This is a genomic window from Miniimonas arenae, assembly GCF_006351005.1.
Classification (GTDB): Bacteria; Actinomycetota; Actinomycetes; order Actinomycetales; family Beutenbergiaceae; genus Miniimonas; species Miniimonas arenae.
Map to the genome: position 1 here is coordinate 1 of NZ_VENP01000027.1, position 43737 is coordinate 43737.

The 43737-nt window shown below is 74.4% G+C and carries 37 protein-coding genes, 1 tRNA gene, 1 pseudogene and 1 riboswitch; of the genes and pseudogenes, 27 read left to right on the forward strand and 12 right to left on the reverse strand.

Features of this window, described 5'->3' with window-relative positions:
* Window positions 1–1938 precede the first annotated feature (1938 nt).
* Entirely contained in the window at window positions 1939–3189 is a 1251-nt protein-coding gene (locus FH969_RS08360; protein ID WP_139986911.1) for a trans-sulfuration enzyme family protein, read from the reverse strand.
* Window positions 3190–3251: 62 nt separating this feature from the next.
* On the opposite strand from FH969_RS08360, the gene FH969_RS08365 reads away from it, so the two are divergent.
* Entirely contained in the window at window positions 3252–4364 is a 1113-nt protein-coding gene (locus FH969_RS08365; protein WP_246071792.1) for a D-alanine--D-alanine ligase family protein, read from the forward strand.
* Between the two features lie 82 nt (window positions 4365–4446).
* On the opposite strand, the gene FH969_RS15240 is transcribed toward FH969_RS08365, so the two are convergent.
* A complete protein-coding gene (locus tag FH969_RS15240) occupies window positions 4447–4605 on the reverse strand; it encodes a hypothetical protein (RefSeq protein WP_180359725.1) in 159 nt (52 codons plus the stop codon).
* A 265-nt stretch (window positions 4606–4870) separates the two neighbouring features.
* Window positions 4871–5455 (reverse strand): DUF3515 family protein, encoded by a 585-nt coding sequence (locus tag FH969_RS08370; RefSeq protein WP_108717796.1) that lies wholly within the window; start codon window positions 5453–5455, stop codon window positions 4871–4873.
* Window positions 5456–5514: 59 nt separating this feature from the next.
* Here FH969_RS08370 and FH969_RS08375 point away from each other — a divergent pair, with 59 nt between their 5' ends.
* Both FH969_RS08375 and FH969_RS08380 read left to right on the forward strand, forming a co-directional pair.
* Window positions 5515–6474, forward strand: coding sequence for a thiamine-phosphate kinase (locus FH969_RS08375; RefSeq protein WP_139986913.1), 960 nt, complete (start codon window positions 5515–5517; stop codon window positions 6472–6474).
* Window positions 6475–6533: 59 nt separating this feature from the next.
* A complete protein-coding gene (locus FH969_RS08380) occupies window positions 6534–7124 on the forward strand; it encodes a hypothetical protein (protein ID WP_139986915.1) in 591 nt (196 codons plus the stop codon).
* Between the two features lie 80 nt (window positions 7125–7204).
* On the opposite strand, the gene rpmB is transcribed toward FH969_RS08380, so the two are convergent.
* Complete coding sequence (rpmB, locus tag FH969_RS08385) at window positions 7205–7396, reverse strand: 50S ribosomal protein L28 (RefSeq protein ID WP_108717793.1); 192 nt, start codon at window positions 7394–7396, stop codon at window positions 7205–7207.
* Between the two features lie 305 nt (window positions 7397–7701).
* Here rpmB and FH969_RS08390 point away from each other — a divergent pair, with 305 nt between their 5' ends.
* From FH969_RS08390 to FH969_RS08445, 12 genes are all read left to right on the forward strand, one after another.
* Window positions 7702–10053, forward strand: coding sequence for an ATP-dependent DNA helicase RecG (locus FH969_RS08390; RefSeq protein ID WP_246071793.1), 2352 nt, complete (start codon window positions 7702–7704; stop codon window positions 10051–10053).
* A gap of 221 nt (window positions 10054–10274) precedes the next feature.
* On the forward strand, window positions 10275–10967 hold the full coding sequence (locus FH969_RS08395; RefSeq protein WP_108717791.1) for an ABC transporter ATP-binding protein: 693 nt from the start codon (window positions 10275–10277) through the stop codon (window positions 10965–10967).
* Window positions 10964–12631, forward strand: coding sequence for a DUF6297 family protein (locus FH969_RS08400; RefSeq protein WP_139986917.1), 1668 nt, complete (start codon window positions 10964–10966; stop codon window positions 12629–12631). The genes FH969_RS08395 and FH969_RS08400 overlap by 4 nt, the downstream gene beginning before the upstream one ends.
* A gap of 57 nt (window positions 12632–12688) precedes the next feature.
* Window positions 12689–13390: an RsmD family RNA methyltransferase gene (locus FH969_RS08405; protein ID WP_139986919.1), complete on the forward strand. Its 702-nt coding sequence runs from the start codon at window positions 12689–12691 to the stop codon at window positions 13388–13390.
* A 29-nt stretch (window positions 13391–13419) separates the two neighbouring features.
* Complete coding sequence (locus FH969_RS08410; protein WP_139986921.1) at window positions 13420–13836, forward strand: hypothetical protein; 417 nt, start codon at window positions 13420–13422, stop codon at window positions 13834–13836.
* Between the two features lie 60 nt (window positions 13837–13896).
* Window positions 13897–14394: a pantetheine-phosphate adenylyltransferase gene (gene coaD, locus FH969_RS08415; RefSeq protein ID WP_108717787.1), complete on the forward strand. Its 498-nt coding sequence runs from the start codon at window positions 13897–13899 to the stop codon at window positions 14392–14394.
* A complete protein-coding gene (locus FH969_RS08420; RefSeq protein ID WP_234417715.1) occupies window positions 14391–14909 on the forward strand; it encodes a hypothetical protein in 519 nt (172 codons plus the stop codon). Before coaD ends, FH969_RS08420 begins: the two co-directional genes overlap by 4 nt.
* Window positions 14910–15062: 153 nt before the next feature.
* Window positions 15063–15680, forward strand: a complete 618-nt coding sequence (locus FH969_RS08425) for a YceD family protein (RefSeq protein WP_246071795.1) — start codon at window positions 15063–15065, stop codon at window positions 15678–15680.
* Between the two features lie 39 nt (window positions 15681–15719).
* A complete protein-coding gene (gene rpmF / locus FH969_RS08430; protein WP_108717786.1) occupies window positions 15720–15908 on the forward strand; it encodes a 50S ribosomal protein L32 in 189 nt (62 codons plus the stop codon).
* A 5-nt stretch (window positions 15909–15913) separates the two neighbouring features.
* Window positions 15914–16741, forward strand: coding sequence for a ribonuclease III (rnc, locus tag FH969_RS08435; RefSeq protein WP_108717785.1), 828 nt, complete (start codon window positions 15914–15916; stop codon window positions 16739–16741).
* A gap of 38 nt (window positions 16742–16779) precedes the next feature.
* Entirely contained in the window at window positions 16780–17781 is a 1002-nt protein-coding gene (gene mutM, locus FH969_RS08440) for a bifunctional DNA-formamidopyrimidine glycosylase/DNA-(apurinic or apyrimidinic site) lyase (RefSeq protein WP_139986923.1), read from the forward strand.
* 225 nt (window positions 17782–18006) lie between these two features.
* Window positions 18007–18618 carry a response regulator gene (locus tag FH969_RS08445; protein WP_108719940.1) on the forward strand — a complete coding sequence of 204 codons (612 nt, stop codon included), beginning with the start codon at window positions 18007–18009 and terminating at the stop codon, window positions 18616–18618.
* A 70-nt stretch (window positions 18619–18688) separates the two neighbouring features.
* Here the strand turns inward: FH969_RS08445 and FH969_RS08450 are convergent, their stop codons facing one another.
* From FH969_RS08450 to FH969_RS08470, 5 genes are read right to left on the reverse strand one after another with little or no spacing between them, the layout of a single operon-like run.
* On the reverse strand, window positions 18689–20362 hold the full coding sequence (locus FH969_RS08450) for a sensor histidine kinase (protein ID WP_139986925.1): 1674 nt from the start codon (window positions 20360–20362) through the stop codon (window positions 18689–18691).
* 7 nt (window positions 20363–20369) lie between these two features.
* The gene (gene cydC, locus FH969_RS08455) at window positions 20370–22232 is read right to left on the reverse strand and encodes a thiol reductant ABC exporter subunit CydC (protein ID WP_246071798.1); all 1863 of its coding nucleotides are present in this window, start codon (window positions 22230–22232) and stop codon (window positions 20370–20372) included.
* Window positions 22229–23911 (reverse strand): thiol reductant ABC exporter subunit CydD, encoded by a 1683-nt coding sequence (gene cydD, locus FH969_RS08460; protein WP_139986927.1) that lies wholly within the window; start codon window positions 23909–23911, stop codon window positions 22229–22231. The genes cydC and cydD overlap by 4 nt, the downstream gene beginning before the upstream one ends.
* A gap of 4 nt (window positions 23912–23915) precedes the next feature.
* Window positions 23916–24935 carry a cytochrome d ubiquinol oxidase subunit II gene (gene cydB, locus FH969_RS08465; RefSeq protein WP_108717781.1) on the reverse strand — a complete coding sequence of 340 codons (1020 nt, stop codon included), beginning with the start codon at window positions 24933–24935 and terminating at the stop codon, window positions 23916–23918.
* Between the two features lie 60 nt (window positions 24936–24995).
* A complete protein-coding gene (locus FH969_RS08470; RefSeq protein ID WP_108717780.1) occupies window positions 24996–26531 on the reverse strand; it encodes a cytochrome ubiquinol oxidase subunit I in 1536 nt (511 codons plus the stop codon).
* A gap of 586 nt (window positions 26532–27117) precedes the next feature.
* Here FH969_RS08470 and FH969_RS08475 point away from each other — a divergent pair.
* Window positions 27118–30579: an Rne/Rng family ribonuclease gene (locus tag FH969_RS08475; protein ID WP_218975293.1), complete on the forward strand. Its 3462-nt coding sequence runs from the start codon at window positions 27118–27120 to the stop codon at window positions 30577–30579.
* A 120-nt stretch (window positions 30580–30699) separates the two neighbouring features.
* On the opposite strand, the gene FH969_RS08480 is transcribed toward FH969_RS08475, so the two are convergent.
* On the reverse strand, window positions 30700–32826 hold the full coding sequence (locus FH969_RS08480) for a hypothetical protein (protein WP_139986929.1): 2127 nt from the start codon (window positions 32824–32826) through the stop codon (window positions 30700–30702).
* A gap of 210 nt (window positions 32827–33036) precedes the next feature.
* Here FH969_RS08480 and rplU point away from each other — a divergent pair, with 210 nt between their 5' ends.
* From rplU to proB, 4 genes are all read left to right on the forward strand, one after another.
* Window positions 33037–33378 (forward strand): 50S ribosomal protein L21, encoded by a 342-nt coding sequence (gene rplU, locus FH969_RS08485; protein ID WP_108717777.1) that lies wholly within the window; start codon window positions 33037–33039, stop codon window positions 33376–33378.
* Window positions 33379–33412: 34 nt separating this feature from the next.
* Window positions 33413–33661: a 50S ribosomal protein L27 gene (rpmA, locus tag FH969_RS08490; protein WP_108717776.1), complete on the forward strand. Its 249-nt coding sequence runs from the start codon at window positions 33413–33415 to the stop codon at window positions 33659–33661.
* Between the two features lie 140 nt (window positions 33662–33801).
* Complete coding sequence (gene obgE / locus FH969_RS08495) at window positions 33802–35319, forward strand: GTPase ObgE (RefSeq protein WP_139986931.1); 1518 nt, start codon at window positions 33802–33804, stop codon at window positions 35317–35319.
* Window positions 35316–36518, forward strand: a complete 1203-nt coding sequence (gene proB / locus FH969_RS08500) for a glutamate 5-kinase (RefSeq protein WP_108719938.1) — start codon at window positions 35316–35318, stop codon at window positions 36516–36518. Before obgE ends, proB begins: the two co-directional genes overlap by 4 nt.
* A gap of 18 nt (window positions 36519–36536) precedes the next feature.
* On the opposite strand, the gene FH969_RS08505 is transcribed toward proB, so the two are convergent.
* Window positions 36537–37079, reverse strand: coding sequence for a flavin reductase family protein (locus FH969_RS08505; protein WP_139986933.1), 543 nt, complete (start codon window positions 37077–37079; stop codon window positions 36537–36539).
* Between the two features lie 183 nt (window positions 37080–37262).
* Window positions 37263–37376: riboswitch (SAM riboswitch) on the forward strand.
* Window positions 37377–37659: 283 nt separating this feature from the next.
* Between FH969_RS08505 and FH969_RS08510 the strand changes: the two genes are divergently transcribed.
* From FH969_RS08510 to FH969_RS08535, 7 genes are all read left to right on the forward strand, one after another.
* The gene (locus FH969_RS08510; RefSeq protein ID WP_139986935.1) at window positions 37660–38667 is read left to right on the forward strand and encodes an LLM class oxidoreductase; all 1008 of its coding nucleotides are present in this window, start codon (window positions 37660–37662) and stop codon (window positions 38665–38667) included.
* Window positions 38668–39021: 354 nt separating this feature from the next.
* Window positions 39022–39171 (forward strand): hypothetical protein, encoded by a 150-nt coding sequence (locus FH969_RS15245; protein WP_180359726.1) that lies wholly within the window; start codon window positions 39022–39024, stop codon window positions 39169–39171.
* Window positions 39152–39811, forward strand: a complete 660-nt coding sequence (gene nadD, locus FH969_RS08515) for a nicotinate-nucleotide adenylyltransferase (protein ID WP_108717773.1) — start codon at window positions 39152–39154, stop codon at window positions 39809–39811. The genes FH969_RS15245 and nadD overlap by 20 nt, the downstream gene beginning before the upstream one ends.
* Window positions 39812–39813: 2 nt before the next feature.
* A complete protein-coding gene (locus tag FH969_RS08520) occupies window positions 39814–41085 on the forward strand; it encodes a hypothetical protein (RefSeq protein ID WP_139986936.1) in 1272 nt (423 codons plus the stop codon).
* 84 nt (window positions 41086–41169) lie between these two features.
* A complete protein-coding gene (gene rsfS / locus FH969_RS08525; RefSeq protein WP_108717771.1) occupies window positions 41170–41562 on the forward strand; it encodes a ribosome silencing factor in 393 nt (130 codons plus the stop codon).
* Window positions 41559–42170 (forward strand): histidine phosphatase family protein, encoded by a 612-nt coding sequence (locus tag FH969_RS08530; RefSeq protein WP_139986938.1) that lies wholly within the window; start codon window positions 41559–41561, stop codon window positions 42168–42170. The genes rsfS and FH969_RS08530 overlap by 4 nt, the downstream gene beginning before the upstream one ends.
* A 155-nt stretch (window positions 42171–42325) precedes the next feature.
* Window positions 42326–42398: transfer RNA gene (locus FH969_RS08535), tRNA-Ala, on the forward strand.
* A 751-nt stretch (window positions 42399–43149) separates the two neighbouring features.
* On the opposite strand, the pseudogene FH969_RS16145 reads toward FH969_RS08535, so the two are convergent.
* Window positions 43150–43626 (reverse strand): annotated as a pseudogene (locus tag FH969_RS16145) (recombinase family protein); the annotation flags it as partial.
* Between the last annotated feature and the right edge of the window lie 111 nt (window positions 43627–43737).

The window sequence follows — 43737 nt, forward strand, 5'->3', positions numbered from 1 at the left end:
TCCACCTACGAGGCCCGCCGGGCCGCTACGCTGCCGACCGCCGCGTAATCACACCCCGTGTCCAACATCCGGGGGTAGGGCCCGACCTCCAGGGCCGTGAACCGGATCAGGGTCCCGTCGAGCAGCTGCGCCAACGGCGGCTCGGCCGCGAGTCCGGAGCGGCGGAACGCCGCCCCCCACCGACCCCCACCCTGCGCCACACCGGCGGCCGACACTCCGGCGGCCGCGCCAGTGGCCGAGGCTCCGGCGGCCGCGCCAGTTGCCGAGGCTCCGGTGGTCGCGCCAGTGGCCGAGCCTCCGGTGGGCGCGCATGTCGTCACCCCACGGCTGTCGCCACAGCCCGTGCCGCGCTCTGCGTCCCCACCGCCGCCGTCGGCGTACTCGCCGCCGCGCTCTGCGTTCGCGCCGCCGCCGTTCGCACAGGCGTCGCTGCCGTTCCTCGCGCACCTGAGGCAGATCCGTCAGCACGCTCGTGAGGTGCTCCTCAGCCCGGGTAGTGCCCCGTGACTGGCCCGAGGTCGTAGTGCGCCACCGGGTGAAGTCCTCCCGACCCGCACCCGGCTGCGCGAACCGCCCCGACTCCCGCACCACCCCCAGCACACCCGCCCGCGCAACCCCGAGCACCGAGCACGCGGTGTCCAGGTCCTTCACCGCGCCCGTCAGAACACTCCCACCGCCCACGCCGGTCGGCGGGTCTGCCTGCACACCGCGCACCACGGCGGCCAGCGTCGCGACCGCCTCACGCACCACATCCACCGCGCCTGCCAGCTCACCCAGCGCGCCCCCAGCGCCGGCAGCGCCGGCAGCGCCGGCAGCGGTGAGGAGAGCGTCTCCAGACCCCGCGGCGACGACCGAACCCGCGCCCGCGGAGCCCGCCCGGGCCGGGGCACGCACGAGAGGCGTCGGCTCCGGCAACGCTGCATCCAGAACCCGCGGCGAGCCGACCGGCGCGCGGCCACGCCGGCGCTGGGCGGGCGCAAGGGTGGCTGGTGCCTTCGCGCCCGCGCGATGCGCCATGCCCCGTTCCGCGACCGGTTCCGCAGCCACCTCGCCACCCCCTCTCACCTGGCCCGACGTCCACGTCGAACTCGCGTACCACACGCTAAGACCCGACCACCGACAACGCATCCAGGGGGCCAAACCGGTGCGGCCGAACGACCCGGTCCGGGTGAGCGACCCACGCGGAGCGCCCGGTGCCGAGGCGACGCGTCCCATCGCCGCGAGACCGCCGGGTCGCGTCGTCCCGCTGCCCCAGGTCCGCGCGTGTGCGGGATCGAACCAACGGTTCGTGAATCCGGTCCCACCCGCCTCATCGAACGCATGTCGCAGGGCTAGGTCCAGCCACCGACACGCATGAAGGAGAACCGTGAGGTCGAAAGACGCGCCCACATGAAGGGTGGCGGACTCGGGGAGGCGGGCACCGCCGTCGTGCGCCCGGCGTCGGTGTGCGCGACGGAGACTCGAGCGTCGCGGGCGTGCGTGCCCGATCAGGCGGGCATCGGAGAGGCGAAGTTTGCCGACGTGCAGGCCACGCCGGCGCGCGATGAAGACTCGAGCGTCGTCGTCTCCCCGCCGAACGAGGCGAGCATCTTCGGGAGGCGAGCACCGCAGTCGTGCATGCCGAGCTGGGAGAGGCGGGCACCGCCGTCGTGCACAGTGAAAGAGGGGTCGTGAATCAGAGGGAGGCGTGCATCGCCGTCATGCGTGCCGACCGAGGCGCGCCTCAGGGTGAGGCGAGCACCGCCGTCGTGCACGCTGACGATGCACGGCTACACGGAGTCGGGACCCGCCCGGGACGAACGCCCCGCCCTGGACGAACGCCCGGGCCGGGACGAACGCCCCGCCCGGGACGAACGCCCGGGCCGGGACGAACGCCCCGCCCGGGACGAACGCCCCGCCCGGGACGAACGCCCCGCCCGGGACGAACGCCCCGCCCGCCTACCTCTCCTGGCTCACGCGCAGCGCCTGGTCGAGGTCCGCCCACAGATCCTCGAGGTGCTCGATCCCGACGCTCACCCGCAGCAGCTCCTCCGGAACGCTCCGCGCCTCGTCGGGCCAGCGCCGCCGCCGCTCGATCATCGACTCCACGCCGCCGAGCGACGTCGCGGGCAGCCACAGCCGCACCGCGCCGGTCAGTCGCGCCGCCGCGGCCGCGCCACCCCGCGGGCACAGCGTGAGGATCGCGCCGTACCCGTCCATCTGCTCACCTGCGAGCGCGTGCTGCGGGTGGTCGGGCAGTCCGGGGTGCGCGACGGCGAGCACCGCCGGGTGGTCGACGAGCCGCCGGGCGAGCTCGAGTGCGTTCTCCTGCGCGCGCTCGACCCGCAGCGCCAGCGTCCGCAGCCCACGCAGCGCGAGCCATGCGTCCATCGGCCCGGCGATCGCGCCGCCGAAGGTGCGCCGACGCCGCAGGGAGGCGTACAGATCGGGATCGGAGGTGACCGCGGCGCCGAGCGTGACGTCGGAGTGCCCCGCGAGGTACTTCGTGACCGAGTGCACCACCACGTCGGCGCCGAGCTCGAGCGGGCGCTGCAGCAGCGGAGTCGCGAAGGTGTTGTCCACCACGACGATGCCGCCCACCGAGTGCGCCACCCGGGAGACGGCCGCGATGTCGGCGATCTCGAGCATCGGGTTGGTCGGAGTCTCGAGCCACACGACGGCGGCCGGACCGCCACCGTCGGCGTCCCAGCCCTCGCCGCGCGTCGCGGCGGCCACGGCGTCGGTGTCCGCGATGTCGACGCTGCGCAGGCGCACGCCGCACCGCTCCACCAGCACTCGGGCCGCGACCAGCGCCGCGTGGTAGGCGTGCCGCGGCACGACGAGGGCCGCACCCGGCCCCACGAGGTCGAGCGCCGCGGTGATCGCGGCCATCCCGGACCCGAAGAGCAGTCCCGGCTGGTCGGCCCGCTCGAGCGCGGCGAGCGCCTCCTCGAACGGCACCCACGCGTCGGTGCCGATCCGGCTGTAGACGAGCTGGCCGGGCGCGGGCGTCTCGTCGCCGACGTACGTGCTCGAGTAGACGATCGACGGGTTCACCGCCGCGCCGGGCTCGCGTGCGGGGCGGCCCGCGGCGACCACCGTGGTGGCGGGCCGAAAGGACGAGTCGACGTGGGAGGCGGGGGACGCGGGGGACGCGGGGGCCGCGTGGGGCGCGGGGGAGGCGGGGGAGGCGGGGGAGTGCTGGCTCACGTGGGCCGACCCTACGCGTGCCGGTCCGACGGCGTCGCGTCGGCGGCCCGTAGTCTCGCGAGGTGACCAGGATCAGGGTGGCGATCATCTTCGGCGGACGCTCCAGCGAGCACGCCATCTCGTGCTCGACGGCGGCCGGCGTGCTCTCCGCGATCGACCGCTCCCGCTTCGACGTCGTGCCGATCGGCATCGCCCGCGACGGGTCCTGGCTCCTGCTTCCCGACGACCCCGAGCCCCTCCGCCTCGACGGCGCGCGGCTGCCCGAGGTCCGCGCCGGCCACCCCGAGGTCGTCCTTCCGTTCGGCCCGAGGACCGGCCGCGTCCTCGTCAGCCCCGCCTCGGAGGGCGCGCGCGTGCTGAACGGCGTCGACGTCGTGCTTCCGCTCCTGCACGGCCCCTTCGGCGAGGACGGCACCCTGCAGGGCCTGCTCGAGCTGCTCGGCCTGCCCTACGTCGGCTCGGGCGTCCTCGCCTCGGCCGCCGGCATGGACAAGCACGCGATGAAGGTGCTGCTCGCCGGCGCCGGCCTGCCGGTCGGCCCCTACACCGTCATCACGCGCGCGGGCTGGGAGCGCGATCGCGCGCTCTGCCTCGACCCGATCCCCTCGCTCGGCGACGTGGTCTTCGTCAAGCCCTCGCGCGCCGGTTCGAGCATGGGCGTGAGTCGCGTCGTGCTCGCCGACGGCGAGGACGCCCTCGTCGCCGCGATCGAGGACGCGCGCCGGCACGACCCCAAGGTCCTCGTCGAGGCCGCGATCGACGGCCGCGAGATCGAGGTCGCCGTCCTGCAGGGCCGCGGCACGGACCGACCGCGCACGACGGCGCCCGGCGAGATCGTCGTCGGCGGCGACCGGGCGTTCTACGACTTCGAGGCGAAGTACATCGACACGTCCTCCACCTCGCTGCGCATCCCGGCCGTCGTCTCGGACGAGGACGAGGCGGCCGCCCGCGCGCTCGCCGCGGACGCCTTCGACGCCCTCGGCTGCGAGGGCCTCGCACGCGTGGACCTGTTCCTCGCCGGCTCCGGTCCGATCGTCAACGAGGTGAACACGATGCCCGGCTTCACGCCGTTCTCGATGTTCCCGCAGCTGTGGCAGCACGAGGGGCTCACCTACCCCGAGCTCATCACCGAGCTCCTGGAGCTCGCGCTCGAGCGTCCCGTCGGGCTGCGCTGAGCGCGCACGACGGCGCAGCGTCCGTCCGGCGTTCGGCGCGCCTCGCAGGTGCGCACCGCGCGAGGCGCGCGGCTCACCCGGCTCAGGCGGTGCGGGCGACGACCGCGCGCGCCTCGTGCAGCAGCATCTCCCACGTCGCGTTGTCGAGCTCGCTGCGCCGCACGCGCGCGTACGGGAGGTACTCCTCCAGCGCCTCGTGCAGCAGGGCGACTGCCTCGTGGTGGACGTCGTTCGTGGTCATCGTGGGACTCCTGAGATGTGCGCCTGGCCGGCCCTCGTGAGGCCGTTGCCTGCGATGTTACGAGCGTGTTTCGTCGTCGCGGTTAGGACCAAGGTCACGCATTCGCGCTGGTCAGCGTGGGGTATACCGCCTCGCGACGGGGTCGTGACGCCCCCTTGGGGCGCCCTCGACGAGGCGGTGACGTTGGCCGAGCTCGCCCGGCACGCAGCGCCCGACGGCGAGCCAGCGGCCAGGCAGTCGACTCGCCACCCGGAGCGGCGCGCCGTCAGTAGCAGGACCGCTGGGCGTCCGTCCGGGAGACGGCCGAGCCGAGGTCGATGAGGATCGCCGTCGCGTCCGTGCCGGCGTACTCGACCGGAACGACGACCTCGATGGCGGGCACGCGCCCGTACGTGGTGAACACGAACCGACCGTTGCCGATCTCGGCCTGCTGCTGGGCGGCGTCCGGGTCGGTGGGGTCCACGACGTCGTCGTACTCCTTGACCACCCAGTCCACCGACGTGTCGCCAGGACCGGTGACCGCCCAGCACCGGTCCGTCGTCGGCCCGAGCGGCGTGACCCCGCAGCGCAGCGTGATCGGCGGGTCGCCCCACGCGGCCGAGGCCTGCGACGTCGTCTCGCGCTGCGTCGCCCCGCCGAGCTCGCCCGGCAGCGCCTGCAGCACCTGGGCGCAGACGGGGTCCGACGCCGAGGGTGCGGGCTCGAGGACCGCCGCCGACGAGCACGAGGCGAGCGTCGCCGTCGTGAGCCCGAGCGCGAGGACCGCCGCCGAGGGGCGAAGCGTGCCGAGCCGCGCGCGACCCCGTGGACGGACGCCGACGGAACGAGGCGAGAGCGGACGCGCGAGCACCCGTCCACGGTAGCCGCGCCCGGGCGCGCCCCCGCACGCGGAGGCGGCAGGATGGCCCCGTGCTCGTGCGCGACCTCTCCGAGACCGACCTGCTCGCCTCCTTCGTCCCGCTCCTGCCCGCCGGCCGGGCCACGCGCCTCGGCCCGGGCGACGACGCGGCGGTGCTCGGCGTCGCCGGCGACCTCGTCGTGACAACCGACGTGCTCGTCGAGGACCGGCACTTCCGCACCGCCTGGAGCACGGGGGAGGACGTGGGCTGGCGCGCGGCGATGCAGAACCTCGCCGACGTCGCGGCCATGGGCGCGGAGCCCACCGGCCTCGTCGTCGCGCTCGCGATGCCGGGCGACACCCCCGCCGCCTGGGTCACGGACCTCGCGCGGGGCCTCGCGGCGGCGTGCGCGCCGCACGGGGTCGGCGTGATCGGCGGCGACCTCTCCGGCGGCCCGGCGATCTGCGTGGCCGTCACGGCGTTCGGCGAGCTCGACGGCCGCCCTCCGGTCCTGCGCTCCGGCGCGCGGGTGGGCGACGTGGTCGCCGTCGCAGGCACGCTCGGCCGCTCGGCCGCCGGCCTCGCGCTCCTCACCGCGCACGAGCACGACGGCGTGGTCCCCCCTCCCGGCACGGACCTCCTCACCAGGACCTACCGCCGCCCGGACCCGCCGCTCACGGCCGGCGTCGAGGCCGCCCACGCGGGCGCGACGGCCATGCTCGACGTGAGCGACGGGCTGCTGCGCGACGCGGGCCGCATCGCCACGGCGAGCGGTGTGGCGCTCGACCTCGACGTGGGAGCGCTCGCCCCCGACGTCGAGCTGCTCGCGGAGGCCGCCGAGTCGCTCGGCGTCGACCCGCTTGCGTGGGTGCTCACCGGCGGGGAGGACCACGCACTCCTGGCGACCTTCCCGCCCGGCGCGCTGCCCGCGTCGTTCCGTCCGGTCGGCCGGGTCGGGTCGGGCAAGGGCGTGACGCTCGACGGCGAGCCCTGGGTCGGGTCGTTCGGCTGGGACCACTTCGGGTACTGAGGGCGGGGCTCGGCAGCCCGGCTCGCGCCCCACTAAGGCCCCGCACGTACCCTGGTCGGGTGGTGGCACCGCAGCCAGTCCCCGACGACGTCCGCGCCGAGATCGCCGGTCCGGGCGTGCTCGACGCCGTGGTCGCGCAGGCGCGCGCCGACTCCTACGTGCCGTCCGCGCTCGGCGAGCCGCGCACCGTGCACACGTGGTCGGACGCGTTCCTCGCCGGCGACGTCTCGGGCGACGTGCTCGAGGCGCTCCCGGAGTGGGAGGCACCGGTCCTCGTCGGGACCTACCCCGCGGCGGTCGCGACGTTCGTGCGAGAGGACGACGCCGTCGTGCTCGCGGGGCTCCAGCACGATCCGAGCCTCGCGGCCGAGGTCGTGGGGCTGGGCGACGACGTCGCGCTCGTCAGCTACACCGGCTGGGACTTCCTCGTCGACGACGCCGGCGTCAGCGCGTTCTCACCCGGGGCCCGGTTCGTGCTCGACGGCCCCGGCCCGGTGACGCTCGCCGAGGCCTCGACGGCGATGGCCCGCGACCCGGGGGAGTCCTCGGCGCTGCCGGTGATCGGCGGCCTGCTCGTGGTGGTGGCGTTGCTCGTCGCGCCGGTCGTGGCGCTCGTCGCGTGGCGCTCGCGGCGCGCCCGGCAGGGCTGAGAACACCCGCGGGTCCGAGCGCGACGAAGGCCGCCGACCCGGGCGGGTCAGCGGCCTTCGCGAGTCCGGCTGGAGGCGGCTCAGAGAGCGCGCGTCACCTTGCCCGCCTTGAGGCAGGAGGTGCAGACGTTGAGGCGCGTCGGGGTGCCGTTGACCACGGTGCGCACCTTCTGGATGTTCGGGTTCCAACGGCGCGAGGTCCGCACGTGCGAGTGCGAGACGCTCTTGCCGAAGCTCGGGTGCTTCGCGCACACGTCGCAGGTCGAAGCCACGGTCGTTCTCCTCATCGTGAGCCACCCGATCGGGTGGCGAATCCTGACAGCGTCCCTGGTTTCGGCCAGCACCACGAGGGCACAGCGCAACGATCCGGGTCAACGCAACCGCAGCAGCATACACCGGGAGGCCACGCGGATCGAATCGGCGGGACGCCGCGCGCGAACCGCCGCCGGACCCGTCCGACCCGTCCGACCCGTCCGCGCCGACGGCCCGCACGTTCGTCGGACCCGTCGTGCACAGCCGTCCACACCCAGCCACCGCACCGCAGCGCCCTGTCGCACCGGCGTCCTACGCTCGTGGGGTGGCTGCGGACGAGACCGGCGAGCGAACCGGCGGAGTCGTCCGTCGCGCGCCCCTGGACCGTAGCCTGCGGCTCGCCCTCGGTGACAGCCAGGCCAAGAAGTTCGCCCGCCTCGGCCTCGTCACGGTGCGCGACCTGCTCGAGCACTACCCGCGCCGCGCCGTCGACCCCGGCGAGCTCACCGACCTGTCGAAGGTCGAGGTGGGCCGGCACGTCATGGTCATCGTCGAGATCGCCTCGCTCACCTCGAGGCAGCGGCGGGCCGGTCGCGGCGCCGTCGTGACCATCGAGGTGACCGACGGCACGCGTCGCCTCCCGCTCGTCTACTTCGCCCCGCACCAGGGCCGCGTCGCCTACCTCGAGCAGCGGCTCCCGGTCGGCCGGCGGGTCACGGTGGACGGCAAGGTCGGCATGAACAACGGGCGTCTGCAGATCGTGCACCCGCGCATCGACGTCGTGGACTCCGGGCTGTCCGACGCCGAGATCGAGGCGCAGGCCCAGCGCCCGCGGCTGCTCTACGGCCAGACCCGTGGGCTCACGTCGGAGCGCATCGGCGCCACGCTGCGCGGCCAGCTCGACCGGCTGCGGGACGAGGACCTGCCCGACCCGGTGCCGTTCGAGGTGCGGATGTCCGAGGGCCTGCTCGGCCACGCCACGGCGCTGCGCGCGCTGCACGAGCCCGAGACGTTCCGCGACTTCCTCGCCGCGCAGGACGCGCTGCGGTTCGAGGAGGCGTTCGTGCTGCAGGCCGCGATGGCGCGGCGCCGGGCCGAGGCGGCGGCGGACCCCGCGACCGCCCGGCCCACCCGGATGCAGGGCCTCCTCGACGCGTTCGACGCGAGCCTGCCGTTCGTGCTCACGGCCGGGCAGCTCGACGTCGGCGGCGTGATCTCGGCCGAGCTGGCCGGCACGGTGCCCATGCACCGCCTGCTCCAGGGCGAGGTCGGCTCCGGCAAGACGCTGGTCGCGCTGCGGGCGATGCTCCAGGTCGTCGACGCCGGCGGCCAGGCGGCGCTGCTCGCCCCCACCGAGGTGCTCGCCGCGCAGCACGAGCGGTCGATCCGCGCGATGCTCGGGCCGCTCGCCGAGGGCGGGATGCTCGGCGGCGCGGACGACGCCACCCGCGTCGTCCTCCTCACCGGCTCGATGTCCGCGGGTCAGCGGCGCAAGGCCCTCGCGGAGGCGGCGGGTGGCAGCGCCGGGATCGTGATCGGCACACATGCGCTGCTCCAGGAGCACGTCCAGTTCGCCGACCTCGGGCTCGTCGTCGTCGACGAGCAGCACCGATTCGGCGTCGAGCAGCGCGACGCGCTGCGCGCCAAGGGCCGCACCGCGCCGCACCTCCTCGTCATGACGGCGACGCCGATCCCGCGCACCGTGGCGATGACGATCTTCGGCGACCTCGAGGTCTCCACGCTGCGCGACGTTCCCGCCGGCCGCGCCGCGGTCGAGACCTTCGTCGTGCCCGAGCACAACGAGCGCTGGACCGACCGGATGTGGCAGCGCGTCGCGGAGGAGGTCGCGCAGGGCCGACGCGCCTACGTCGTCTGCCCGCGGATCAGCGCGTCGGCCGGCGAGGCCGGGGAGGACTTCACCGCCGTCGACCCCGACCCGGACGACGCCGCCGCCCTCGCCGCTCCTGTCGGCGCCGCGGGTTCGCCGTCGGCCATCCCCGCCGTCTCCGGACACGCGGACGACGGCGAGCACGGCCCGGTCCGCGAACTCGCCTCGGTCGAGGCGGTGGTCGAGCGGCTGCGGACCCTCCCGGCGCTCGCCGGCGTGCCGATCGGGGCGCTGCACGGACGCCTGGCCGCGGAGGAGAAGGAGTCCGCGATGGCCGCGTTCGCGTCGGGCGAGACCCCGGTCCTGGTCTCCACCACCGTGGTCGAGGTCGGCGTCGACGTGGCCGAGGCGAGCGTCATGGTCGTGCTCGACGCCGACCGGTTCGGCCTGTCCCAGCTGCACCAGCTGCGCGGTCGGATCGGTCGCGGCGCGCTCCCGGGCGTGTGCTTCGCGGTCTGTCCGCTGCCGTTCCCGGGCCGGAACGAGGCGCCGAGCCCGTCGCTCGAGCGGCTGCTCACCTTCGCGGGGACGCGGGACGGGTTCGCGCTGGCCGAGGCCGACCTCGTGCAGCGACGCGAGGGCGACGTCCTCGGCGCCGCGCAGCACGGGCGCGGCAGCACGCTGCGGCTGCTGCGCGTGGTCACCGACGAGAAGGTCATCGTGGCGGCCCGGGACGCGGCGCGCGCGCTCGTCGCGCAGGACCCGACCTTTGCGGAGCACCCCGACCTGGCCGCCGCGATCGAGCGCACGCTCGAGGGTGATCGCGAGGAGTTCCTCGAGCGCGGTTGACCCTCCGCCAGCGTCTCGCGACCGACCCGGCGAGAGGTGAGTCGCGACTCACCACCCGGGCCTGCGACCCGCGGGGCAGCCCGGACCACCGGCTCGCGACCGACCCGGCGAGAGGTGAGTCGCGACTCACCACCCTGCGACCCGCGGGGCAGCCCGGACCACCGGCTTGCCAGGACCAACGGGCGCAAGACCGCCGCCGCGCGGGTCCTACGCTCGTCGTCGTGGCTTCGACCCCCGCACTGCGCTCCCAGGGCCTGCTCGTCGGCTACGGCGAGAGCGCCGCGACCGCCGTCTGTCCCCCGATCGACGTCTCCGTCCCGCCGGGGGCGGGGCTCGCCGTCGTCGGTGCGAACGGAAGCGGGAAGTCGACGTTCCTGCGTGCTGTCGTGGGCCTGCTGGCGCCGCTGGGCGGCAAGGTCGAGGTGTTCGGGCGCGAGGTCGACGAGCGCGAGGCGGAGTTCCGCTCCGCCGTCGCCACCGTCATGGACGAGGACGCCGCGTTCCCTGCGCTCACGGTCCGCGAGCACCTCCTGCTGCTCGCGCGCGGCCACGGCGTCGCGAAGGCGAGCGACCTCGTCACCGAGCTCGTCGACGAGTTCGGCCTGGGCGAGCGGCAGCGCGCGATGCCGGCGGCGCTGTCCTCCGGTCAGCGGCGACGCATGCTGCTCGCGGCGGCGTTCGTGCGCCCACGCAAGCTGCTCGTGCTCGACGAGCCGGAGCAGCGCCTCGACGCGGGCATGCGAGACCGGCTCGTGACCCGGCTGCGCGCCGAGCGTGCGGCGGGCGTGACGGTCGTGATGGCCACGCACGACCCGGCGCTCGTCGGCGCGGCGTCGCACGCGCTGCTTCTCACCGAGTCCTCGGTGCGCTCGACCAAGCCCGCGCAGGCGCTCGCGTTCATCGAGGCGCTGTGAGCCCCGACGCCCCCGACAGCCCCGACGCGCCCGACGACCTCGCGGGCGTCGCACCCTCGACCCACCCCGTGGGGTCCGACGTCCCCAGCGGCGCCGGCCTGCGCGCCCTCACCCGTCGCGCCCGCAAGGGCCACGGCGGCGCGCCCTGGTACAAGATCTTCGGCGACCTCTACACCTACGTGTTCACGGCCGCGATCGCGATCGTGGTCGCGGTGCAGGGGGCCCGCCTGCTCGGCGGCGGCATCAACACGGACGCGACCAGTCAGCACGCGGCACTCGTCGACCCGGTGTGGCTCGTGCTCGTGGCGGCGCTCGCCGTCGTGGGACCCACCCTGGCCCTGCTCGTGCGACTCGGACCGGTGGCGGTCGGATCCGCCGGCGCGCTGTGGTGGCTGCCCACGCCGGCCGACCGCGCCTCGCTGCTGCGACCCACCGCCCTCGGCTGGCTCGGCCTCGGCGCCGGGGTCGGTGGCCTCGTCGGCGTGCTGATCGGCCTCGTCGGCGAACCGGCGGAGCTGCCGTGGCTCGCGCTCGCCGGGGTCGGCATCGGCGTCGCGCTCGTCGGCGCCACGATCCTCGCGCAGACGAGCAACGCCTCCCCGGTGCGCCAGGCGCGACACTCGCGCCTCGTCGCGCGGTTCGGTGACGCGCTGCCCGCGGTCGCCGTCCTCGCCTGGCTCGGCCTGGCCCTCACGGACCCTGCGGCGCCTGCGCTGCACCCCGCGATCGTGGCGATCCCGGCCGGTGTGCTCGCCGTCGTCGCGCTCGTCGGCGTGCTGCTGCGCGTCGGGGCGATCCCTGGCGCGGTCCTGCGCACGCGCGGTGCGCGGATCGGCGAGGCCACGACGGCGGTCCTCACGATGGACCTGCGTGCCCTCGGGCGTGCGCTCACCGACGCCGGGGCCGACGTTCGCCGCCGCAGCTCGTCTCTGGTCACGGCGCGCGGCCGGATGACCGCGATGATGACGGCCGACGCGCTCCTGCTCGCCCGCAGCCCGGGTCGGATCACGAACATCCTCGCGGCCACGGTGCTGCCCGTCGCGGTGGCCGCGGCGGGCGCCTCGCCGATCGTCACGGCGCTGACGCTCGTCGTCGGCGGCTCGCTCACCGCGACCGCCCTCGGCGCGGGCGCCCGGGCGGGGGAGCACGCGCCGGCCCTGGACCGCGTGCTCGGCATGTCCGCCCGCGCGACGCGCGGCGCGCGCGTGCTGCTCGCGGCGATCGTCGCGGCCGTGTGGGCCGCGGTCGTGCTCGGGGTGCTTGCCGTCCTGCTCGCGGGCGGCTTCGGGATCAGCTGGCTGGCGCTCGCGCTCGCCGTCGCGCCCGGCCTCGCGGGCACCGGGATCATCACCGCCTACCGGCGCACGCCCGACTGGTCCAAGCCGCTCGTCATCACGCCGCAGGGCGCCTACCCGCCCGACCTGTTCTCCGCCGTCGCGCTCGGCCCCGCGCTCGCGCTCGTCACGGTGCTGCCGGCGGCGGTCGCCCTCGTCGTCGGGCCGGCCGTGGTGCTCGTCCAGATCCAGGTCGTGCTCTCGGCGATCCTCGTGCTCGTCGCGCTGCACGTGCGCGGCGTCCAGAAGCCGGGGCAGCCCACCGGCCTGATGGCGCGCGCCCAGGCGCAGGCGGAGCAGCAGCAGGCGAAGCAGCCGCCTCGGCGCTGAGATCGCTGCTGCGGCGTCCGATCGGCTGATGCGCGACCGCGTCACTAGGCTGCCGGGGTGGCACGGATCATCGCGGGGAGCGTCGGCGGACGGACCATCGCGGTCCCGCCGCGGGGGACGCGCCCGACCACGGACCGGGTGCGCGAGGCGCTCTTCACGGCGCTCGATCACGACGGCCTGCTCGACGGCGCACGCGTCCTGGACCTGTACGCCGGCTCCGGAGCGCTCGGCCTCGAGGCGGCAAGCCGCGGCGCGGCTCACGTCGACCTCGTGGAGGCGGACCGTCGCGCCGCCGACGTCTGCCGGGCCAACGCGAGGTCGCTCGGGCTCACAGGCCTCGTCCGGACGCACCAGGCGAAGGTGGAGACGTTCCTCGCCGGGGGGACCGGAGCGACCGCTGGAGCGACCGGAGCGCACGCCGGGGCGACCGGCGGGGCGTCACGTGCGGTCGGAGCCGTGCCGGACGGCGGCTGGACCCTCGCGTTCCTCGACCCGCCCTACGACGTCGACTCCTCGCGCGTGGCCACGGTCCTCGCGGCGCTCGTGCCTCACCTCGCGGCCGACGCCGTCGTGGTGCTCGAACGCTCCGTGCGCAGCGAACCGGTCGCGCTGCCCGAGGGCCTGGAGGCCTGGCGGGATCGCCGCTACGGCGAGACCGTGCTGCACCTGCTGGACCACGTGGCGCCGGGCGGCCCCGCGGAAATCGACGCTGACACCATCGACGAGCGAACCGACAACGTCCCCGAGGTGCTTCCGTGAGCGCTTCCGCAGGAATACCGTCCTGATCCATGAGCACCCCGGACGCTTCGCGACCCGACCCCCTTATCCCCAGCGCCGCGAACCCCTCGGGTTCCGACCCCGAGCACGGCGCGAACCGCAACGAGAGCATCGGCTACCCGCTCGACCCGCCGCTGTCGGCCAGTGACGCGCCCGGTGGCACGTCGTCGTACGGCACGCCCGCGTACGGCGCCCCGACGCCCGCCGCCGGGGTGCCCGCAGCCTCCGTCCCGCCGGCCCGTTCAGGGGGAGGGCTGAGCAAGGGGCAGATCCTCGCGATCACCCCGATCGTCGCGACGATCCTGTTCTTCCTGTGCGGATTCCTGTTCGGTGGCTGGGTCTGGTCCTGGTTGTTCTTCCTCGCGGTGCCGATCGTCGGCATCGTCGTGAACGGCGACAAGGGCAAGGACGAGCGCTCGCGACGCTAGCCGGAGCCCGACGGCGAGCCTCCCGCGCGGTCGCTGCGCATCGGCGCCTAGTCTGGACGGGTGCGCACCGCCGTCGTCCCCGGCACGTTCGACCCCGTCACCCTGGGGCACGTCGACGTCGTCACGCGCGCCGCGGCGCTGTTCGACGAGGTGGTCGTCGCCGTCGGACGCAACGCTGCGAAGGCGCCCCTGCTGACCGCCGAGGAGCGTGTGACCGCCTTCGCGGGCGCCGTCGCCCACCTGCCCACGGTGCGGGTGGCCGAGATGCCCGGTCTGCTCGTCGACTTCTGCCGCGAGGTCGGTGCGGTCGCCGTGGTCAAGGGCCTGCGCGGCGGCGCCGACTTCGACGGCGAGGCGCCGATGGCCGCGATGAACCGGCACCTGTCGGGCATCGAGACCGTGTTCCTCGTCGGCTCCGGCCACCTCTCCCACATCGCGAGCTCGATGGTCCGCGACGTCGCCCGCTACGGCGGCCCCGTCGACGACCTCGTTCCCCCGGGAGTCGGCGATCTCGTCCGCGCCCGACTCCGCTCCCTCACCCGCCAGGAGAACCCGTGACCCACGACCCCGATCCCGCTGCCACCCGCGCGTCTGCGCAGTCCGCGTCGGACGACCGGTCCGCCCCGCTGCTCGGGCTGCTCGACGACGTGGCCACGCTGCTCGAGCACGCGCGTGCCATGCCGATGAGCGCGTCCGTGCTGGTGAACAAGGCCGAGGTGCTGGACCTGCTCGCCGCGGCGCGCGAGGCCGTCCCCGACCAGGTCGCCGCCGCCGACCAGGTGGTGGCCGAGGCGGAGAAGGTGCTCACCCGGGCGCGCGCCGAGGCCGAGGCGATCGTCGCCGACGCGCGGCTGCGTGCCGAGAAGCTCGTCGACGAGCACGAGCTCACGGAGGGAGCGCGCACGCGAGCCGCCGAGATCGTCGCGCGGGCCGAGCAGCGCGCCGCCGAGCTCGAGGCCGGCGCTGACGACTACGCGGACTCTCGGCTCGCCCAGTTGGAGACCGACCTCGACGCGGTGAAGCAGCAGGTCCTGGCCGGCCGAGCGCGCCTCGCGGGGCGCAAGTCCTCCTGACCCGACGAGCACCCGAGGGGCCACCGAGGGGCCACCGGCGAGCACCCGGGCAGACACCCCTGGACCCGCGCCGGCCGACGGCCGCGCGTACGGTAAGGTAGAACGCTGGCCGTCCGTCGGCCGCCCCCACCTCGCACGAACTGGAGCATCCGCGTGGACACGCGCTCACCGTTCGTCATCGGGATCCACGACCTCAGCCGTCGCCCCGGGACGATGCGCACGTACACCCTCGAGGTCCCGGCACCCGCCGACCTGGCCATCGAGGTGATCGGCGTACCCGAGGGCGCTCCCGTGACGCTGGACGTCCGGCTCGAGTCGATCGTCGAGGGCGTGCTCGCCTCGGCCGAGATCAGCGCCCCGCTCGTGGGGGAGTGCGTGCGGTGCCTGGGCGAGGTCACCGACCGGATCGACGTCGACTTCACCGAGCTCTACGCCTACCCGGGTGCGATCGAGCACGACCCGGACGACGACGAGGCGGACGAGGTGCACGAGCTCACCGGAGACTTCGTCGACCTCGAGCAGGCGGTGCGCGACGCCGTCGTGCTCGCCCTCCCGTTCCAGCCGTACTGCCGCCCGGACTGCAAGGGTCTGTGCCCCGAGTGCGGCGCCGACCTCAACGAGGCGGGCACCGAGCACGGGCACGAGAAGATCGACGCCCGGTGGGCGGCACTGGTCGACGCGCTGACCCGCGACGACGAGCACGACGAGACCTCCGAGACGCCCCAGGCGCCCCGGACATCCGACACACCCGACCAGCAGGACGTGCCGTAGACTTCTCTGCGGTTTCACGACGAAGGAAGAGGAAGACCCGTGGCTGTTCCCAAGCGCAAGATGTCGCGCGCCAACACCCGTGCGCGCCGTTCGCAGTGGAAGGCGACGCCCGCCACCCTGAGCACCTGCCCCAAGTGCAAGGCCCCGCGCCTGTCGCACCAGGCGTGCCCGTCGTGCGGCGCCTACAACGAGCGCACCTACGCCGAGGCCATCCGCACGGACGCCTGAGCGTCATGAGCGTGAGCACCCCCCGCCCCGTCGGTAGCGTTGACGCGCTGCTGGCGGGGCTAGGTGAGCAGATCGACCCCGAGCTGCTCGTGCTCGCGCTCACGCACCGCTCGTTCGCCCACGAGGCGGGCGGCACCCCCACGAACGAGCGCCTGGAGTTCCTCGGCGACTCGGTCCTCGGCGTCATCGTCACCGAGTACCTCTTCGCCACGCACCCCGACGTCCCCGAGGGCGACCTCGCCAAGATGCGGGCGGCGTGCGTGTCGCAGCGCGCCCTCGCCGGGGTCGCCCGCGCGCTCGACATCGGGCAGTACCTCCTGCTGGGCCGCGGTGAGACGACCTCGGGCGGCGCGGACAAGGACTCGATCCTGTCCGACGCCCTCGAGGCGCTCATCGGCGCCGCCTTCCTCTCCGCGGGCCTCGAGCGCACGAAGGCGATGGTGCTGCGACTGCTCGAGCCGACGCTCGCCGTCGCGGCCTCCGCCGGCGCCGGCCTGGACTGGAAGACAAGCCTCCAGGAGCGCTCGGCGGAGCTCGGCCTCGGCGTCCCCGTCTACCAGGTCGAGCACACCGGGCCCGACCACGCGCGCGTCTTCACCGCGCAGGTCCTCCTTGGCGGGATCGTCCACGGCCAGGGCACCGGCACGGCGAAGAAGCACGCCGAGCAGGTCGCCGCGCAGCAGGCCTTCGCCTCGCTCGCCGGGGCCGACGCCGCCGACGGCGCACCGACCGCTCGTGCCTCCTCGAACGGCGGTGGGTCGACGGCTTCCGCGGAGGCGCCCGTCAACGGCGCCTCGAACCAGGCCCGCCGTCGGGTGCGCAGCGGCGCCTGACCGCGCGCCCCCCTCGTCCTGCACTCCGCCAGCTGACCGTGCCCGAGCTTCCCGAGGTCGAGACCGTCCGCGCGGGACTCGCCGCGCACGTGCTCGGTCGCCGCATCGCCGCCGTCGACGTTCTCTCCGCCCGCGCCGTGCGCCGCACCGCCGGCGTGGCCGACGCCCTGACCGAGGGCCTCGTCGGTCGCACCGCCAGCGCGGCCGTGCGCCGCGGCAAGTTCGCCTGGCTGCTGCTCGACGGCGAGCCCGCCTCAGGCGGCCAGCGCACCTCGAGCACCCAGCCCGCGCCCGACGGCGAGCCCGCCTCGGGCGGCCAGCCCACCCCGGCCTTCGACGTAGCATCCGCGCTCCTCGTGCACCTCGGCATGAGCGGCCAGCTCCTCGTCCGCGACGCCGCCGCGGCACACGCCACCGCGGGCGTCGCCCACCCTCACCTGCGGGTGCGCCTCACGTTCGCGGACGACGGCGCACTCGACTTCGTGGACCAGCGCACCTTCGGCTACGTCGCTATCGAGCCCCTGATCCCGACCGCGGACGGCGGCCCGGGCGGCCTGGGAGCGCCCGACCCCGCACTGCCTGCGCCCGTCGCCCACATCGCCCGCGACCTCCTGGACCCCGCGCTCGACCTCCGGGTGCTCGCCCGATCGCTGCGCCGTCGCCGATCGGGCATCAAGCGCGTCCTGCTGGACCAGACCGCCGTCTCCGGGGTCGGCAACATCTACGCCGACGAGGCGCTGTGGCGTGCCCGCGTGCACCCCGAGCGCCTGGTCGCCTCGATGCCGACGGCCCGCGTCGTGGAGGTGCTGGAGGCCGGACGCGAGGTGATGTCGCAGGCGCTGGCGCAGGGCGGAACCTCGTTCGACGCGCTCTACGTCAACGTCAACGGGGCGTCGGGCTACTTCGACCGCTCGCTCGCGGTCTATGGGCAACACGGCAGGCCGTGCCCGCGTTGCGGCACGCCGATCGTGCGGCTGTCGTTCATGAACCGTTCCTCGCACCTGTGCCCGCGCTGCCAGCGCGCGCCCCGCGCCGCCTGAGCCTCTGGCGTAGGTCTGCACGCCTCGAATGCTGCGTTCCGGCGACCGGCGGGCGTCGAGCGCTGAGTTTCGGTCACCAGCGGGGATTGTCGTGACCACGACCCAGCGTTCGGCGCCCTCGCATGACCGCAAGCCGGCGTTCGACGCGCTCGCGCGCCCGCTCGCCTCGCGCCTCCGGCGGGGTGGTGCCGATACCCTGCAGGGGTGAGCGCACCCACCACCGTCATGATCGTGGACGACCACGAGGTCGTCCGTCGTGGCATCGCCGACGTCGTCGCCGCCGCCGAGGGCCTGGACGTCGTCGCCGAGGCCGGCACAGTCGCCGACGCCCAGCGCCGTGGCGCACTGCTCAAGCCGCAGGTGGCGCTCGTCGACCTCCAGCTGCCGGACGGCACCGGCATCGACGTCATCACCGCCCTCGCGCAGAGCTCGCCGGACACCCGGGCGATCGTGCTGACCTCCTTCGACGACGACGACGCCCTCGCCGCCGCGGTCCAGGCCGGCGCCCGCGCCTACGTGCTCAAGACCGTGCGTGGCTCGGAGATCGTCGACACCGTGCGCGCCGTCGCGGCCGGCCGCGTGCTGCTCGACGAGCGCACCCTCACCCGCCGCCGCCAGGCCCACCCGGACCCGACGGCGAACCTCACCGCGAGCGAGTCGAAGGTCCTCGATCTCGTGGCCAAGGGGATGACGAACCGCGACATCGCCGACGAGCTCGGCCTCGCGGAGAAGACCGTGAAGAACCACGTGACGTCGATGCTCGCCAAGCTCGGGCTGTCCCGTCGCACGCAGGTCATCGCCTGGGTCGCGAGCCAGCACTCCACGTCCTGGCGCTGAGTCTCGAACCGCTGAGTCTCGAACCGCGGGCACTACGGCGCAGGGCAGCGTTCCCCGCGCGACGCCCGGGTCAGCCGATCCACGCCTCCCACGTGAGCTGAGACCCGCAGCCGTCCGGCCCGGGCTCGAGGCGAGACACGCCGTCGTGCTCCGCCGCCCGCGACGCGAGGTTCCCCAGCCCGCTGCGCCGGTCCGAGGCGGGGTCGGCGCCGCGGCCGTCGTCGGTCACCGTGACGGAGACCGTGCGGGCGTCGACCCGGATCTCCACGCGCGCGCTCGTCGCCGCGGCGTGCCGGGCCACGTTCGACAGCCCTTCGCGCACGACCGCGACGAGGTCGTCGCCGAGGCGGTCGCCGAGGCGCGCGTCGATCTCGCTCGCGACGTCGCCTGACGTGTCGAGCGAGGCGAGCTGCTCGCCGTCGAGCGTGAGCAGCATGGACGGCGCGAAGCCGAGGCTCGCGCGCGCCAGGGACGCCTCGCGGACGAGGCGCTCGACGACGGGCAGGTGCTCGTCGCGGTCGCGCAGCGAGCGCACGATGCCGCGGATCTGCCGCACGCCCTCCTCGACGCCGTCGATCGCCTGGTCGATCTCGGTGCGCACCCCGACCTCCGCGGGGTTGTCGCCGGCGAGCAGCGACTTGGCGTGCTCGAGCCGCATCCCGGTGGCGAAGAGCTGCTGGATCGCGAGGTCGTGCAGGTCGCGCGCGATCCGGTTGCGCTCGTTGAGCAGCGACGCCACGTCCTCCGCGTGCCGGGCCGCGGCCAGGCGCAGCGCGAGCGCCGCCTGCGCCCCGAAATCGTTCGCGACGGCGAGGTCGCCCTCGGTGAACGCGGGCCGCCCCGGGAGGCGGAACAGGATGAGGACGCCGAGGGCGTCGTGGCCGTCACCGTCGGCGCCGCTGGACAGCAGCGGCGCGTAGAGGGCGCGCTCGAACGCCCGCGCGGGCGCGATGAACCGGTCGGGCTCGCGGCTGATCGACTCCACGATCGAACCTCGCGCCGTGCGAACGCTGCGGATCGCGTGGCCGTCCTCGTGCAGCGTGTTGCCGATCATCTCGGCCATGTGGGCGCCGTCGACGATCTCGGTGACCCACTCGTCGTCGACCGAGGGCAGCACGATCGCCGCGGTGTCAGCGTCGGCGACCTCGCGGATGCGCCGTGCCACGAGCTGCAGCACGTCCTCCTCGTCCGAGCCCTCCAGCAGCGCCGTCGTGATCTCCTGCGAGACGGCGAGCCAGCGCTCGCGGTCCTGCGCCTGCTCGTACAGGCGCGCGTTGTCGATCGCGACGGCGGCCGCCGCGGCGAGCAGCTGGACCGTCTCGACGTCATGCGCGGTGAACCCGCCGGCCTTCTCGGCGAGGTAGAGGCGCCCGAGCGAGATCTCCCCGGCGGCGACCGTCACGCCGAGGAACGTGTGCATCGGGGGGTGGCCGGGCGGGAACCCGCCGAACGCGGGGTGGCGGGTGAGGTCCTCGAGCAGGAGCACGCCCTCCTGCGGGAGCGCGCCGAGCACGCCGTGGCCGCGCGGCGGGTGGCCCAGCACATGCTCCTCCTCCGGCGTGACGCCCTGCTGGACGAACGTGGTGGTCTCGCCGTACGCGTCGAGCTCGGCGATCGCGGCGTACCGCGCCCCGGTGAGGTCGGCGGCGGAGACGACGAGCTCGGCGAGCACGCGCTCGGCGTCGAGCTGTCCCGCCAGCTCGAGGACCTTGGTGAGCAGAGCCGGGGTGATCGGGGACGTCATGCCCCGATCATGCCTCGCTCGCGGCGGGCGCCGGCGCCGCCGACGCGGCACCGGGCGCGGCACCGGTCGCGGCCGCGCCCGCCGGCACGGCGTGCCCGAGCGTCACCACGGCGTCCGCCGCCTCGACGGCCGCGACGTGGTGCGTCACGACGACGACGCTGCGCTCGTGCCGGCCGAGCGCCAGCAGGTCACGCACGAGCGCCTGCGCGACGTCGTCCGGGAGGTGCTCGGCTGGCTCGTCGAGCAGGAGCAGGGGAGCGGGGCTCGCGAGCGCGCGCGCGACGAGGAGCCGGCGTCGCTCGCCGCCGGAGATCGTCTCGGGCCCGACGACTGTGTCCAGCCCGTCCGGCAGCGCCTCCACCCACGCGCGCAGGCCGACGGCGTCGAGCAGCTCGAGCGCCTCCTCGCGCGCCACGTCGCCACGCGCCACCCGGATGTTCTCCAGCACGCTCGTGCCGAACACGTGGGCGTCCTCGGCGGTGAGCGCGACGTGCGCGGCGCGCTCTGGCCCACGCATCCCGTGCGGGTCCACGCCGTCCACCCGCACCGCGCCGCCGACCGGCGCGAGCATGCCGGCCAGCGTGAGCAGCAGCGTCGTCTTCCCGGTTCCGGACGGGCCCACGACGGCGAGCGATCCGCCCGTGAGGTCGAGGTCCAGCGGGGCGGTGCACGCCTCGCCGCCGGGCCAGCCGCACACGAGGCCGCGCGCGTGCAGGCCGGGCGGCTGCAGGGTCGTCGCGAGCGGGTCGAGCGCCTCGGGCGCCGCGTCCGGCGCGACGCCGTCCGGCGCGACGCTGTCGCGCACGACGCCGGGGCGCGCCGCGCTGTCCGTGGCCGCGAGCAGCGCCGAGATGCGCCGCGCGGCCTGCGCCGACCGGCGCAGCTGGGCGGCCGCAGCCGGCAGCGGCGCGGTCGCCTCGAACGCAGCCAGCGGCACGAGGACGACGACGGCGAGCTCGGTCGCGGTCAGCGCCCCGGAACCGACGGCCGGCACCGCGACGAGCAGCGCGCCGAGCACCGACGCGCCGACCGCGAGCACGGCCGTCGCCGCGGACCAGGCGAGCGGGCGCGCGGCGAGGCGCTCGCCGTCGCGCGCCTGGGTGTGCGCCGCCTCGAGCGCGGCGAGCGCGTCGGGCCGACCACCCCCGACGGCGAGCTCGGCTGCGCGGGAGACGAGCGCCTCGGTCGCGGTGGCGACCTCGGCGCGGGACGCGACTCGGACCGTCTCGGCGCGGCTGTCGGCCCGGCCGGCGAGCGCGGGCACCACGACGGCCGTCACGGCGAGGCACGCGAGCAGGACGAGCGCCGACGGCACCGAGAAGCACGCGATGAGCACCACCGAGCCGAGGCCGACCACGACGCTCACGCCGGCCGGCACGAGGGCGCGGATCACCACGTCGCCTACGTCGTCGACGTCGGCGCCGGTGCGGGCCAGCAGGTCGCCGCGCCGCAGCCGCGCGAGCTCCTCGGTCCGCCCCGCGGACAGCCGCTCGTACAGCTGGGTGCGCAGCTCGGCGACCCCGGCGAGCGCGGCGTCGTGCGTCGCGAGGCGCTCGAGGTAGCGCGAGACGCCGCGCAGGATGCCGAACGTGCGCACGCCCACGGCGGCCACGTTGAGGTACATCACGGGCGGCATCTGGGCCGCGCGCACGATGAGCCACGCGGCCGTGCCCGAGAGCGCGACGGACGCGGCGAGCGTGAGGGAGCCGAGCGCGACGGCGCGCGCCAGCACGGCGCGGCGCAGACCGAGCATCGCGAGGACCGGGCGCAGGGCCCGCAGGTCCGCGCGCACGCCGGTCGTGACGGCCGCAGCGGGGGGCAAACCGGCGGGCTCGGGCAGCAGCTGCGCGCCCGGCTCGACGACGCTCACGCGGCCACCTCCGCCGGCGCGGACGAGCGGACCTGGACCACGACGTCGGCCGCCGCGAGCGTGCCCGGTCGGTGCGCGACGACGACGACCGCGGCGCCCGCGTCCGCGACGGCGCGCAGCGCGGCGACCACCTCCTGCTCGTCCCCGGGCGCGAGGTGCGCGGTCGGCTCGTCGGCCACGACGAGCCGCGCCCCGCGTACGAGCGCCCGGGTGAGCTCGAGCCGGTGCGTCTGGCCGACGGACAGCCCCGAGGACAGCCCGCCGGCCTCGGCCGCGAGCGGCGTCGCCCAGCCCAGCGGCAGATCCGCGACCACGTGCGCGAGGCCGGTCGCCTCGGCCGCCTGAACCAGGCGGGCCTCGGCGTCGGGACCCGACGCGCCGCCGAGCGCGTGGCTGCGCACGGTGCCGCCGCTCGTCACGACGCGCTGCGGCACCCAGGCCGCCTGGGCCCACCACGCGGCCGAGGCGACGTCGGCGAGGTCGGTGCGTTCGCCGTCGTGCTCCAGGACGAGCGTGCCGGCATCCGGCGGCTGCAGGCGCAGCAGGGCCATCGCGGTGGTCGTCTTGCCCGCACCGCTCGCCCCCGCCAGCGCCGTGACCCGGCCCGGCTCGATGACCGCGTCCAGGTCCGCGGGGGCGAGGTAGCCGCGGTCGTCGGCCGCCACGGCGAGCCCCGAGACGACGAGGCGGTCCCACGCGGGGACGGCACGCTCGCCGTCGGCCGGCAGGGGCTCGTCGAGCACCGCGAAGACGCGCTGCACGGCGGTGAGCCCGTTGGTGGAGGCGTGGAACTGGGCCCCGACCTGGCGCAGCGGCTGGTAGATCTCGGGCGCCAGGATGAGCACCGTGAGGCCGGTGGCCAGGTCGATCCGGTCGTAGACGAGCCGCATCCCGATCTCGACCGCGACGAGCGCGACGGACAGCGACGCCAGCAGCTCCAGCACCGCGCTGGACAGGAACGCGACCCGCAGGGTCTGCATCGTCGTGGTGCGGTACGCCTCGCCGAGGCGACGCACGCGCACGCCGGGCCCGACCTCGCGGCCGAGTGCGCGCAGCGTGGTGAGGCCGGCGAGCAGGTCGAGCAGCTGGGAGCCCTGCGCGGCCAGCGCCTCGAGGCGCTGCTCGGACCAGCGCTGCGTCGTGACACCGACCAGCCACATGAACACCGGGATGAGCGGCAGCGTCGCGGCCACCACGAGTCCCGAGACGAGGTCCAGGCGCAGCACGACGAGCAGCGTGAGCGGCGTGAGGATCGCGGTGAGGAGGAGCTGCGGCAGGTACCCGGTCACGTAGGGGACGAGGTCGTCGAGTCCGCGCGTGGCGAGCGTGGTGACCTCGGCGCCGTGCCGGGTGCGCCAGCGGTGGGGGAGCCGCGAGGTGTGCTCGAGCAGGCGGGTCCGCAGCTGCGCGACCACGTCGACCGCGGCCTGCGCGCCGAGGCGCTCACGGAACCAGGTCAGCGCGGCGCGCAGGACGACGGCGCCGACGAGCGCGGCGAGGGGCGTCGCGACCGCGGCGAGGTCGACGCCGTCGAGCGCGACCGGTGCGACGGCGTGCCCGATCGCGAACGCCTGGACCACGACGCATACGGTCGCGAGGACCGAGAGCGCCGCTGCGGCGACGACGAAGGTGCGGGCCGCGGCCGCGGTGCGCAGGAGGCGAGGATCGAGGGGCCGCACGCCGTCAGTGGTTCACGAGCTCGGACGGCTGCGGCGGGATCTGGTCGCGGTGCAGGCGGCGGGAGAACACCTTGAACGACCAGCCCTGGTAGAGCAGCACGACGGGCACGAGCACGACGGCGACCCACGTCATGATCGTCAGCGTGTAGTCCGAGGAGCTCGCGTTGTCGATCGTGAGCGAGTTCGCCGGGTCCGTGGCGGGCATGACGTTGGGAAAGATCGCGCCGAAGATGAACACGACCGCCATCGCGATGGCGACCGCGTTGAGCGTGAACGCCCAGCCCTCGCGCCGTGCCCGGGTCGCGAGCACGACACCGACGAGCGCGAGCGCGGCGACGACGAGCGGCGCCCAGGTCCAGGCGTTGCGGGAGTAGGCGAGCTGCGCCCAGATGACCCACACGGCGGCGACGGCGGCCGAGGGCAGCGCGAGCCGCTGGGCCAGGGCCATCGCGCGCTCCTGGTACTCGCCCGAGGTCTTCAGCGCGAGGAACACCGCGCCGTGGGTGAGGAACAGACCGAGCGTCACCACTCCGCCGAGCAGCGCGAACGGGTTGAGCAGCGCCCAGAATCCGCCGACGTACTGCATGTCGGCGTCGATCTGGACGCCCCGCACGATGTTGGCGAACGCGACGCCCCAGAGGATCGCGGGAACCCAGGAGCCGATCGCGATGCACCAGTCCCAGCCGTTGCGCCACCGGTCGCTGTCGACCTTGTGCCGGTACTCGAACGAGACGCCGCGCAGGATGAGCGCGAGCAGGATGAGCAGGAGCGGGAGGTAGAAGCCCGAGAACAGCGTCGCGTACCAGTGCGGGAACGCGGCGAACGTCGCACCGCCGGCCGTGAGCAGCCAGACCTCGTTGCCGTCCCAGACCGGCCCGATCGTGTTGATCGCCAGGCGCCGGTCGGTGTTGTCCTTCGCCAGGGGTCGCATGAGCATGCCCACGCCGAAGTCGAAGCCCTCGAGGACGAGGTAGCCGATCCACAGAACGGCGATGAGGATGAACCAGAGTGTTGGCAGGTCCACGGTCAGGTTCCTTGTCGGTCGCGGCGTGCGGGTGGGATGAGATCTGCGCGGGCGCGCCGGTCAGTAGGCGAAGTCGAGCTGAGGGGTCCTCGAGGACTCGTGCTCGCCGTCGGGCGTGTGCTGGTCGTCGTCCCGGTCGCGCGAGGTGTCGGGGGAGTCCGGCGAGCTCACCACGGGCGCGCCGGCGCGGACGTCCTTGCGCAGGAGCTTGAACCACACGACGGCGAGCGCGCCGTAGACCAGCGTGAACGCGAGCAGCGAGAACAGGACGGTGCCGCCGCCCACGACGGTCGAGACGCCGTCGGCCGTGGCCATCTTGATCTCGATCACGCCGTCGGCGCCGATGTTGGGCACCACCACCCACGGCTGACGGCCCATCTCGGTGAAGATCCAGCCGAAGGAGTTCGCGAGGAACGGCATCGGCAGCGCGACGAGGCAGAGCCGGGAGAACCACACGTTGTCGGTGAGCCGGCCGCCCCGCAGGGTCCACAGGCCCCACAGCGCGAGCGCGGCGGAGAAGATCGCCGGGCCGATCATGAGGCGGAACGCCCAGTACGTGATCATGAGGTTCGGGATGTACACCATGTCGTCGCCGTAGGTGTCGCCGAACCGCTCGGCGAAGTCCGCCTGGACGTTCTCCGTGCCCGGGACGCTGCTCTCCGGACCGCTCCAGTTCCCCGTGGCGAGGAACGACGTCAGGCCCGGGATCGAAAGGATCGCGGTGGTGTCACCGCAACTGTTCGGGTCGTTGAGGTTGCCGATCGTGAGGATCGAGAACGGCACGCTCTCCGCGGTCTCGCAGTGCGCCTCGGCCGCGGACATCTTCCCCGGCTGCTGCTCGTACATGATCTTGGCCTGGTGGTCACCGGTGACGAGCAGCCCGACGCCGGCGACGAGGATCGCCACGAGGCCGACGTAGGCGGCGGGGCGGTAGACGGAGCGCGCGGTGGCCTCGTCGCCCTTCTTGACCGAGCGGACGATCCACCAGCCCGCGATCCCTGCGACGAACGTGCCGGCGACGAGCCAGGCGGCCACGATCACGTGCGGGAAGGTCGCGATCGTGGTCGGGTTGGTCAGCACGGCACCGATGTCGGTGAGCTGCGCGCGGCCGAGTTCCTCGTTCCACACGGCGCCCACGGGGTGCTGCATGAACGAGTTGGCGGCGAGGATGAAGTAGGCCGAGAGCGTGGTGGAGAAGGCCACGGCCCAGATGCAGAGCAGGTGGACGCGCTTGGACAGCCGCTCCCAGCCGAAGATCCACAGGCCGAGGAAGGTGGACTCCACGAAGAAGGCGGCGAGCGCCTCCATAGCGAGCGGGGCGCCGAAGACGTCGCCGACGAACCGGGAGTACTCGCTCCAGTTCATCCCGAACTGGAACTCCTGCACGATGCCGGTCACGACGCCGATCGCGAAGTTGACGAGCAGGAGCTTGCCGAAGAACTTCGTGATCCGCAGCCAGTTCTCGGTGCGCTTGACGTACCAGATCGTCTGCATGATCGCCACGAGGGTCGACAGCCCGATCGTGAGGGGCACGAAGATGAAGTGGTAGACGGTGGTGATCCCGAACTGCCACCGGGCCAGGTCGAGCGCTTCCATGGGGTTCTCCCGGTCCTGTCATGCCGTCGAACGAGGTGACGGTAGCCGACCCCGCCGACAGCCGAAGGGGTGCCCCGTCGTCGTCAACCTAGTGTCGTGACGCCGCGTCAAGAAGGACCAAGGTCCTAGGGCCCGATGGCGTGTTCCGTGCGTGCCGTCGACCCTCGCCCGGGCTGTGGTGCGGGTCTCGTCCCAGGCCGGTTCAGGGGCCGGTTCAGGGCCCGGTACGGCGCCGGGCGTCGCGACTCTCGGCCGGCGTGTCGCACGGCCCCGCGTGACTCGCCGGGGGACCACCGATGGACCACCGATGGATGACCGATGGACACCTCAGGTGCTTTTCGCGGGCCCTGTGCGATACTGCTGGAGGTCGGCGGGGCCACACCCCCCGCCGGTCCGACGACAGCTCCGGCCCCTCGTCCACCTCGCACCGCCACGTCGGCGTCGTGCGGCGGACCCGGCCGTGAAGCGGGCGTCGGCCCCCCTGTCGGGGTATCCCTGACTTCCGGTGTCGGCCTGGCCGCCACCGACGAGAGAGCCCGCGGGCGCCCGCGGTGGTGTGACGGGCGCACCCGGGCACGGAGCCACCATGGCAGACGAGTCCTACGAGCAGACCCAGCAGAACGACGGCGCAGCGGCGCCCGCGCCCACCCGGCGCCGCGCCCCCCGCCGCGCCACCCGCGGTGTCACGACGCCCACGGCCGTGCCGGCCGACACCCCCGCCGAGGCCGCAGCGCCCGCCGACACCGAGCAGCAGGCGCCCAGCCCCGCCGCGCCGGAGGCTGCCGCTCCTGTCGAGCCGGTCGCGCCCGCCACCGACGAGCCGGTCGAGACGCCCTCGGCGGACGCCGAGCCCGAGAGCGACGCCGAGCCCGAGAGCGACGCCGAGCCCGAGGAGGACGAGCTCGACGGCGAGCACCCCGCGGGCCACGCCCTCACCTTCTCCGCCGCGCCGGTCCACCCGGTCCGCGCCCCCGAACAGCAGATCGACGTGTTCGCCGCGTTCGGCCTCGGCACCGCCCGTCCCGCCGAGTCCGGCGCCGACGCAGCACCCGCGGACGAGCCGGCCGCCGAGAAGACCGCCGAGAAGACGAACCGAGCGCGCAAGACCAAGCGCGACACCGCGACCGCCGCGCCGAGCGCGCCCGAGTCGAACGCACCCGCGTCGGACGAGGCCACGGGGAGCACCCCCGACGACGAGTCCCAGCCCCGCCTGGCCGCCTCGGCCCTGCTGTTCCAGCCGCCCGCGTCGACCCCGCGTCGTCGCCGCCGCAAGGCGGGCGCCGAGGGGGAGACGACCGAGCCGTCGGGCGCCGGTTCCGCCGAGGGGCCCGAGTCCGCCGCGAGCGACGACACGGCGGACGACGCCGAGCCCAAGCCCGCACGCAGCCGCGGCTCGCGCCGTGGTCGCGGCCGGGGCGCCGCCACCCGGGACGAGACCGAGGAGCCGGTGGTCGAGGTCGTCGAGGCGACCGAGCCGACGGACGCCACGACCGAGCCGACGGACGCTCCCGACGCGACGGACGACGTCGAGCCCGGTGAGCAGGACGAGGCGGGTGAGGGCACGGACGACTCCGGCGAGGCCGGCACGCCCCGCCGTCGCCGTCGTCGCGGAGGCCGCGGCCGCCGTCGTACGGGGGAGTCCGGCGGCGACGCCGACGGCGAGGACGACGCGGACTCCACCGACGCCGACGGCGACACCGACCGCGCCGAGGACGATCCCGAGGACGCCGCGTCCAGCGCGAGCGACGGCGGGGCCGACGGCGAGGACGACTCCGCCGGGGGCAGCTCCCGGCGTCGTCGCCGCCGTCGCGGCAGCAGCAGCCGGCGCACCGAGCCCGACACGAGCGACAGCGGACGTGCCCGCGCCGCGCGCGACGAGGTGACGGCCCTCAAGGGGTCGACCCGGCTGGAGGCCAAGCGCCTGCGCCGTCGCGAGGGTCGGGACTTCGGGCGTCGCCGCCAGGTGATCACCGAGGCCGAGTTCCTCGCGCGCCGCGAGTCGGTCGAGCGCGCCATGGTGGTGCGCGAGCGTGCCGGCATGACGCAGATCGCGGTGCTCGAGGACGGTGTGCTCGTCGAGCACTACGTCGCCCGTGCCCAGCAGACCACGATGGTCGGCAACGTCTATCTCGGCCGCGTGCAGAACGTGCTGCCGTCGATGGAGGCCGCGTTCGTCGACCTCGGCCGCGGTCGCAACGCCGTGCTCTACGCCGGCGAGGTGAACTGGGAGGCCTCGGGCCTCGAGGGGCAGCCGCGCCGCATCGAGCAGGCGCTGAAGTCCGGCGACCAGATCGTCGTGCAGGTCACGAAGGACCCGATCGGGCACAAGGGTGCGCGGCTGACGTCGCAGATCACGCTCGCCGGTCGCTACCTCGTGCTCGTGCCGAGCGGTGCGATGACCGGCATCTCCCGCAAGCTCCCCGACACCGAGCGTGCCCGCCTCAAGAAGCTGCTCGGCGAGATCGTCCCCGAGGGCCAGGGCGTCATCGTGCGCACCGCGGCCGAGGGTGCGAGCGAGGAGGAGCTGCGCCGCGACGTCGAGCGACTGAGCGCGCAGTGGAAGGAGATCGAGGCCAAGTCCACCGGCAAGAAGACCTCGGCGCCGGCGCTGCTCAAGGGCGAGCCCGAGCTCTCCCTGCGCGTCGTGCGCGACGTCTTCAACGAGGACTTCTCCTCCCTCACCGTGTCCGGCGACGGCGCGTGGAGCACGATCTCGGAGTACGTCGGCTCGGTCGCGCCGGACCTCGTGGAGCGCCTGCACCACTGGACCGGTCCCGAGGACGTGTTCGCGAGCAAGCGGATCGACGAGCAGCTCGCGAAGGGCATGGACCGCAAGGTCTGGCTGCCCTCGGGCGGCTCGCTCGTGATCGACCGCACCGAGGCGATGACCGTCGTCGACGTCAACACCGGCAAGTTCACCGGCTCGGGCGGCACGCTCGAGGAGACGGTGACGCGCAACAACCTCGAGGCCGCCGAGGAGATCGTCCGGCAGCTCCGCCTGCGCGACATCGGCGGCATCGTCGTCATCGACTTCATCGACATGGTGCTCGAGTCCAACCGCGACCTCGTGCTGCGCCGCCTCATCGAGTGCCTCGGCCGGGACCGCACGCGGCACCAGGTCGCCGAGGTGACCTCGCTCGGGCTGGTCCAGATGACGCGCAAGCGGGTCGGCCAGGGACTCGTCGAGGCGTTCTCGACGACGTGCGAGCACTGCCGGGGGCGCGGGTTCATCGTGTCCTCCGAGCCGCACGCGCACGACATCGCGCCCGAGCCGGAGGAGGAGACCCCGCGCGTGGGTCGCCGTCGCAGCGGCAGCGGCGGCCCGAACGGCGGCAACAGCGCGAACGCGAGCGGCTCCGGCCGGTCGGGGCGCGGCGCGTCCACCGGGACGCCCGCCGCCGCCGCGCCGGTGGACTCGGCCGCGCGCGAGGCGGTCAAGGCCACGCTCGCGCAGATCGCGGCCGCCGCGCAGCACGCGCACCAGGCCGCCGAGGAGCCGCACGCCGAGGCCGGTGCGTCGACGATCGCGGTCGTGTCCGACACCGCGCCCGACGGCGAGCCGCAGTCCGCGTCCGACGTCGAGACCACCGGGGCGAGCGCCGGCGACGGCGAGCGCGCGTTCGTCGACGGCGAGGTCATCGCCGAGGTCGTCATCGAGCTGCCGCTCGAGCAGGTCGTCGAGTCCGTCGTGGCCACGGTCGAGGCGACCGAGGCCGCCCGCGCCGAGGAGGCCGCCGAGCCCGGGGCCGCTGAGCCGCAGGACGCCGAGTCCGGGGCCGCTGAGCCGCAGGACGCCGTCGTGCCGGAGACGGTCGAGGACGCTGCTGAGGTCGTCGGCGAGCCCGACGCCGAGGGGGAGTCCAGCGACGTCGCCGAGCAGCCGGTGTCCACGGACGAGCCGGCTGAGCAGCCGGAGTCCACGGACCAGTCGGCTCCGGAGGTCCTCGACCGACCGGGGGGCGCGGAGAGCGACGCCCCGGACGACATCAGCGAGCCGAACCAGGTCGAGCCGGCCGTGCAGCCCGACGAGGCCGAGCGCACCGAGTAGTCAGCCGCACCACGCAGAAGCGCAGAAGCGCGCGTGCCGTCCCGCGAGGGTCGGCACGCGCGCTTCGTCGTCGGGGCCCGCTGTCCCGGCATGGTTCCGCTCGCGCAGGTGTAGGAGGAGCTACCCGACGACCCCGCGCCGCAGGCGCCACCGGGCGAGCAGCGCCAGCACGCCGGCCCCGCCGAAGGTCAGCAGGAGCTCCGCCAGCGAGAGCCAGAGCGGCCGCGCGGGCTTGGCCGGCACGAGCAGCAGCACCAGCGCCGCGGGGGCCGCGAAGAACCCGAGGATCAGCAGACCGCGCACGTGGGGACCGAACGCCCGCGTCGCGGCGGCTCGCCCCGGGGCGACCGTCTCCTGGTCGAGGCGGGGGAGCGGGTCGACGTCCTGGTCTGCCAACCCGAGCCCGGCGGCGCGCGCGAACTCCTCGAGCGCGTCGTACCGGCCGTTCGGCGTCCACTCGTGCGCGGGCAGCACGGCGCGCCAGCGCCAGCGCGAGTCGGCGAGGGCGAACCCCCACGTGCCCGAGGAGCGAAGCCGGACGAGCCGCACCACGCCGAGGTCGCCGTCGCTCGGACCGGGTACCCGCGTGACGTGGCCGGACCGGCTCGTGAGGACGAGGTCGGGCCCGCGCAGCTCGAGGTGAGGCGCGAACGGCCCCTTGCCCGCTCGGTAGCGCGCGGTCGCGGGCGCTCGCACGGCGAGGTCGCGAGCCCAGACCGCGAGCCACGCGACGTAGGGCTCGACCAGGGCCGCGAGCGTGAGCAGCAGGACGAGGACCTGGAACCAGCCGCGTCCGCCGCCGGGCCACACCACGAAGGGCGCCGCGAGCACGAGCCACGGCGCGAGCGCGCGCAGCGGCCAGGACCAGGTGAACCCGGGACCGAGATCGCGGTTCCACCAGCGCCCGCGCCAGCCGCGCCGCAGCGCCGCCCGACCCACGCTCGCCTCGCGGCCGCGGTACGGCGGCCGGTGCGGTGCGGGCCGGAGCATGCCGGCGGAGGAGTCGGCGTCGGGCGGGTGCGCCACGCCGCGGCGCAGCGGGACGCCGATCGTCGTCGCGCCGCGCGTCACCCCGACCGCCTCGAGCGCGAGCACGCCGCGCGCGGCGCCGAGCGGCACGTCGCCCAGGGTCGAGTCGACGAGCGCCTGGTCCACCACGGTCGTGGGCTGGCTCGCCCAGTCGGCGACGGCGAAGCTCGCCAGGGAGCGGCCGGCCGCGTCGAGCACGTGCACGGTCCCCAGCTCGTCGAGCTCGGGCACGCCGGCCCACCGCTCGTCCGGCGCGAGCGCCTCGGCGAGCGCGGAGCGCGCGGCGGGGGCGACCCAGAGCAGACCGCCGATCGGCTCGCTCTGGCCGATCGAGACCCGGCCGGCCGCCGTCGTGACCTCCACGCGACCCGGCGTGAACCGCACCCGGGCGGCTACGCTCGCGCGGCGGTAGGGCGCCGCCCGACCGCTCGCGTACAGCTCGACGTCGCCGCCGACGCCGGGCAGCTGTGGCGTGCTGGGTCGGTCGTCGGTCCAGCGGTGGGACACCACGACGTCGGCGATGCGCTCGATCCGGGACGCCGACGTCGTGAGCAGGGCCAGCGCCGGGAGCACCGCGGCGGCGCCGACGCCCCGCCGCGACGTCGCGGCGAGCCGGCGGACGTCCTCCGAGAGCGCGGCGAGCGCCGAGCGCAGCGTGCCGCGCAGGCCGTACAGCTCCTCGCGCGAGGTGGCCACGGGGTCGGCGAGCCGGGGGACCTCCTGGAGCACGGCGTCGAGGTCGAGCGCGGCACCCTGGCCACCCCCGGCGCCTGGTGCCCCCGCACCGAGCGCGCCCGGGCGCCACGGCAGCCGCGCGAACGAGGGCAGGTCCTCCACCCGCGTCTCCGACGTCATCCGCGAGGCGAGGTCGAGCTGCTTGCGCGCGTACGCGAACGCCTCGTGCAGGTCGCGGTCCTCGGCCTCGACGGCCGCGGCGGCGTCCTCGCAGGCCAGCTGGGCCGAGCGGAGCTCGTTGGCCGCGGCCGTCAGCGGGTCCTTGCCGGCCGCGAACAGCCGGGCGAGCATGGCCTGCTCGCCGGTCGCGATCCGGGGGACGCCCGCCGGGCCCAGCACCGGCGTCAGCGCGATGCGCGAGGCGAACCGGGTGCCGACGGCAGAGGCGCCGGGCGCCGAGCCCGACGCCGAACCCGGCGGCGCGGCGCCGCTCGGGCCGGCGCCGAACGGTCCGGGTACTGTCGGGTGCGTCGGAGCGGTCATCGGGGGCACCTTACCCGCGGGCCCCGGCGGCCCTGCGGCGTGCCGCACGGCACTCGCGCGCGGGCCGCTGCGCATTTGACCCGCTCGGCCTGGCCGCGTAACCTGGACCGTCGGCGCGAGCACGTCCAGTGTGCGCCGAAAAGCCCTAGCTGCTGCAGCCACCGGTGCCGCGCGTCCAGGACCTCATGGTCCGGCCCACGCGCCGCGGTGATGCGCAGCAGTTCCGATGAGGAGAGATGCAACGTGGTGTACGCGATCGTCAAGGCGGGTGGCCGTCAGGAGAAGGTGGCCGTCGGTGACATCGTCGTCGTGGACCGGGTGTCCGGCGACGTCGGTGACAAGATCGAGCTGACCCCCCTCCTCCTCGTCGACGGCGAGAAGGTCACCTCGGCGGCGAAGGACCTCGCCAAGGTGAAGGTCTCGGCCGAGATCGTTCGGGACGAGAAGGGCCCGAAGATCACCATCCTGAAGTTCAAGAACAAGACCGGCTACCGCAAGCGCCAGGGGCACCGTCAGAAGTTGACGCGCCTCAAGGTCACCGCGATCGCCTGAGCCGCACGGCTCCCAGAAGAAAGGGGTGTGCGTCATGGCACACAAGAAGGGCGCCAGCTCCTCGCGGAACGGCCGCGACTCCAACGCTCAGCGTCTCGGCGTCAAGCGCTACGGCGGCCAGGTCGTCAAGGCCGGCGAGATCATCGTCCGTCAGCGCGGCACGCACTTCCACCCCGGTGAGGGTGTGGGGCGCGGCGGCGACGACACGCTGTTCGCACTCCAGGCGGGTGCGGTGCAGTTCGGGACCCGGCGTGGTCGCCGGGTGATCGACGTCGTCGCCTGACCGATCGCTTCGATGCAGCTCCGCGAGGGGCGTACCGCGCCGCGGTACGCCCCTCGCGCATTTCCTGCCCTGCATCGTCCCGCACCACCCACCCCGCACCACCCCGCACAACCCGCCCCGCACCACCCTGAGGAGTAGTCGTGGTCTCGTTCGTCGACCGGGTCGTCCTGCACGTCGCAGGCGGTGACGGTGGGCACGGCTGCGCCTCCGTGCACCGGGAGAAGTTCAAGCCGCTCGGCGGCCCCGACGGCGCCAACGGCGGAGACGGGGGCGACGTCGTGCTCGAGGTCGACCCCCAGGTCACCACGCTGCTGGACTACCACCACCGTCCGCACCGCAGCGCGCAGTCCGGCGGTCAGGGGCGCGGCGACATGCGGCACGGCGCGAACGGCGACGACGTCGTTCTCGGCGTCCCCGACGGCACCGTGGTGCGGGCCCAGGACGGCACCGTGCTGGCCGACCTCGTCGGCGCCGGTGCCCGCTACGTCATCGCGCACGGCGGCCGCGGCGGCCTCGGCAACGCCGCCCTCGCCTCCCCCCGCCGCAAGGCCCCCGGCTTCGCGCTGCTGGGCGAGCCCGGCGAGGAGGTCGAGGTCGTCCTCGAGCTCAAGTCCGTCGCCGACGTCGCGCTGGTGGGCTTCCCGAGCGCCGGGAAGTCCTCGCTCATCGCCGCCATGAGCGCCGCGCGGCCCAAGATCGCCGACTATCCCTTCACCACGCTCGTGCCCAACCTCGGCGTCGTCCAGGCCGGGTCCGAGCGCTTCACCGTCGCCGACGTGCCCGGGCTCATCGCGGGCGCCAGCGAGGGCAAGGGCCTTGGCCTGGAGTTCCTGCGCCACATCGAGCGCTGCGCCGTCATCGTGCACGTGCTGGACTGCGCCACGCTCGAGCCGCGTCGCGACCCGATCACCGACCTCGACGTGATCTCCGCCGAGCTCGCCGCCTACGCGCCCGACCTCGACATCGCCGGCGGCCGCGTGCCGATCCTCGAGCGCCCGCAGCTCGTCGTGCTGCACAAGGTCGACGTGCCCGAGGCCAAGGAGCTCGCCGACTTCGTCAAGCCCGAGCTCGAGGCCCGCGGCCTGCGGGTCTTCGAGGTCTCCAGCGCCTCGCACGAGGGGCTGCGCCCGCTCACGTTCGCGCTCGCCGAGCTCGTCGCGCAGGCTCGCGCCGCCGAGCCGCCGCCCGCGCCCGCGCCCGTCGTGGTGCGCCCACGCGCGCACGGTGACGCGCTCTTCACGGTCACCAAGGTGAACACGCCCGACGGCGAGGCGTACCAGGTGCGCGGCGACAAGCCGGAGCGGTGGGTGCGTCAGACGGACTTCGCCAACGACGAGGCCGTCGGCTACCTGGCCGACCGGCTCGCGCGCCTCGGCGTGGAGGACCAGCTCGCCAAGGCCGGTGCGCTGCCGGGCGACACCGTGGTGATCGGCGCGCTCGTCGGCGGGGTCATCTTCGACTGGGAGCCCACGCTCAGCGCGGGCGCGGAGCTCCTCGCGCCGCGCGGCACCGACATCCGGCTGGAGGAGTCCGGCCGGCGCAACACGCGCGAGCGGCGCGAGCAGTACACCTCGCGGATGGACGCCAAGACCGCCGCGCGCGAGCAGCTCGCGGACGAGGCCGACCGCGGGGTGTGGACCGACGCGGACGACGCGTGAGCTCGCCGACGAAGGCCGTCGCGGTCACCGAGCCCGACGGAGCCACCGAGCCCGACGGAGCCACCGAGCCAGAAGGTGCCGACCGCTCGTCGCTCCTGCAGGCCCGGCGCGTCGTGGTCAAGATCGGCTCGTCCTCTCTGACCCAAGGCGGGGGTGCGCTCGATCCGGAGGCGGTGACCGCCGTCGCCGACGCGCTCGCCGCCCGGCGCACGGCCGGCACGCAGGTGGTCCTCGTGTCCTCCGGTGCGATCGCGGCCGGCATCACCCCGCTCGGCCTGCCGGCCCGGCCGCGTGACCTCGCCACCCAGCAGGCCGCTGCGAGCGTCGGCCAGGGCCTGCTCATGGCGCACTACACGCGCGCCTTCGCGGCGCACGGCCTCACGGTCGCACAGGTGCTGCTCACCGCGGACGACGTCGTGCGCCGCGGCCAGTACAAGAACGCCCAACGGGCGCTGGAGCGCCTGCTCGCGCTCGGCGTCGTGCCGATCATCAACGAGAACGACGCCGTGGCCACGGACGAGATCCGGTTCGGCGACAACGACCGCCTCGCCGCGCTCGTCGCGCACGTGGTGCAGGCCGACGCGCTCGTCCTGCTCACCGACGTCGACGCGCTCTACGACGGCCACCCCAGCCTGCCGACGTCGCGGCGGATCGCCGTCGTGGCCTCGGCGGCCGACCTCGACGGCGTCGTCGTCACCCAGCGCGGCAGCGGGGTGGGCACGGGCGGCATGACCACCAAGGTGACGGCCGCGCAGACCGCGACCGGAGCCGGGATCCCGACCCTCGTGGCCGGCGCCGCCCGGATCGCCGACGCGCTCACCGGCGCCGACGTCGGCACGTGGTTCCGCGCGACGGCGTCGCGTCCGCGGACCCGCCGGCTCTGGCTCGCGCACGCCGCGCACACGCGTGGCCGGCTCGTGCTCGACGACGGCGCGGTGCGCGCCATCACGCACGGCAAGCGGTCGCTGCTCGCGGCGGGCGTCGTGGGCGTGGAGGGGGCGTTCGAGGCGGGCGACCCCGTCGAGCTCGTGTCGCTCACAGGTGTCGTGGTCGCGCGCGGCCTCGTCGCGTACTCGAGCGAGGAGCTGCCCGAGCGGCTCGGCCGCACGTCGGAGCAGCTGCGGGAGCGGTTCGGCCACGGGCACGACCGCGAGGTGGTGCACCGCGACGACCTCGTCGTCGTCGCGCGGCGTCGCTGAGGCGAGGCTCAGCGACCCTCAGCCGACCTGGGAGTGCGGCCCCGTGCCGTGGTAGGTCCGGTCGACGTACACCAGCCGCGGGGCGCTGGGCTCGCCGTCGGGCGAGAGATCGTCGGCGAGCTCGAGCACGCTGGCGACCACGAGGTAGCTGCTGCCCGCGCGGACGCGCTCGTCGATCGCGATACGTGCCCACGCGTTGACATCGGCGAGCCGCGGCTCGCCCGTGGGCAGCCACGTCAGCGGGACGCCAGCGAAGCGGTCGATCCCGGGGGTCGCGAAGCGCGTCGAGAGCTGCGCGTGGTCGTGGGAGAGGAAGTGCACGACGGCGGAGCTCGCCTCGCGCAGCGCCGGCCACGACGAGGACACCTCCGTGATGGAGAACGCGAGCACGGCCGGATCGGCGGACACCGAGATCACCGACGTCGCGGTGAAGCCGACGGGGTCGCCGTCGGGCCCCGCGAGAGTCACCACCGCGACCCCCGCGGGGTGCCGGCGGAAGAGGTCCTTGAAGGTGCGCGGCGTCACGGAGCCGGACGCGGCGGGGGAGACGTCAGCGCTCACGGACGCACGGTCCTCGGTTCGGGGCAGGTCGAGGGTCACGCTGTCGACGCTAGGACGATCCGGGCGCTCGCGGCGAGCGGACGTGACGGGTTCCACGATGTGGACACCGCCGTCGGGGTGATGGCCTTGCTCACCCTCGTGATGAGTTGACACGACAACCTCTCCGGCCTACTTTGGGGACACGGTCTCGAGTATCAGCGACAAGCCCCGGCTCGCTGGTCGGCAACCCTCCTCCTGCGGTGGGGTGCCCCGGGTGACGACCAGGTCCTGGCTACCTGCCCAGGGCAAGCGCTCGTCCGCTCCCGCGGAAGAACGAGGAATGAACACGATGGTCACGCGAGTGCAGAGCCCCTCTCCGCTGCTTCCCGCCTCCTCCTCGATGATGTGTGGCACGCCCTGCGCGTGCATGTGTATGCGCTGACGGCGGCCGGAACGGGATCTTCTCCCACCAGCTGCTGGCCCACCAGAGCCAGCCTCCCGCCGTCGTGCCCCGGCTCGCGTTGCTCGCGGGCGCCCGACCTCGCCTCCTACGGCCCCGGTCGGCCACACATCACCCTGCTCGTGCAGAAGAGGACCACTCATGTCTGTCCAGAACCTCCCCACCCCCGCCGACAGCTCCAGCCCCGCCTTCACCGGCCGCCTGCTCCTCGGCGTCGACCTCACCACCACGGGCGCCAAGGCGCCCCTGCACCGCCGCAGCTCGGCCGGGACCGGCCAGCGCGTCTCGCTCGGTGACGTCGCCGACTACGTGGCGCTGTCGCGCGACGCCGGCGCCGAGCTTGTCACGTTCGGCGAGTCCTTCCGGCTTGACGACGCCCCCCGCAACGACGCCTGGCTCGACCCGGCCGTGATCGCCTCCCGCCTCGCCGCGGCGGGCCTGCTCGACGGCGGGCCGCGCGTGGTCTCGGCCCTGCCGGCCGGTTTCCTCGACCCGATGAGGCTCGCCCGCGCGATCGCCGGCATCCACGCCCGATCGGGCGGACGCGCCGGCTGGCAGCTGCCGACGTCGACGACGTCGGGCGGCGTGCACGCCGAGGTGCGTCGCGTGTGGTCGCTCACGCCCGAGGCCCGCACGGGCGGCCGCGCGCCGCTCCTGGTGACCGCGCCGACCGACCCGGCGACCGCCGTCGTGGCCGGTCGGTGGTCCGACGTGGTGCGCCTGCGCGTCACGGACGTGGCCGAGGCGCGCCGTCGCCGGCTTGCGATCCGCACGGCGGCCGAGCAGGCGGGTCGCAACCCCGACGACGTGCGCGTCGTGGTCGACGCCGTCACCGTGATCTCCAACGACGCCGCGAGCGCGCTGTTCCGCGCCGACCTGCTGCGCGACCTGGGCACCGTCGAGGGGCCCGAGCCGCTCACGGTGGCCGGGACGGGCCGCGGGGTCGCGGACGTGCTTCAGGAGTGGGTCGAGGCGGACGCGGCCGACGGCTTCGTGGTGCTGCCCGGCTCGCTGCCGACCGATGTGCTGGCGATCGCCGGATCGCTCGCCCCCGAGCTGCGCGAGCGTGGCCTGCTGGCGCCCGCTGACCCGGTGGTGGCCGAGGCGCGGGTCGGTGGTGCGGCGCTCTCGCTGCCCGAGCTCGTCTGAGGCGATCGCCTGGAAGCCGGAAGCCCCGCCACGATCGGTGGCGGGACTTCCGCGGGAGGCCGCTCCGGCGCTAGCGGGCCTCTACCTCCGTCGACGACCGAGGCCGCCGACGGCGCTTCGCGGCTGTTCGGCCGCTCGACCAGTCTCGTCCGCGTCGGCGCCGCCCACGCGGGACGAAGGTCCCGTCGGCTCGTCTCGCCTCGTCTGGTCGACAGGCGGCGGGCGCGTCACAGGCACGGCCGGGGCACGGCCGGGGCACGGCAGGGGCACGGCAGGGGCGCTGCAGGGCACTGTGCGGCCAGACGTGCGAGACTGTGCGCTGGCCCTGCCCAGGGCACTGCGGAAGGAGACAGCATGGCGAGCTCGCTGGTGATCATGGCCGAGGCGGCCCACGAGTCGGCGTACCACAGCCCCTACCTGTACGGCGGAGTGGCGCTCGGCGTCCTGCTGTTCCTCCTCCTCGCGACCTACGCGTTCCGCAGCGTTGGCACGCGTCGCCGCTGAGGCGTCCGCGCACCGCGCCCGCGGCGGCACCGGTGCGCGACGCGCCCGCCGCCGCACGGGGATCATGGGTGGCACGTTCGACCCCGTGCACCACGGTCACCTCGTGGCCGCGAGCGAGGCGGCCGCCGAGTTCGGCCTCGACGAGGTCGTGTTCGTGCCGACCGGGCTGCAGCCGTTCAAGACCGACCGCCGCGTCGCACCCGCCGAGCACCGCTACCTCATGACCGTCATCGCGACGGCGTCCAACCCGACCTTCACGGTGTCCCGGGTCGACATCGACCGCGAGGGCACCACGTACACCGTGGACACGCTGCGCGACCTGCGCGCCGAGCGGCCCGAGGAGGAGTTCTTCTTCATCACGGGCGCCGACGCTCTGAGCCAGATCCTCACGTGGAAGAACGCCGAGGAGCTCTTCGAGGCGGCGCACTTCATCGGCGTGACGCGCCCGGGCCACGACCTCGACGGGCACGGACTCCCGGTCGACAAGGTCTCCCTGCTCGAGGTGCCGGCCATGGCGATCTCGTCGACGGCGTGCCGCGAGCGGGTCGAGCGCGGCAAGCCGGTCTGGTACCTCGTGCCCGACGGCGTCGTGCAGTACATCAACAAGCACCGGCTCTACCGCGTGGACGAGGGAGGCTAGCCATGAGCACCGAATCCCAGCCGACGGGGGAGCGACGGCGTCGTCGTCGCGCCGCACAGGCGGCCGCCGGGGACGGGTCGGGCGAGAACAGGGCGGTGGAGTCCGGCGCGGCTGCGGCTGCTGCGACTCCGAGCGCCGCGGCGTTTGCGCCCCCCGCCGGGGCCGGTCAGGCGGCGCCTGCAGCGGGCGAGGCGTCCGACCGGACCGAGCTGATGCCTGCGCTGTCCGACGAGACGGCGCCCGTCGAGCCGGTCGCGGCCGAGAGCGCGTCCTCCGCGAGCTCGGCCTCGAGCGGGCCTGCGACCGAGCCGCCCGCGAGCCGCACGCTGACGCGACGCGAGCTGCGGGAGCTGCGCGCGTCGGGCACGTCCGAGCAGGTCATCGCCGACCTCGCCGGCCAGGCGACGGGTGCCGGCACCGAGTCGGGCTCGAAGGGCTCAGCCTCCGGAGGCGGTCGGTCCGCCGCCGGCGCGACCTCGTCCGCCGCGGGCGCCGCGACGAAGCCCGACGCGCCGGCCGAGCCGAGCACGCCGTCGCGCCGCTCGATGCGTGACCGCCCGCCGCCCGCGCAGACCGCGGTGCCCGGGCGCGGCGAGCGCGTGCCCCCCGGCTTCCCGACCGTCCGGCCGCCGGCCTCTGCCCAGGGCGTGCGCAGCGTGGACGAGACCGGCGGGCTGTCCGAGGTCCGCCCGACGCGGTCCCAGGACTCCCCGGTCGAGGTGACCGGACCGCTGGACTGGCAGTCCAGCGTGACCACCGGGAACGCCGGCGTCGACGCCGCCAAGGCGGCGGAGTCGGAGGCGCCCGACGGCGAGGACTCGCCTCCGCCGCTGTCCGCGGCGCCGCAGCGCCGGTCCGTCCTGGGCGGGGCGAGCGCTACGCGAGGTGAGTCGTCGCGCGCGACGCTCGGTGCGCCGTCGTCCGTCCCGCCCTCGATCCCGCCGGCCTCCGCGTCGACTCCGGCGACGCCGTCGCTGTCCGAGGCGACGGAGTCCACCGCCGCGGACGACGCCGAGGACGAGACGCTCCGTCCGCCCGTGTGGGAGCCCGTGCGCAGCGACGCGGGCGCCAGCGTGCCGACGCCCCCGCTGGCGCCACCCCCGTCGCCCCGGAAGGCCTTCGGCGCCGCCGCCCCGGCCACGGAGAAGGCGGCTGACGCGGAGCACGCCGACGACGAGCCCCGACGCTCCTGGTGGTCCACCCCGGTGGGCTTCCTGCTGCTGGGGGTGCTCGGCGTCGGGCTCGGCGTGGCGCTGTTCCTCCTGCTGACCTGACCGCTCGCCTGACCGACCGACCCCGACCCACTCACTGCACGACCACCGTCGTCTCGCCCCGAGACCCGACAGACCGGAGCCGTTTTGACCGCATCGCCCACCGCCGTCGAGCTCACCGTCGCCGCAGCCCGCGCCGCCGCGGACAAGAAGGCCGAGGAGATCATCGCGCTCGACGTCTCGGAGCGGCTCGTGCTCACCGACGCGTTCCTTGTCGCCTCGGCGTCCACGGAGCGTCAGGTCGGCGCGATCGTGGACGGCATCGAGGAGGCGCTGCACGCGCGCGGAGTGAAGGCGCTGCGTCGTGAGGGCGTGGGGCAGAACCGCTGGGTGCTACTCGACTTCGGTGACCTCATCGCGCACGTCCAGCACAGCGAGGACCGCGAGTTCTACGCGCTCGAGCGGCTGTGGCGGGACTGCCCGGTGATCACCTTGCCGGACGACGTGCGCCACCCCGCACCGGCCGGTCCGGAGGCGTGACGGCCCGACGCGTCGTGCTCTGGCGGCACGGCCAGACCGACTACAACGTCGCCGGACGCCTGCAGGGCCAGGTGGACATACCCCTGAACGAAACCGGCCGCGCGCAGGCGAAGCAGGCCGCGCGCCTCGTGGCCGAGTTCCACCCCGCGCTGGTGGTGTCCTCGGACCTGTCGCGCGCCGTGGCGACGGCGCAGGCCGCCGCCGAGTTCCTGGGGCTCGACGTCGTGACCGACGAGCGGGTGCGCGAGCGCAGCTTCGGCACCTGGGAGGGCTTGCACGACACCGAGATCGCCGAGCGCTGGCCTGAGGAGAACGCGGCCTGGCGGGCCGGCGGCCACCCTGAGGGCGTGGGCGCGGAGACGCGCGGGGCGGTGGCCACCCGGTTCGCCGCGGCCGTGCAGGAGCACGCCGAGGCGCTCGACGGCGAGCAGACCCTTCTCGTGGTGGCGCACGGGGCGTGCATCGCCGTGGGGATCACGGCGCTGCTCGGGCTCGACGCCGACCAGTGGGCGGGGGTGCGTGGGCTGGGCAACTGCCACTGGAGCGTGCTCCAGGCGTCGCCGCGGGAGCCGCGGTGGCGGCTCGAGGCGCACAACATCGCGCCGTGAGGCGTGGTTCGAGGTGCTTCAGGGGCGGTCCGGGCCGCTGCTCGAGGGCTGCTGAGCCGCGCCGTTCCGCCGGTTTGGTCGATCGGGTTGCGGTCGCGTAAGATGGACGAGCCCTGCGGGGCACACCAGTCCGAGGGTCGCAAGGCCGGAGGCACGGGGCATTGGCGCAGTTGGTAGCGCGCTTCCATGGCATGGAAGAGGTCAGGGGTTCGAATCCCCTATGCTCCACATAACCGGTTACGTTCGAACCCTGCCCCGCTTCATCGTGGGTCAGGGTTCGAACGTTGTTGGGGCTGGTGTCGGTGGCCAGGATCGTGGCGATGGTCTGCACGGGCTCGGGGGTGACGTGTTCGGCGTCATCGATGGTGATCTTGGTGAACAGTGCCCGGTTGAGCATCCGGCGTTCGGCGGGTTCGGCTTTGGCGTAGAGGTCTCCTAGGTCGGTGAGGATGTCGAGGATCGCGTCGAGTCCGATCTTCGCGTTGGTGTAGAGGGTGCCGAGTGAGTCGAGGCGGCTGTTGATTGCGTGGAGGCTGGCGCGGATGCGGTCTTGCTCGGTCTTGAGCAGGTCGATGGGGATCGCGTCGGCGTAGTGGGCTTGGAGCAGCTTGACCTGTTCGGCTTCGAGCTTGGCCTTCTGCGCGCTCAGGGTGGCTCGTTCGTCGGCGGACGCGGCAGCGAGAGTGTCGAACACGCGCCCGAGCACGCTCTTGATTCGGGTGGCCTCGTCGGCGGTGACGCCTTGCTGCTGGTAGGCGTGGGTGATGTGGTCCTCGACGCGGTAGACGAGGATGGCGCTGCGCTGGCAGGTGTTGCGCTTGAGGCGTCGTCCGGTGCAGGTGAAGTAGTCGTAGGCGATGCCCTGGTGGTTGCGGGGCCGTTCGTACATGAGCCGCTTGCCGCAGCTGCAGTAGATCGACCCTTTCAGGTAGTGGTCGTACTTCTGGGGCTTGTCACCGACCACGTTGTTCTGACGCAGGATCGTCCGGACCCGATCGAATGTCTCTGGGGTGACCAGCGGCTCGTGGGTGCCGGGGTAGGTGACCTCGCGGTAGGTGACGATGCCCTGGTAGTAGGGGTTGGTCAGGATGGTGTGCAGCAGCTTCGTGGTGACGGGCTTTGCTGGGAACGACGGTGTGGGCCGGGTGGTCAGGCCCCGGGTCTCCAGCTCGCGGGCGAGCGTGGAGAGTGACCAGTTCCCGCTGGCGTAGGCGGTGAATGCGAATCGGATCAGTTCGGCCCGATCCGGGTCGAGTGCGATGTCGCGTATCTCGTGGCCTTTGGCGTCGATGGTGCGGATGTTGAGGTAGCCGATGGGCGCCTTGTTCGGGGTACCACCGAGGGATGCCTTCTGGACGAGACCCTTGGTGACCTCTTGGGCGAGGTTCAGGGAGTAGAACTCGGCGATGGAGGCCAGGGGCCTGACCCCGGATCTTGGACACGCTGAATCCGGCACCTGGTGCTGGGGAAGCGAGATGATCTGAGAATCATGGCCAGGAAGAACTACTCGGAGGAGTTCCGTCGTCAGGCCGTCGACTTGTACGAGTCCACCCCGGGCGCCACGGTC

Coding starts and splice junctions, on each gene's coding strand:
- FH969_RS15240 (WP_180359725.1), bottom strand. CDS start 4,605: ATGACCACGAACGACGTCCACCACGAGGCAGTCGCCCTGCTGCACGAG.
- FH969_RS08410 (WP_139986921.1), top strand. CDS start 13,420: ATGAGCACCCCGGACGCTTCGCGACCCGACCCCCTTATCCCCAGCGCC.
- rnc (WP_108717785.1), top strand. CDS start 15,914: ATGAGCGTGAGCACCCCCCGCCCCGTCGGTAGCGTTGACGCGCTGCTG.
- FH969_RS08445 (WP_108719940.1), top strand. CDS start 18,007: ATGATCGTGGACGACCACGAGGTCGTCCGTCGTGGCATCGCCGACGTC.
- FH969_RS08450 (WP_139986925.1), bottom strand. CDS start 20,362: ATGACGTCCCCGATCACCCCGGCTCTGCTCACCAAGGTCCTCGAGCTG.
- FH969_RS08470 (WP_108717780.1), bottom strand. CDS start 26,531: ATGGAAGCGCTCGACCTGGCCCGGTGGCAGTTCGGGATCACCACCGTC.
- FH969_RS08475 (WP_218975293.1), top strand. CDS start 27,118: ATGGCAGACGAGTCCTACGAGCAGACCCAGCAGAACGACGGCGCAGCG.
- FH969_RS08480 (WP_139986929.1), bottom strand. CDS start 32,826: ATGACCGCTCCGACGCACCCGACAGTACCCGGACCGTTCGGCGCCGGC.
- rplU (WP_108717777.1), top strand. CDS start 33,037: ATGCGCAGCAGTTCCGATGAGGAGAGATGCAACGTGGTGTACGCGATC.
- rpmA (WP_108717776.1), top strand. CDS start 33,413: ATGGCACACAAGAAGGGCGCCAGCTCCTCGCGGAACGGCCGCGACTCC.
- FH969_RS08510 (WP_139986935.1), top strand. CDS start 37,660: ATGTCTGTCCAGAACCTCCCCACCCCCGCCGACAGCTCCAGCCCCGCC.
- FH969_RS15245 (WP_180359726.1), top strand. CDS start 39,022: ATGGCGAGCTCGCTGGTGATCATGGCCGAGGCGGCCCACGAGTCGGCG.
- FH969_RS08520 (WP_139986936.1), top strand. CDS start 39,814: ATGAGCACCGAATCCCAGCCGACGGGGGAGCGACGGCGTCGTCGTCGC.